Here is a 57671-nt window from a genome sequence, read left to right as displayed (position 1 = left end):
CGCCGCCAGATTAGACGAATGCTCAAAGCTGACAATAACGATGACCACAGAAACGTACAGCAGCCAGTTAATGAACGGGATGTAAATCTGTCCGGACTCCATTTCCGAGGTGTGGATAATGCGCATCGGCGACAGATAGCCCAGACGCACTGCCTGACGGGTCAGGGAGAAGACCCCGGAGATCACTGCCTGCGAGGCGATAACCGTCGCCAGCGTGGCGATAATCAGCATCGGGATCAGCGCCCACTCCGGCGCCAGCAGGAAGAACGGGTTTTTAATCGCTTCCGGGTGCTTCAGCAGTAGCGCGCCCTGGCCAAAATAGTTCAGCACCAGCGAGGGCAGCACGACGGAGAACCAGGCCACGCGGATCGGCAGTTTGCCGAAGTGACCCATATCGGCGTACAGCGCTTCCACCCCGGTAATCGACAGCACCACCGCGCCGAGCGCAATAAAGGAAACCGTTTTGTACTGCAGGAAGAAATGCACCGCCCAGTAGGGGTTTAGCGCCTGAAGAACTTCCGGGTTAGCGTAAATGCTTCGCGCGCCGAGCACCGCCAGCAACAGGAACCAGATCAGCATAATCGGCGCAAACAGCTTACCGACCATGCCGGTCCCGTGCTTCTGGATCACAAACAACAGGGTCAGCACGATAATGGAGATAGGGACAATCCAGGTATCAAGCTGCGGGGCGATAATTTCTAACCCCTCTATCGCCGACATAACGGAAATCGCCGGCGTAATCACCACTTCGCCATAGAAGAAGCTACCGCCGATAAGGCCGAGGATCACCAGTACGGAGGTCATTCGGGCCGAGGTATTACGTCCGGCCAGCGACATCAGCGTTAAGATCCCGCCTTCCCCGGCGTTATCCGCCCGCATCACGAACGTGATGTATTTAATCGATACGGTAAAGATCAACAGCCAGAAAATCAGCGACAAAAAGCCAAACACGGCGTCGCGTTCAACGCCAAAGCCAAACTGACCTGACAGGCATTCGCGCAAGGTATACAGTGGACTGGTACCGATATCGCCGTACACCACGCCGATGGCCGCCAACGTTAATGCCGGCAACGATTGTTTATTATCAGTGCTCATAGACTAGTCTTTTCGTTTATAAAACAAATGTGTGCCTAGTCCCTTGGCCCACAAAAAGCGCACAGTATGCACGATTATTTGCGAAATCGTACCCCTAACAGACACCATATTAACCTGGCTCAAAAAAAATAAATCGATTCTTCAGGCTATTACCGCCCCTGCTCTAACATCTATACTCGACCCAATAACGATACATGACAAAGCACGCAACTCAATTATGGCTCAAACACATTTACTGGCTGAAAGAATTTCCCGGCTCAGCGCGGCACTCGAAAAAGGACTCTTTGAACGCAGCCACGCGATACGCCTCTGCCTGCTGGCGGCGCTCAGCGGCGAGAGCGTTTTTTTGCTCGGCCCACCGGGGATCGCCAAAAGCCTGATTGCCCGCCGCCTCAAATTCGCCTTCCAGCAGGCGCGCGCTTTTGAATACCTGATGACCCGCTTCTCCACCCCGGAAGAAGTTTTTGGGCCACTGTCCATTCAGGCACTGAAGGATGAAGGCCGTTACGAACGTTTAACCGCCGGCTACCTGCCGGAAGCCGAAATCGTCTTTCTCGATGAAATATGGAAAGCGGGTCCGGCGATCCTCAACACCCTGCTGACGGCGATTAACGAACGTCACTTCCGCAATGGCGCGCACGAAGAGAAAATCCCGATGCGCCTGCTGGTGGCCGCGTCGAACGAACTCCCCGAAGCCGACAGCAGTCTGGAAGCGCTGTATGACCGAATGCTGATCCGTCTGTGGCTTGATAAAGTGCAGGATAAAGGTAATTTCCGTTCAATGCTGGTCAGCCAGCAGGATGAAAACATCAATGCAGTGCCCAGCGCGCTGCAGGTTAGCGACGAGGAGTTTACCCAATGGCAGCAGCAGATCGGCAATATCAAACTGCCAGACGCGGTGTTTGAGCTGATATTCCAGCTCCGCCAGCAGCTGGATGCCCTGCCAAATGCGCCGTACGTCTCGGATCGCCGCTGGAAAAAGGCCATTCGCCTGCTGCAGGCCAGCGCCTTCTTCAGCGGGCGCGACAGCATCGCGCCGATAGATCTGATCCTGCTGAAAGATTGTCTGTGGCACAACGTCGAGAGCATGAACCTGATGTCGCAGCAGCTGGAAACGCTCATGACCTGTCACGCCTGGCAACAGCAGGCAATGCTGACGCGGCTGGGGGCCATTGTCCAAAGACGCATTCAGATCCAACAGCAGCAAAGCGACAAAACGGCGTTGAAGGTCACCCGCCTTGGCGGGATGTTTAGCCGCAAACCGCACTATGAATTGCCGGCGGAGATCCAGGGGACCACCCTGACACTGCTGCTGCAGCAGCCGCTCAAACTTCACGATATGGAAGTGATCCACATTACTTTTGAACGCGAGGCGTTAGCCAACTGGCTGGAAAAGGGCGGTGAGATCCGCGGTAAGCTCAACGGGATCGGCTTTGCCCAACTGCTCAATATGGATGTCGACACCAGCCAGCACCTGGTCGTCCGCGACGTCAGCCTGCAGGGCTCACGCCTCGCGCTGCCCGGTAGCGCATCGCAGGAGAACATGCCGGCAGAAATTCGCCAACAGCTGGAGGCGCTCGATGATGAGTGGCACCAGCAACACAACCGCTTCAGCGAGCAGCAAAAGTGTCTGTTTATCCCGGTCGAGTGGCTGGGAAGAATCGAAGCCAGCCTGCAGGACGTCGGCGCGCAGATTAAACAGGCGAAGCAGCCATGACGCTCGATATGCTGAATGTCATGCTGGCAGTCAGCGAAGAGGGAATGATCGAGGAGATGCTGCTGGCGCTGCTGGCCTCTCCTCAGCTGGCGGTGTTCTTTGAGAAATTCCCCCGCCTGAAAAACATCATCGCGGCGGATATTCCACGCTGGCGTGAAGCCGTTCGCGCCCGTTTGAAAGAAGTTAACGTCCCGCCGGATCTGGACGCCGAAGTGCAAACCTATCAGCAGGCTCAGCTACTCTCTACCTCGCAGTTTATTGTCCAGCTCCCGCAGATCCTCGGCAAACTGCACCAGCTACAGTCTCCTTTTGCCGCTCAGGCGCAGAAGCTGGTGGATGACAATGCCACCTTTACCCCGGCGCTGCATACGCTGTTTTTACAGCGCTGGCGCCTGAGCCTGGTGGTGCAAGCCACCAGCCTTAACCAGCAACTGCTGGATGAAGAACGCGATCAGTTACTCAGTGAGGTCCAGGAACGAATGACGCTCAGCGGTCAGCTCGATCCGGTACTGGCGGAAAATGACACTGCCGCCGGGCGTCTGTGGGATATGAGCGCTGGCGAACTCAAACGCGGCGACTATCAGTTGATCGTGCGCTATGGCGATTTTCTCAACCAGCAACCGGAGCTACTGCAGCTGGCGGAACAACTCGGACGTTCACGGGAAGCGAAATCCGTGCCGAAGAAAGACGCCCCGATGGAAACCTTTCGCAGCCTGGTGCGCGAGCCGGCGACAGTACCGGAGCAAGTCGACGGCCTCCAGCAGAGTGACGACATTCTTCGCCTGCTGCCGCCGGAGCTGGCGACGCTCGGCATCACGGAGCTGGAGTTTGAATTTTATCGCAAGCTGGTGGAGAAACAGCTGCTCACCTACCGGCTGCATGGCGACGCCTGGCGTGAGAAAATCACCGAACGCCCGGTAACACGGCAGGATTTTGATGAACAGCCGCGCGGGCCCTTTATTGTCTGCGTCGATACGTCAGGGTCGATGGGCGGTTTTAACGAGCAGTGCGCTAAGGCCTTTTGTCTGGCCCTGATGCGCGTCGCGCTGGCCGATAACCGTCGCTGCTTTATTATGCTGTTCTCCAGCGAAGTGGTGCATTACGAACTGACCAGCGAGCGCGGGCTGGAGCAGGCGATCCGCTTTTTAAGCCAGCGCTTTCGCGGCGGTACCGATCTGGCCAGCTGTTTTCGCGCCATTATTGAACGTCTGCAAAACCCGCAGTGGGTGGATGCGGATGCCGTCGTGATCTCTGACTTTATCGCCCAGCGGTTGCCGGATGAGGTGATTGCTCAGGTGGGGGAGTTACAGCGTAAGCACCAGCACCGTTTTCACGCGGTGGCGATGTCGGTACACGGCAAACCCGGCATCATGCGCATCTTCGATCATATCTGGCGCTTTGATACCGGGCTGCGTAGCCGCCTGCTGCGACGCTGGCGGCGCTAATTCATTACAGCAGCGCGGAAACGCTTTCGCGAACCTGGGCCGGCCATACGCCGCACTGTACCTGGCCGATATGGTCAAGCTGCAGCAGCAGCATCGTCAGACGAGACTGGCCAATGCCGCCGCCGATAGTCTGCGGCATCTCGCCGCGCAGCAGCGCCTGGTGCCATTCAAGCTGTAGGCGATCTTCATCGCCGGTCACGGCCAGCTGGCGCTTCAGCGCTTCGGCGTCAACGCGGATCCCCATTGAGGAGATCTCGAAAGCATCTTCCAGCACCGGGTTCCAAACCAGGATATCGCCGTTCAGACCGGCAAAGCCTTCAGAAATCTCTGTGCTCCAGTCATCATAATCCGGCGCACGCACGTCGTGGCGCTTACCGTCAGACAGTTTGCCGCCGATACCAATTAAGAAGACGGCCCCCAACTCTTTGGCAATGGCTCGCTCACGGCCTTTGGCATCAAGATCGGGATAGCGGCTCAGCAGCTCCTGGCTGTGAACAAAATGGATCTGTTCCGGCAGAAAAGGCTTCAAGCCAAATTCCTGGCTGACCGCCAGCTCGGTAGCTTTGATCCCGGCGTAGATCGCCTCGACGGTTGCCTTCAGAGTGCCGACGTGACGCTCTTCATCGCCCATCACGCGCTCCCAGTCCCACTGGTCAACATAAACGGAATGGATAGGCGTCAGACGGTCTTCATCGGGGCGAAGGGCCTTCATGTGCGTGTACAGCCCTTCGCCCGCGCTGAAGTCGTGTTGTCCCAGGGTTTGACGCTTCCACTTCGCCAGCGAATGAACCACTTCGAACTGGGCGTCGGGCAGTGTTTTCACTTTTACCTGAACCGCTTTCTCGCAGCCGGACAAGTTATCCTGCGTCCCATCGCCCACGCGGCTTAAGATTGGCGCCTGGACTTCAATCAGGCCAAGCTTCTCTTCCAGCTGACGGGAAAAGTGGGATTTAACGAAACTGATCTGGCGTTGTTTTGCGATATATGCGGTTTTCATTTTTATAACTCCTGCGTCCTGTTGCCATTGATTAAGCAACAAAACAGGGCCGCAATACAATAATCAATCAATAAAAAGCCGCATCGACTTTTAATTCATCAAAATATGAAGCTAAAATAGCAAGAACCCTCAAACTTCATAAGAAAAAGATATGGAAAATTATCAGATCGACAATCTGGACCGCGGCATTCTCGATGCGCTGATGGCCAACGCCCGTACCGCCTATGCCGAACTGGCTAAACAGTTCAGCGTCAGCCCGGGCACCATTCATGTGCGCGTCGAAAAGATGAAACAGGCGGGTATCATTACCGGTGCGCGCATTGACGTCAGCCCCAAGCAGCTGGGCTATGATGTCGGCTGCTTTATCGGCATTATTCTCAAGAGCGCCAAGGACTACCCTTCCGCCCTTGCCCGCCTGGAAAGCCTGGAGGAGGTCACCGAGGCTTATTACACCACCGGCCACTACAGCATCTTTATTAAGGTGATGTGTAAATCCATCGATGCCCTGCAGCAGGTACTTATCAACAAGATCCAAACAATTGATGAAATTCAGTCCACCGAGACGCTGATCGTGCTGCAGAACCCGATCATGCGTACCATCAAGCCCTGATCGCTTTTTTTAATCCCACATTTTTCCACAGGTAGATCCCAGCTCGCTCACAGCGTACAATACGCCACTCTGAACAGTTGAGCGGGCGATCGGCGATCATGGCAGACATTACACTTATCAGCGGCAGCACCCTGGGCAGTGCGGAATATGTAGCAGAGCATCTGGCGGAAAAGCTGGAAGAAGCCGGCTACAGCACTGAAATCCAGCACGGTCCGCTGGTTGACGATCTGCAGGCGGAAGGGATCTGGTTAGTTATCTCTTCAACGCATGGCGCCGGCGACATTCCCGACAACCTGGTTCCCTTCTATGACGCATTGCTGGAGCAGAAGGCCGATCTTTCCGCCGTGCGCTTTGGCGCCATCGGGATCGGCAGCCGCGAATACGACACCTTCTGCGGGGCGATCGATAAATTAGAAGCAGCATTGAAGGCCAGCGGCGCAAAACAGATCGGCGAAACGCTGAAAATTAACGTACTGGAACATGAAATTCCGGAGGATCCAGCGGAAATCTGGCTGGGATCCTGGAAAAATTTGCTCTGAGAATTGTAAAGATCGTCGGATCTTCTGTGGATAACCATGCTTAAAAGCTTGGATCAACCGGTAGTTATCCAAAGAATAACCGTCGTATGGTTTTTGTGCTGTGTATAACCCTTCATTTTGATCCCAGCTTATACGGACCAGGATCACCGATCATTCACAGATAGTGATCCTTCTTAAGCTTTTGATCTTACATCGTGGATCCGACTTATCCACAAAGAGAGTCGATCCTAATAAGAGATCACAATAGAACAGATCTCTATATAAAGATCTTCTTTTTAATACTCAGGATCCCGGAGTCTTTCTCAAAAGACCAAAGCCGAGTAGAATCCACGGCCCGGGCTTCAATCCATTTTCAAACCGCGTTATGCGAGGCAGATCACCATGTTTTATCAGGATCCTTTTGACGTCATTATCATTGGCGGGGGTCATGCAGGCACTGAGGCCGCGATGGCCGCAGCGCGAATGGGCCAACAAACCCTGCTTTTGACACACAATATCGACACGCTGGGGCAGATGAGCTGCAACCCGGCGATTGGCGGCATTGGGAAAGGACACCTGGTAAAAGAAGTGGACGCACTCGGCGGATTGATGGCAACCGCGATCGATCAGGCGGGTATTCAGTTTAGGATACTAAACGCCAGCAAAGGGCCCGCGGTACGTGCCACTCGCGCCCAGGCAGACCGCGTGCTGTATCGTCAGGCGGTACGCACCGCGCTGGAGAACCAGCCGAACCTGATGATCTTCCAGCAGGCAGTGGAAGATCTGATTGTGGAAAACGATCGCGTCGTGGGCGCCGTCACTCAGATGGGCCTCAAATTCCGTGCCAAAGCGGTGGTGCTGACCGTCGGAACCTTCCTCGATGGCAAAATCCATATTGGTCTGGATAACTACAGCGGCGGGCGTGCCGGCGATCCGCCGTCAATTCCACTGTCTCGTCGTCTGCGTGAGCTGCCGCTGCGCGTAAGCCGCCTGAAAACCGGAACCCCACCGCGTATTGACGCCCGCACCATCGATTTCAGCGTGCTGGCGCAACAGCACGGCGATAACCCAATGCCGGTCTTCTCGTTCATGGGATCCGCGGATCAGCATCCGCGCCAGGTGCCGTGCTATATCACCCACACCAACGAGAAAACCCATGACGTGATCCGTAATAACCTCGATCGCAGCCCAATGTACGCTGGGGTGATCGAAGGGATCGGGCCACGCTATTGTCCGTCGATCGAAGACAAAGTCATGCGCTTTGCCGATCGCAACCAACATCAGATTTTCCTTGAACCGGAAGGCCTGACCTCAAACGAAATTTATCCGAACGGTATCTCCACCAGCCTGCCGTTTGATGTGCAAATGCAAATCGTCCGCTCAATGCAGGGGATGGAGAACGCCCGGATCGTCCGTCCCGGCTACGCCATTGAGTACGATTTCTTCGACCCACGCGATCTGAAGCCAACGCTTGAGAGCAAATTTATTCAGGGTCTGTTCTTCGCCGGCCAGATCAACGGTACCACCGGTTATGAAGAAGCCGCTGCTCAGGGTCTGCTGGCTGGACTTAACGCTGCCCGCTTCTCTGCGGAAAAAGAGGGCTGGGCGCCGCGTCGCGATCAGGCTTACCTCGGCGTGCTGGTGGATGACCTGTGCACTCTGGGTACCAAAGAACCGTACCGCATGTTTACCTCCCGTGCCGAATATCGTCTGATGCTGCGCGAAGATAACGCCGACCTGCGCCTGACCGAACAGGGGCGTGAGCTGGGGCTGGTGGACGATGAACGCTGGGCGCGGTACAACGAAAAGCTGGAAAGCATTGAACGTGAACGTCAGCGTCTGAAATCGACCTGGGTGAATCCGCAGGCAGAGAGCGCCGCCGAAGTGAATGCTCACCTGACGGCGCCGCTGTCGCGTGAAGCGAGTGGTGAAGATCTACTGCGTCGTCCGGAAATGACCTACGAGCAACTGATTCAGCTGTCGCCGTTCGCACCGGGACTGGAAGATCAACAAGCGGCCGAGCAGGTAGAGATCCAGGTGAAGTATGAAGGTTACATCGCTCGCCAGCAGGATGAGATCGAGAAACAGCAGCGTAATGAGAATACCGTGCTGCCGGCGACGCTCGATTACCGCCAGGTCACCGGGCTGTCTAACGAAGTGATCGCCAAACTGAACGACCATAAGCCGTCGTCGATAGGGCAGGCGTCACGCATTTCCGGGATCACGCCGGCGGCGATCTCTATTTTGTTGGTTTGGCTGAAAAAGCAGGGGATGCTGCGCCGCAGCGCCTGATTGCGGCCGCCTGCCTGCGCTGATTTCACTGTTGCATAATCAGCGTTCGCCTTTATCATTCATAGCCCGGTAAGCGTTAGCGCCTCCGGGCTCATTATTTTTTGAAGGTACAGACTGTGCTCAACAAACTTTCTCGTCTGCTGGATGAAGCGGGTATTTCGCTCACCGATCACCAGAAAAACCAGCTGGTGGCCTACGTCGGGCTGCTCGATAAGTGGAACAAAGCCTATAACCTGACCTCCGTTCGCGATCCGAATGAGATGCTGGTGCGTCATATCCTCGACAGCATCATCGTGGCGCCTTATCTGCAGGGCTCGCGCTTTATCGATGTCGGGACCGGACCGGGGCTCCCTGGCATTCCACTGGCCATCGTGCGTCCGGAGTCGCATTTCACCCTGCTCGACAGTCTCGGCAAGCGCGTGCGCTTCCTGCGTCAGGTGCAGCATGAGCTGAAGCTGGATAATGTCACCCCGGTGCAGAGCCGCGTGGAAGCCTTCCCGGCCGAACCGCCGTTTGACGGTGTGATAAGCCGCGCCTTCGCATCGCTCAATGATATGGTGAGCTGGTGCCATCATCTGCCGGCAGCGAACGGTCACTTCTATGCACTCAAAGGGTTAGCGCAAAAAGACGAAATGGAAAACCTGCCGGAAGGGTATGGTATTGCCGAGGTGATTGAGCTGCATGTTCCTCAGCTGGAAGGGGAGCGGCACCTGGTGGTGATTCAACCAAAATCGCGTTAATTTTTATCAAAAAATGTGGAAAAAATGTCGCCCGCGGATGTTACAAAAATAAAGGTCACTCCGCGATATTATCGGGCTGCATTTAACCATGTTTTTACTATGGCTTTTCCTGCGGTTAACTTAGCATAAGTGATTCACTGACAAAATAGTCAACTTTGAAAATATCAGGGTGCTAAAAATCGACACGGATAAACAGCATAGTGATGTTAAATTTTTATTATAAATGTCAATAAAAGGTTTTTATTGTATGTGAGGTTGTTTTAGATAATGTCCTCACTTTTTATCTTGAATATCAAAAGCATGAAAAATAGTGTTTTATGTCCTTGATTCATTAAAGGGCGCTTGAAATGTTTATTATGTGATCTAATGCACGCTTTAATTGCCGTGTTTCCACGTTATTTGCAGTTTTGTATGACTGCTCACAGAACGCTGAAATGCACGGAAAGTTGTCCGTTGGAAAATAATTAAACATTTATTCACTATTTTGCTACTTATTGTTTGAAATCACGGGGCGTCACCGTATAATTTGTCCGCTTTTTGATGCTTGACTCTTCGTCTTAAAGGACGTTTTATACGACACGCGACATACCTCAAAGGGAGCAGGAGTAAAAACGTGATGTCAGTGTCGCTCTTGAGTCGAAACGTTGCTCGCAAGCTTCTGTTTATTCAGTTACTGGCAGTAATAGCAAGTGGACTGCTGTTCAGCCTCAAAGACCCCTTCTGGGGCATTTCCGCAGTATGCGGCGGTTTGGCGGTGGTTTTGCCGAACCTGATGTTTATGATTTTTGCCTGGCGTCATCAGGCGCATACACCAGCAAAAGGCCGTGTGGCCTGGACCTTCGCCTTCGGTGAAGCCTTCAAGGTGTTGCTGACCTTCGCCCTTCTGGCGATGGCGCTGGCTGTTTTAAAAGTGGTATTTATGCCGCTGATCGTGACGTGGGTTTTGGTGCTGGTGGTACAAGTTCTGGCGCCAGCTGTAATCAACAACAAAGGGTAAAAGGCATCATGGCTTCAGAAAATATGACGCCGCAGGAATACATAAGTCACCATCTGAACAACCTTCAGATTGACTTGCGTACTTTCTCGCTGGTGGATCCGCACAACCCCCCGGCCACCTTCTGGACGCTCAACATTGACTCCATGTTCTTCTCGGTGGTTCTCGGTCTGCTGTTCCTGGCCATGTTCCGTAGCGTTGCTAAGAAAGCGACCAGCGGCGTACCAGGGAAATTCCAGACCTTCATCGAAATGATCATCGGCTTCGTCCATGGCAGCGTCAAAGACATGTACCATGGCAAGAGCAAGGTTATCGCGCCGCTGGCGCTGACCGTGTTCGTCTGGGTCTTCCTGATGAACCTGATGGACCTGCTGCCAATCGACCTGATTCCTTATATCGGCGAACACATTTTCGGCCTGCCTGCACTGCGCGTGGTTCCGTCTGCCGACGTGAACATCACCCTGTCGATGGCGCTTGGCGTGTTCATCCTGATTATTTTCTACAGCATCAAAATGAAAGGCGTAGGTGGGTTCGTTAAAGAACTGACCATGCAGCCGTTCAATCACTGGGCGTTCATTCCTGTCAACTTAATCCTTGAAGGGGTAAGCCTGCTGTCCAAACCGGTTTCTCTCGGTCTGCGACTGTTCGGCAACATGTATGCCGGTGAGCTGATTTTCATTCTGATTGCTGGTCTGTTGCCGTGGTGGTCACAGTGGGTTCTGAATGTGCCTTGGGCCATTTTCCACATCCTGATTATTACGCTGCAAGCCTTCATCTTCATGGTTCTGACGATTGTCTATCTGTCGATGGCGTCTGAAGAGCATTGATTTTTACCAACACTACTACGTTTTAACTGAAACAAACTGGAGACTGTCATGGAAAACCTGAATATGGATCTGCTGTACATGGCTGCCGCTGTGATGATGGGTCTGGCGGCAATCGGTGCTGCGATCGGTATCGGCATCCTCGGAGGTAAATTCCTGGAAGGCGCAGCGCGTCAACCGGATCTGATTCCTCTGCTGCGTACTCAGTTCTTTATCGTTATGGGTCTGGTGGATGCTATCCCGATGATCGCTGTAGGTCTGGGTCTGTACGTGATGTTCGCCGTCGCGTAGTAAGTTGTTAGAAACCTAAGCCACAGAGTTAATTAAAGAGGTATTGTGCTGTGAACATGAACGCAACAATCCTCGGCCAGGCCATCGCGTTTGTTATCTTCGTATGGTTCTGCATGAAGTACGTATGGCCGCCTTTAATGGCTGCCATCGAAAAACGCCAGAAAGAGATTTCTGACGGTTTAGCTTCTGCAGAACGCGCTAAGAAAGATTTGGACCTTGCACAGGCCAACGCGACCGACCAGCTGAAAAAAGCGAAAGCGGAAGCCCAGGTAATCATTGAGCAGGCGAACAAGCGTCGCTCTCAGATTCTGGACGAAGCTAAAGCTGAAGCAGAACAGGAACGCACCAAAATCGTTGCACAAGCGCAGGCTGAAATTGATGCTGAGCGTAAACGTGCACGTGAGGAGCTGCGTAAGCAGGTCGCTATCCTGGCTGTTGCTGGCGCCGAGAAGATCATCGAACGTTCCGTGGATGAAGCTGCTAACAGCGACATCGTGGATAAACTTGTCGCTGAACTGTAAGGAGGGAGGGGCTGATGTCTGAATTTGTAACGGTAGCTCGCCCCTACGCCAAAGCAGCTTTTGACTTTGCCGTCGAACACAACAGTGTTGAACGCTGGCAGGATATGCTGGCGTTTGCCGCCGAAGTGACCAAAAACGACCAAATGGCAGAGCTTCTCTCCGGTGCTTTGGCGCCGGAAACGCTCTCAGAAGCGTTTATCGCTATCTGCGGTGAGCAACTCGACGAAAACGGCCAGAACCTGATTAAGGTGATGGCGGAAAACAATCGTCTGAAGGTGCTCCCGGACGTTCTTGAGCAATTCATTCACCTGCGCGCGGCCAGTGAGGCCATCGCAGAGGTAGAAGTAATATCTGCCAACCAACTGAGTGATGAACAGCTTGCCAGGATCGTCAGCGCGATGGAAAAACGTCTGTCACGCAAAGTTAAGCTGAATTGCAAAATCGATAAGTCTGTTATGGCAGGTATTATCATCCGTGCGGGTGATATGGTCATTGATGGCAGCGTACGCGGCCGTCTTGATCGCCTTGCAGACGTCTTGCAGTCTTAAGGGGACTGGAGCATGCAACTGAATTCCACCGAAATCAGCGAACTGATCAAGCAGCGCATTGCTCAGTTCAATGTTGTGAGCGAAGCTCATAACGAAGGTACTATTGTTTCTGTAAGTGACGGTGTTATCCGCATCCACGGCCTTGCCGAATGTATGCAGGGTGAGATGATCTCCCTGCCGGGTAACCGTTACGCTATCGCATTGAACCTGGAGCGTGACTCCGTTGGTGCCGTGGTGATGGGTCCGTATGCTGACCTCGCCGAAGGCATGAAGGTTAAATGTACTGGCCGTATCCTGGAAGTTCCGGTTGGCCGTGGCCTGCTGGGCCGTGTGGTTAACACCCTAGGCGCGCCAATTGATGGTAAAGGTCCGCTGGAAAACGACGGTTTCTCCGCCGTAGAAGCGATCGCACCGGGCGTCATCGAACGTCAGTCCGTCGATCAGCCGGTACAGACCGGTTATAAATCTGTTGACGCCATGATCCCAATCGGTCGTGGTCAGCGTGAACTGATCATCGGCGACCGTCAGACCGGTAAAACTGCGCTGGCTATCGATGCCATCATCAACCAGCGTGATTCCGGTATCAAGTGCGTCTATGTTGCTATCGGCCAGAAAGCGTCCACCATCTCTAACGTGGTGCGTAAACTGGAAGAGCACGGCGCGCTGGCTAACACCATTGTGGTGGTAGCGACTGCATCCGAATCTGCTGCACTGCAATACCTGGCGCCATACGCCGGTTGCGCAATGGGCGAATACTTCCGCGACCGCGGTGAAGATGCGCTGATCATTTACGATGACCTGTCTAAACAGGCTGTTGCTTATCGTCAGATCTCCCTGCTGCTCCGTCGTCCGCCAGGACGTGAAGCCTTCCCGGGCGACGTATTCTACCTCCACTCTCGTCTGCTGGAGCGTGCTGCGCGTGTTAACGCCGAATACGTTGAAGCTTTCACCAAAGGTGAAGTGAAAGGGAAAACCGGTTCTCTGACCGCACTGCCGATTATCGAAACGCAGGCGGGTGACGTTTCCGCATTCGTTCCGACCAACGTAATCTCCATTACCGATGGTCAGATCTTCCTGGAAACCAACCTGTTCAACGCCGGTATTCGTCCTGCGGTTAACCCGGGTATCTCCGTATCCCGTGTTGGTGGTGCAGCGCAGACCAAGATCATGAAGAAACTGTCCGGTGGTATCCGTACCGCACTGGCGCAGTATCGTGAACTGGCAGCGTTCTCCCAGTTTGCATCCGACCTTGACGATGCAACCCGCAAACAGCTGGACCACGGTCAGAAAGTGACCGAGCTGCTGAAACAGAAACAGTATGCGCCGATGTCCGTCGCGCAGCAGTCTCTGGTTCTGTTCGCAGCAGAACGTGGTTACCTGGCTGATGTAGAACTGGCGAAAATCGGTAGCTTCGAAGCCGCTCTGCTGGCTTACGTCGACCGTGATCACGCTCCGCTGATGCAAGAGATTAACCAGTCCGGTGGCTATAACGACGAAATCGAAGGCAAGCTGAAAGGCATCCTCGATTCCTTCAAAGCAACCCAGTCCTGGTAACGTCTGGCGGTCTGTCTTAGGGCAGGCCGCAAGGCATTGAGGAGAAGCTCATGGCCGGCGCAAAAGAGATACGTAGTAAGATCGCAAGCGTCCAGAACACGCAAAAGATCACTAAAGCGATGGAGATGGTCGCCGCTTCCAAAATGCGTAAATCGCAGGAGCGTATGGCGGCCAGCCGTCCTTACGCAGATACTATGCGCAAAGTGATTGGTCACCTTGCGAACGGTAATCTGGAATATAAGCACCCTTACCTGGAAGAACGCGACGTTAAGCGCGTGGGCTACCTGGTGGTGTCGACCGACCGTGGTCTGTGCGGCGGCTTGAACATTAACCTGTTCAAGAAACTGCTGGCGGAAATGAAAGCATGGTCCGATAAAGGCGTTCAGTGCGACCTCGCAATGATCGGCTCTAAGGGCGTCTCTTTCTTTAACGCCGTTGGCGGTAACGTGGTTGCACAGGTGACCGGTATGGGGGATAACCCCTCCCTGTCCGAACTGATCGGCCCGGTAAAAGTGATGTTGCAGGCCTATGATGAAGGCCGTCTGGACAAGCTGTACGTTGTCAGCAACAAATTTATTAACACCATGTCTCAGGTTCCGACGATCACTCAGCTGCTGCCGTTACCGGCATCAGAAGACGCTGATCTGAAACGTAAATCCTGGGATTACCTGTACGAACCCGATCCGAAAGCGCTGCTGGATACCCTCCTGCGTCGTTATGTCGAATCTCAGGTCTATCAGGGCGTGGTAGAAAACCTGGCCAGCGAGCAGGCCGCACGTATGGTGGCGATGAAAGCCGCGACCGACAATGGCGGCAGCCTGATTAAAGAGCTGCAGTTGGTATACAACAAAGCTCGACAGGCCAGCATTACTCAGGAACTCACCGAGATCGTCGGTGGTGCATCCGCGGTATAACCAGGTTAATTCGTAGAGGATTCAAGATGGCTACTGGAAAAATTGTCCAGGTAATCGGCGCCGTAGTTGACGTCGAATTCCCTCAGGATGCCGTACCGCGCGTGTACGAAGCTCTTGAGGTGCAGAATGGTAAAGAAGTTCTGGTGCTGGAAGTTCAGCAGCAGCTCGGCGGCGGTATCGTTCGTACCATCGCCATGGGTTCTTCCGATGGTCTTCGCCGCGGTCTGGAAGTAAAAGACCTCGAGCACCCAATCGAAGTCCCGGTAGGTAAAGCAACACTGGGTCGTATCATGAACGTACTGGGTCAGCCGGTCGACATGAAAGGCGACATCGGTGAAGAAGAGCGTTGGGCTATCCACCGCGCAGCACCTTCCTATGAAGAGCTGTCCAGCTCTCAGGAACTGCTGGAAACCGGTATCAAAGTTATCGACCTGATGTGTCCGTTCGCGAAGGGCGGTAAAGTTGGTCTGTTCGGTGGTGCGGGTGTAGGTAAAACCGTAAACATGATGGAGCTGATCCGTAACATCGCGATCGAGCACTCCGGTTACTCTGTGTTTGCGGGCGTCGGTGAGCGTACTCGTGAGGGTAACGACTTCTACCACGAAATGACCGACTCCAACGTTATCGATAAAGTATCCCTGGTGTACGGCCAGATGAACGAGCCGCCGGGAAACCGTCTGCGCGTTGCGCTGACCGGCCTGACCATGGCTGAGAAATTCCGTGACGAAGGTCGTGACGTTCTGCTGTTCGTCGATAACATCTATCGTTACACCCTGGCCGGTACTGAAGTATCCGCACTGCTGGGTCGTATGCCTTCAGCGGTAGGTTATCAGCCGACTCTGGCGGAAGAGATGGGCGTTCTGCAGGAACGTATCACCTCCACCAAAACCGGTTCTATCACCTCCGTACAGGCGGTATACGTACCGGCGGATGACTTAACTGACCCATCCCCAGCCACTACCTTTGCTCACTTAGATGCAACCGTAGTACTGAGCCGTCAGATCGCTTCCCTGGGTATTTACCCGGCCGTTGACCCGCTGGACTCCACCAGCCGTCAGCTGGATCCGCTGGTTGTTGGTCAGGAACACTACGACACCGCGCGTGGCGTTCAGTCCATCCTGCAGCGTTATCAGGAACTGAAAGATATCATCGCCATCCTCGGTATGGACGAACTGTCTGAAGAAGACAAACTGGTGGTAGCTCGCGCACGTAAGATCCAGCGCTTCCTGTCCCAGCCGTTCTTCGTAGCAGAAGTCTTTACCGGTTCTCCGGGCAAATACGTGGCGCTGAAAGACACTATCCGTGGCTTTAAAGGCATCATGGAAGGCGAATACGATCACCTGCCAGAGCAGGCGTTCTACATGGTCGGTTCCATCGACGAAGCCGTGGAAAAAGCCAAAAAACTTTAACGCCTTAATCGGAGGGTGATATGGCAATGACTTACCACCTGGACGTCGTCAGCGCAGAGTTACAAATGTTCTCTGGTCTGGTCGAAAAAATCCAGGTAACGGGTAGCGAAGGTGAACTGGGTATTTACCCGGGACACGCGCCGCTGCTCACCGCCATTAAGCCTGGTATGATTCGCATCGTTAAACAGCACGGTCATGAAGAGTTTATCTATCTGTCTGGCGGCATTCTTGAAGTGCAGCCTGGCAGCGTGACCGTTCTGGCGGATACCGCAATTCGCGGTCAGGACCTCGACGAAGCGCGAGCGCTGGAAGCGAAACGCAAAGCCGAAGAGCACATTAAGAGCTCCCATGGCGATGTGGATTACGCTCAGGCGTCTGCGGAACTGGCCAAAGCGATCGCTAAACTGCGCGTTATCGAGTTGACCAAAAAAGCGATGTAACACCGGCTTGAACGTAAAAAGCCAGTCTGGTTTCCAGGCTGGCTTTTTTTATGGCCAGCGGCTGGCGAGCGGATAAAGTGAAAACAGGATCCACCCTTAATTGTTATTGATTAGTTAAATGATGAGGCGTAGACTCTATTTTTGTGATGTATGTCACATAAAAGAGCGTTATCAAACTGCACCTGCGTCAGGAAATCATCATGAAACTGTTCCATAAAATCATCGCCAAATTCAGCGTACTGAGCTTCTAAGCCACGCGCTATTCCCCGGCTTGCACGACGTATCGCCCATCAAAACGACAACACTGGCGATGTGCAACCGGTAAATGAAGGTCACCTGACGGTGGCCTTTTGTATTTTATTGATGCCACCAATCACTTCAGCTCTCCCCTGCCTGCGGCTGATTTACACTCAGTCGGCTCATCTCCTGTTAATCTCCGTCAATAGGGCCGCGCTCTGCCGCTTTATTCAGGTGGCGAAAAAACAGCAAAAGCAGTGAGATAGTCAATGATTACCCTCCCCACCCCCCTTTTTCAGCGTTAAACTGATTTGCAGTGGTTAAAAATAGCGTCATAAAATGGTGTATAACCGCGGGCTTGGGCGTTTTCTCCACGTCTCGTTTTATGATGAAAAATATGTAGAAATTTCAACGTGAAAGGCTTTTACTTTCCGTTCTAACTACCGTCAGGATGAGTATGTCAAATAGTGCGATGAGCGTGGTTATCCTTGCCGCAGGCAAAGGGACCCGCATGTATTCCGATCTTCCTAAGGTGCTGCATACCCTGGCCGGGAAGCCAATGGTGCAGCATGTCATTGATGCCGCTAACGATTTAGGCGCATGTGCGGTGCATCTGGTGTACGGTCACGGTGGCGATCTGCTGCGTCAGACCCTCCATGAAGACAACCTGAACTGGGTGCTGCAGGCTGAGCAGCTCGGAACCGGACACGCTATGCAGCAGGCCGCACCCTTCTTCAATGATGATGAAGACATTCTGATGCTCTATGGCGATGTGCCGCTGATCTCGGTTGAGACGCTACAGCGCCTGCGCGCCGCGAAACCACTGGGTGGCATTGGTCTGCTGACGGTGAAGCTGGATGACCCAACGGGCTACGGCCGCATTACCCGTGAAAATGACCAGGTGACGGGCATCGTTGAGCACAAAGATGCCAGCGAGGCCCAGCGCCAGATCCAGGAAATCAACACCGGGATCCTGATCGCCGGCGGAGCAGACCTCAAGCGCTGGCTGGCGAAGCTCACCAATAACAACGCTCAGGGCGAATACTACATCACCGATATCATCGCCATGGCGTATCAGGAAGGGCGCGAGATCGTCGCGGTGCATCCGCAGCGCCTGAGCGAAGTCGAAGGCGTCAACAATCGCCTGCAGCTTGCGCGCCTGGAGCGCGTCTACCAGGCTGAGCAGGCAGAAAAATTACTGCTGGCGGGCGTGATGCTGCGCGATCCGGCGCGTTTCGATCTGCGCGGTACGCTGCAGCACGGGCGCGATGTGGAGATCGATACTAACGTTATTCTGGAAGGCAATGTGGTGCTGGGCGATCGTGTGAAAATCGGCGCCGGCTGCGTGATCAAAAACAGCACCATCGGCGATGACTGCGAAATTAGCCCCTATAGCGTGGTGGAAGATGCCCAGCTGCAGGCTGCCTGCACCATCGGCCCATTTGCCCGTCTGCGTCCAGGCGCCGAACTGCTGGAAGGCGCCCACGTTGGCAACTTCGTGGAAATGAAAAAAGCGCGTCTCGGGAAAGGCTCCAAGGCAGGTCATCTGACCTATCTGGGCGATGCGGAGATCGGTGATAACGTCAATATCGGCGCGGGCACCATCACCTGCAACTACGATGGTGCGAACAAGCATAAAACGATTATTGGCGATGATGTCTTTGTCGGCTCGGATACCCAGCTGGTGGCGCCCGTCACGGTAGGCAACGGCGTCACTATCGCCGCCGGGACCACCGTCACGCGCAATATCGCCGATAACGAACTGGTGTTGAGCCGCGTACCGCAGGTCCACAAACAGGGCTGGCAGCGTCCGGTGAAGAAGAAATAATTTGGATTATCGCCGGGGAAATATGCCCGGCGAACCAGGATGAGAGGGTCAATATAGACCCCCGTCCGCAGGCAGTACCATAACAATAACCCCACTCTCTACAAGGCTCGGGGCGCCCGGAAAACGGGCAAATACAGGTCAGCGACAACGCATGGCATATCGCCATTATCAGGAAATTTAACTATGTGTGGAATTGTTGGCGCAGTCGCGCAGCGTGATATTGCTGAAATCCTTCTCGAAGGTTTACGTCGTCTGGAATACCGTGGGTATGACTCTGCCGGTCTGGCGGTGGTCGACAGCGAAGGTCATATGACCCGCGTGCGTCGCCTGGGTAAAGTTCAGATGCTGGCTCAGGCGGTAGAAGAGCAGCCGTTACATGGTGGTACCGGGATCGCCCATACTCGCTGGGCGACGCACGGCGAACCGTCCGAGAGCAATGCGCATCCGCATGTTTCTGAACACATTGTGGTGGTCCATAACGGGATCATTGAGAACCATGAGCCGCTGCGTGCCCTGCTGCAGTCTCGCGGCTATGTCTTCGTCACCGAGACCGATACCGAAGTTATCGCCCATCTGGTGCACTGGGAGCTGGAACAAGGTGGTACCTTGCGTGAAGCCGTGCTGCGCGCTATTCCGCAGCTGCGCGGCGCCTACGGTACGGTGATCATGGATACCCGTGACCCGGGAACCCTGCTGGCGGCCCGCTCCGGTAGCCCACTGGTGATTGGCCTGGGAATGGGCGAAAACTTTATCGCTTCCGACCAGCTGGCATTGCTGCCAGTGACCCGCCGCTTTATCTTCCTCGAAGAGGGCGATATTGCCGAAGTCACTCGCCGCTCGGTGGTGATTTTCGATAAATCTGGCGCGGAAGTGAAACGCCAGGAGATCGAATCCAATCTGCAGTATGACGCTGGCGATAAAGGTATCTACCGCCACTATATGCAGAAAGAGATTTTCGAGCAGCCGAACGCGATTAAGAACACCCTGACCGGGCGCATCAGCCATGGCGAAGTGGATCTCAGCGAGCTGGGGCCGAACGCCAATGAAATGCTGGCTCAGGTTGAACATATTCAGATTGTTGCCTGCGGGACTTCCTATAACTCCGGGATGGTCTCCCGTTACTGGTTCGAAGCATTAGCCGGCGTCCCATGCGATGTAGAAATCGCCTCGGAATTCCGCTATCGCAAGTCCGCGGTGCGTCGCAATAGCCTGATGATCACCCTCTCCCAGTCGGGTGAAACCGCCGATACCCTGGCGGCGCTGCGTCTGTCGAAAGAGCTGGGCTATCTCGGCTCGCTGGCTATCTGCAACGTACCGGGCTCGTCACTGGTGCGTGAGTCCGATCTGGCGCTGATGACCAAAGCCGGAACGGAAATCGGCGTGGCCTCGACCAAAGCCTTTACCACTCAGCTAACCGTGCTGTTGATGCTGGTGGCGAAGCTGGCGCGACTGAAAGGTCAGGATGCGTCTATCGAGCATGATATCGTGCACGGCCTTCAGGCCCTGCCGAACCGTATCGAGCAGATGCTCTCCCAGGACAAGCGTATTGAGCAGCTGGCGGAGCGTTTCTCTGATAAGCACCATGCGCTGTTCCTTGGCCGCGGCGATCAGTACCCGATCGCCATGGAAGGGGCGCTGAAGCTGAAAGAGATCTCCTACATTCACGCGGAAGCCTATGCGGCGGGCGAGCTTAAGCACGGCCCGCTGGCGCTGATTGATGCGGAAATGCCGGTGATTGTGGTGGCGCCGAACAACGAGTTGCTGGAAAAACTGAAATCCAACATCGAAGAGGTTCGTGCCCGCGGCGGTGAGCTGTATGTCTTCGCCGACGGTGAAGCCGGCTTCAACGGTAGCGACAACATGCACATCATCGAGATGCCGCATGTCGAAGAGACGATCGCCCCTATCTTCTATACGGTACCGCTGCAGCTGTTGGCTTATCACGTCGCGCTGATCAAAGGCACTGACGTTGACCAGCCGCGTAACCTGGCGAAATCGGTAACGGTTGAGTAAAACCATCATTACTTGCAAAGGGCTGCCGGCGGCGGCCCTTTTTATTTTCACCTGCTGTTTATTACCGAACTTGCGCGAAATATTTTGGCTGGCGGTAGGTGACAAACGAACGTTTTGCGGTCCGATTTCGCTGTCATAAAAAGAAAATTATTCTGTCATTGCACGGTCATGATTACAGATAACTATCTGAGTTATATATTTATTATTTGCTGTAAAATCCCTTCTTTCTGCCTGTCATAAAACTGTCATAATTCGTACATTTTACTGTCACCTCTTTGACCTATTTTGCTCACCATAGCCTCGAAACAATGATTTACGAATCCCAGCAGGAGACATTATGAACGTTATGCGTACCACCGTCGCAACAGTTGTCGCCGCGACCTTATCGATGAGCGCTTTCTCTGCCTTCGCAGCAGCAAGCCTGACTGGCGCAGGCGCAACTTTCCCTGCGCCGGTGTATGCCAAATGGGCTGACACCTATCAGAAAGAAACCGGCAATAAAGTGAACTACCAGGGTATTGGTTCCTCTGGTGGCGTTAAGCAGATTATTGCCAACACCGTTGATTTCGGTGCTTCTGATGCTCCGCTGGCTGATGACAAACTGACCCAGGAAGGTCTGTTCCAGTTCCCGACCGTGATTGGCGGCGTGGTACTGGCGGTTAACCTGCCTGGCGTGAAATCCGGCGAACTGGTGCTGGATGGCAAAACCCTCGGTGATATCTACCTGGGTAAAATTAAAAAATGGGATGACGCAGCGATCGCTAAACTCAACCCGGGCCTGAAGCTGCCGTCGCAGAACATCGCCGTGGTCCGCCGCGCCGATGGTTCCGGTACCTCCTTCGTCTTCACCAGCTACCTGTCCAAAGTGAATGAAGAGTGGAAATCGAAAATCGGCGCCGGCTCTACCGTTAACTGGCCAACCGGCCTGGGCGGTAAAGGCAACGACGGTATCGCCGCCTTTGTTCAGCGTCTGCCGGGCTCGATTGGTTACGTTGAATACGCTTACGCCAAGCAAAACAACCTCGCGTATACCAAGCTGGTCTCTGCCGACGGCAAGCCGGTTAGCCCGACTGAAGACAACTTCGCTAACGCCGCAAAAGGCGTTGACTGGAGCAAGTCTTTCGCTCAGGACCTGACCAACCAGAAAGGCGAAAATGCATGGCCGATCACCTCAACCACCTTCATCCTGGTGCATAAGGCGACCAACAAGCCGGAACAGACCGCTGAAGTGCTGAAGTTCTTCGACTGGGCGTATAAAAACGGCGGGAAAGAAGCGAATGCGCTGGATTACGCGACGCTGCCGGAAAGCGTGGTAGAGCAGGTTCGCGCGGCATGGAAAACCAACGTCAAAGACAGCAGCGGTAAAGCGCTGTACTAACAGTAGATTTTTGACGAAGATGGCGGGGGCGTTCAGGCGCTGCCCGCCCTACGGTTCAGACTGTAGGCCCGGGAGCGAACGCCACCGGGCATTTATTCGAACAAGTTTTAATACGTAAAGAGTAATCTATGGCTGCAACCAAGCCTGCATTTACCCCTCCGGGGAAAAAGGGTGACATGATTTTCAGTGCGCTGGTAAAACTGGCTGCGCTGATTGTGCTATTGATGCTGGGCGGCATCATCGTTTCCCTGATCATCTCTTCCTGGCCGAGCATTCAAAAGTTTGGCTTTGCTTTTTTGTGGACCAAAGAGTGGGATGCGCCCAACGAAATCTTCGGCGCGCTGGTACCGATTTACGGAACCCTGGTGACCTCCTTTATCGCGCTGCTGATCGCCGTCCCAGTGAGCTTTGGCATCGCGCTGTTTCTGACCGAACTGTCCCCCGCGTGGCTCAAGCGTCCGCTGGGCATTGCGATTGAGCTGCTGGCGGCAATCCCGAGTATCGTGTACGGCATGTGGGGCCTGTTTATTTTCGCCCCGCTGTTTGCGACTTACTTCCAGGAGCCGGTCGGTAACGTCCTGTCGACCATCCCGTTCGTCGGCGCGCTGTTTGCCGGCCCGGCGTTTGGTATCGGTATTCTCGCCGCTGGCGTCATTCTGGCCATCATGATCATCCCTTATATCGCCGCGGTCATGCGTGATGTTTTCGAACAGACGCCGGTGATGATGAAAGAGTCGGCCTATGGCATCGGCTGTACCACCTGGGAGGTGATCTGGCGCATTGTCTTACCGTTCACCAAGAATGGGGTGATCGGCGGGGTGATGCTCGGTCTGGGCCGCGCGCTGGGTGAAACCATGGCGGTTACTTTTATCATCGGCAACACCTACCAGCTCGACAGCATCTCGTTGTATATGCCAGGGAATAGTATTACCTCCGCGCTGGCTAATGAGTTCGCCGAAGCGGAAACCGGCCTGCACGTGGCGGCGCTGATGGAGCTGGGCCTGATCCTGTTCGTTATCACCTTTATCGTTCTGGCCGCGTCTAAGTTCATGATTATGCGCCTCGCGAAGAATGAGGGGGCACGCTAATGGCGACCATTGAATTGCAAACCTCTACCGAGCTGGCGGAGTCCCGTCGCAAGATGCAGGCCAAACGTCGTATGAAGAACCGTATCGCTCTGGCGCTGTCGATGGCGACCATGGCGTTTGGTTTGTTCTGGCTTATCTGGATCCTGATGGCGACGATAACCCGCGGTTTCGATGGCATGAGTCTGGCGCTCTTCACCGAAATGACGCCGCCGCCGAATACGGCGGGCGGTGGCCTGGCTAACGCCCTCGCCGGCAGCGGCCTGCTGATCCTGTGGGCAACCGTCTTTGGTACGCCGCTGGGTATCCTTGCCGGAATTTATCTGGCGGAGTATGGCCGCAAATCGGTGCTGGCGGAAATCATCCGTTTTATCAACGATATTCTGCTTTCCGCGCCGTCTATCGTGGTCGGCCTGTTTGTCTACACCATCGTGGTGGCGCAGATGCAGCACTTCTCGGGCTGGGCGGGCGTTATCGCGCTGGCGCTGCTGCAGGTGCCTATCGTTATTCGTACCACCGAAAACATGCTGAAGCTGGTGCCGGATAGCCTGCGTGAAGCGGCCTATGCGCTGGGGACGCCGAAGTGGAAGATGATCTCGGCGATCACCCTGAAAGCGTCCGTCTCAGGGATTATGACCGGGATCCTGCTGGCTATCGCCCGTATCGCCGGGGAAACGGCGCCGCTGCTGTTCACTGCGCTGTCCAACCAGTTCTGGAGCACCGACATGATGCAGCCGATTGCTAACCTGCCGGTGACCATTTTCAAATTTGCCATGAGTCCGTTTGCGGAGTGGCAGCAACTGGCATGGGCCGGGGTATTGATTATCACCCTGTGCGTCTTGCTGCTGAACATCCTGGCGCGCGTTATCTTCGCCAAGAAGAAACACGGTTAATTTTTTGCGGCGCAGCGAATGCTGCGCTGAATGAGGAAGAGATAGAGATGAGTATGGTGAATACAGCTCCGGGTAAGATTTCAGTTCGTAACCTGAACTTCTACTACGGCAAATTCCATGCCCTGAAGAACATCAACCTGGATATCACCAAAAACCAGGTGACGGCGTTTATCGGTCCGTCAGGCTGTGGTAAATCCACCCTGCTGCGCACGTTCAACAAAATGTTCGAACTGTATCCGGAGCAGCGCGCGGAAGGCGAGATCCTGCTGGATGGCGACAACATTCTGACCAACACCCAGGATATCGCCCTGCTGCGCGCTAAGGTTGGCATGGTGTTCCAGAAACCAACGCCGTTCCCGATGTCCATTTATGACAATATCGCCTTCGGCGTGCGCCTGTTTGAAAAGCTGTCCCGTGCCGATATGGACGAGCGCGTGCAGTGGGCGCTGACCAAAGCCGCATTATGGAACGAAACCAAAGATAAACTGCACCAGAGCGGGTATTCTCTCTCCGGGGGTCAGCAGCAGCGTCTGTGTATTGCCCGCGGTATCGCGATCCGCCCGGAAGTGCTGCTGCTTGATGAGCCGTGCTCCGCGCTGGACCCGATCTCCACCGGGCGTATCGAAGAGCTGATCACCGAGCTGAAACAGGACTACACCGTCGTTATCGTGACTCACAACATGCAGCAGGCTGCGCGTTGCTCCGACCATACGGCATTTATGTATCTTGGCGAGCTGATTGAGTTCAGCAACACGGACGACCTGTTCACCAAGCCCGCGAAGAAACAAACTGAAGATTATATTACTGGCCGCTACGGTTGATTTGCCCTTGTGCTTTCAGGCTCTCACCAGTTGGGCAATCAGGAGACACCATGGACAACCTAAATCTTAACAAACATATTTCCGGCCAGTTCAACGCTGAACTGGAGTATATCCGCACCCAGGTGATGACCATGGGTGGGCTGGTGGAGCAACAGCTTTCTGATGCGATCACCGCCATGCATAACCAGGACAGCGATCTGGCGAAACGCGTCATCGACGGCGACAAGCAGGTCAACATGATGGAAGTGGCGATCGACGAGGCCTGCGTGCGCATCATCGCCAAGCGCCAGCCGACCGCCAGCGACCTGCGTCTGGTGATGGCGATCATCAAGACTATCGCTGAGCTGGAACGCATCGGCGACGTGGCGGATAAAATCTGCCGCACCGCGCTGGAGAAGTTTTCCCAGCAGCACCAGCCGCTGCTGGTGAGCCTCGAATCGCTGGGCCGTCACACGGTGCAGATGCTGCATGACGTACTGGATGCGTTTGCGCGTATGGATCTCGACGAAGCGGTACGTATCTATCGCGAAGATAAGAAAGTCGACCAGGAGTATGAAGGCATTGTGCGCCAGCTGATGACCTACATGATGGAAGACTCGCGCACTATCCCCAGCGTCCTGACCGCGCTGTTCTGCGCGCGCTCCATCGAGCGTATTGGCGACCGCTGCCAGAATATCTGCGAATATATTTTCTACTTCGTCAAAGGTCAGGATTTCCGTCACGTTGGCGGCGATGAGCTGGATAAACTGCTCGCCGGCAAAGATCCGAAAGAGTAATAATCATTCTGTCTAATTCTGGTAAATGGCTTTATCAGAATTAGATATGATTTATCTCGTGGCAGCGAGATTGCTGAGATTATCGTCACAATTAACAATCTGCCCGTTTGAGTTATTCATTTTATCGCGTAACAATCAACGCCCACTCCTGAGCTTAAACGCTCAGGGTGGTTTAAACGGATTGTGACTGCGACAGCAGGCAAAACCTGATATTGCCCCTACGGCGGCGGTATCAGGTTTTTTTGTTTTATGCGGGCCAATAATGGCTGAATGAGGGTTGCTACCGCGATGTGCGGGCAAAACCTGAAGAGGATTATCTGTTAAGGCAGATGGTCTTCTTCAGGTTTTTTTTTGCTTTGTCTAACTGCAAAAATAACAGCCGCCGCGACCTCAAACGGTATGGATAGGGCTATTAGAACCTGCGCGGGATGGTTGTTGCTGTCGTGTTTTATTTACGCCAATGCTTATATAAAGGAATATTATGATGAGAAAAAACAGGATCGCTTCGGCGATAGTCTTGCTGGCGCCTCTTTGTTATTCCACCACTCTGATAGCAAGCCCGTTGACGGTGGAGCAACGACTTGAGCTGCTGGAGAAAGCGCTCAAAGACACGCAAAAAGAGCTCAAAAAATATCAGGACCAGGAGAGAAAAAGAGACCAGATTTGGGCCTCATGGTCTCCGCCCGCGGAAGGTCAGAAGCGTAAGACAGGGGTGGCGGCCGCCGGTCCGAAAACGGCGGTTAAACCGGATGCGGTGCTGGTTAAAAATCAACAACCTGCCACGGATGGCGCGCCAGCCTACAGCGCGATGACGCTGAAAGATTTTAGCACGTTCGTGAAAGATGAAATTGGCTTCAGCTATAACGGCTACTTCCGTTCCGGCTGGGGCACCGCCTCGCACGGCTCGCCAAAATCGTGGGCGATCGGTTCGCTTGGCCGCCTGGGCAATGAATATTCCGGCTGGTTCGATCTGCAGCTGAAGCAGCGGGTGTTTCAGGAAGGTGATAAACGCGTTGATGCCATCGTGATGCTCGACGGGAACGTCGGCCAGCAGTACTCCTCAGGCTGGTTTGGTGACAATGCCGGCGGCGAAAACTACATCCAGTTCTCGGATATGTACGTTAACACCAAAGGGTTCCTGCCGTTTGCCCCGGAAGCCGATTTCTGGGTCGGCAAACACGGGGCGCCAAAAATCGAAATCCAGATGCTGGACTGGAAAACGCAGAGAACCGATGCGGCGGCCGGCGTGGGGCTGGAAAACTGGCAGGTGGGCGCCGGGAAATTCGATATCGCATTGGTCCGCGAAGATGTCGATGATTACGACCGTTCTTTGAGCAATAAGCAGCAAATTAACACCAATACTCTGGACGTTCGCTACAAAGAGATTCCGCTGTGGGATAAAGCCAGCCTGATGGTCAGCGGACGCTATGTCGCCGCGAATCAAAGTTCCTCAGAGAAATATAAAGAGGGCAATGAAGGTTATTATCCGTGGAAAGATACCTGGATGGCAGGCACTTCGTTAACACAGAAATGGGCAAACGGCGGCTTTAATGAATTCTCTTTCTTACTGGCGAATAATTCTATTGCCAGCAGCTTCTCGCGCTATGCCGGATCCAGCCCCTATACCACCTTTAACGGCCGCTATTATGGCGATCATACCAATGGCACCGCCGTGCGCTTAACCTCGCAGGGGGAAACCTATTTACGCGATGACGTTATTATGGCGAATGCCATCGTCTACTCCTTTGGTAACGATGTCTATAGCTACGAAACCGGGGCCCACTCCGATTTTGAATCCATTCGCACGGTCCTGCGACCGGCTTATATCTGGGATAAATATAACCAGACCGGCGTTGAGCTGGGATACTTCAAACAGCAAAACAAAGATGTTACCGGCAAGAAATATAACGAGTCCGGCTACAAGACCACGCTGTTCCATACCTTCAAAGTCAATACCAGTATGCTGACCTCGCGCCCGGAAATTCGCTTCTATGCCACCTATATTAAAGCGAAGGATATCGACCTGGATAAGGCAGCGAATAATACCACCAGCATTTTTGAAGACGGTAAAAACGATCAGTTTGCCGTGGGGGCGCAGGCGGAAATCTGGTGGTAAGACGATAACAGAACGGATACAACGGAAGAGGACTAACGATGAAACGACATGCAATGTATTTCGCACTGGCGCTGGCGGGCGCGGCATTTACCCTCCAGGCGGCGCCATTACCCGCGATGCCGGATCCCACCCTGCCGGTGAGCCACTTTATTACCCAGGTTAACGCGGATAAGAGTATCACTTATCGCCTGTTTGCTCCTGATGCCCGGCGGGTGTCGGTAGTGACCGGCGCCACGCCGGACTCCTTTGTCTCACACGACATGACCAAAGAGGCTCAGGGGGTGTGGACATGGAAAAGTGAGCCGATGAAACCCAATCTCTATGAATACTATTTCGATGTGGATGGCTTCCGCTCGGTGGATACCGGCAGCCGCTATCAGAAGCCGCAGCGCCAGGTGAATACCAGTTTGATTCTGGTACCTGGTAGTATTCTCGACGATCGGGCGGTCGCGCATGGCGATCTGCGCACCCTCACCTATCACTCGAAGGCACTGAACGCCGAACGTCGTCTCTATGTCTGGACGCCGCCGGGCTATAGCGGAACCGGCGATCCGCTGCCGGTGCTCTATTTCTATCATGGCTTTGGCGACAGCGGTCTGTCGGCCATCGATCAGGGGCGTATCCCGCAGATCATGGATAACCTGCTGGCGGAGGGCAAAATCAAGCCGATGCTGGTGGTGGTCCCGGATACCGAAACCGATACCCCGGAAGCGATAGCGGAAAACTTTCCGCCGCAGGAGCGGCGCAAAAACTTCTATCCGCTCAATGCGCAGGCGGCGGATAACGAGTTGATGCAGGATATCATTCCGCTGATCGATACCCGGTTTAACGTGCGTAAAGATGCCGACGGCCGGGCGCTGGCTGGCCTGTCACAGGGCGGTTATCAGGCGCTGGTTTCCGGCATGAACCATCTGGATAGCTTTGGCTGGCTCGCCACCTTTAGCGGCGTCACGACCACGACAGTGCCGAATGCCGGCGTGGAAGCGCAGCTGAAGCATCCTGACGCGATCAATAAGCAACTGCGTAACTTTACCGTGGTCGTTGGGGAAAAAGATTCCGTCACCGGCAACGATATCGCGGGTCTGAAACGCGAGCTGGAAAAACAGAAGATCAACTTCGACTATCACTCGTATCCTGGCCTGAACCATGAAATGGACGTCTGGCGCCCGGCCTACGCCGAGTTTGTGCAGAAACTGTTTAAATAACCGTTAGGGGGCCTTCAGCCCCCGTTTTGTGCTTGTGAAGGACGACAAGATGAAAATGATTGTGACCGAAGATTATGAAGAGATGAGCCTGGTCGCCAGCCATCATGTTCTGGGCTATATCACGGCGCCGCGGCGGGTGAATCTCGCCGTGACGGCCGGCAGCACGCCAAAGCGGATGTATGAGCATCTAACCGCCGCCGTGAAAGGCAAAGCATTCTATGATCGGGTGCACTATTACAACTTCGATGAGATCCCCTTTCGCGGCCAGTCGCGAGAAGGCGTCACGATATCTAATCTGCGCCAGCTGTTTTTTACCCCGGCGCAGATCAAAGAAGAGAACATTCACAAGCTGACGCTGGACAACGCCGCTCAGCACGATCGCCAGCTGGAAGAGGCTGGCGGCCTTGATCTGATGGTGCTGGGGCTGGGGGCTGACGGCCATTTTTGCGGCAACCTGCCGAATACCACCCTCTTTCATGATCAGACGGTCGAAGTGCCGATTCATGGGGAAATGATTGGTATTGTCGCTAACGGCGAGATGGGCGGGGATTTTTCCGTCGTGCCCGATAGCTATGTCACCATGGGGCCGAGAAGCGTGATGGCGGCAAAAAATCTGCTGTTGATCGTGAGCGGCGCGGCGAAGGCGCAAGCCCTTAAGCAGGTGGTTGAAGGCCCGGTCAGCGAGCAGGTGCCGGCGTCGGTGCTCAAATTACACCCTTCACTGGTGATTATTGCCGATAAAGCGGCAGTCACTGAATTGCAGCCATAACCAGTCGCTGATTCTATTCCCCGCTTGCACAGACGCTTAGCGGGGCTACATCGATGCCAACGTGCCGCTCACCAGGCCCTTAACGCGTGATATCCCAGCCGCGCGCTTGCCACAATGCCGGCAGCTCTGCCAGATCGGTAAAGGTCGTCACTTTGGGATGATCGATCGGCTGGTTATGCGGATCGGCGCAGAAATAAAACACCTCCATGCCGGCGGCAATCCCCGACTGAGCACCGGCGCTGGAGTCATCCACCAGGATACAGTTTTCGGCTTTTACCTGCATGGCCTCTGCCGCATGAAACATCAGCGCCGGGTCAGGCTTCCAGCGCTGAATATCATAGCCGCTGTACAAGCGGTCAGCGAAATGGTGCAGCAGGCCGGTGCGGCCAAGAGAGTGCTGCATTTTACTGACCGGGCCATTGGAAACCACGCACATCGGGACGCTTACCGCATCCAGCAGCGCCTGGGCTCCGGCAATCACCTCCAGTTCGCTATCAAACAGGCGAGCGACCTCCGCACGGTAAATTGGCTCCAGCGTCGCTTTTTGCAGGTTAACGCCATGCTCAGCGTTGATGGTGTCGATAATTTCGTACAGCTTCACCCCTTTGAAGCGCTTAAAAATCTCGGCAAGGTCCAGCGTAATGCCGAATTCCTGGAACATGTGAACGTAGGCGCGGGAGCAAATCACCTCACTGTCGACCAGTGTGCCGTCACAGTCAAAAAATACTGCTTCTGGTTGAGTCATAGTCTTTCCGTATTAACAAGTTTAACGTTTTCGTCATGCCCAATGCCGCGACGCAATCGTTGCCGTATAAGCAAAATAAATGAAAAAAATTACCATACAACTGCGCCGGGTGCCCTGTTTTGGTATAGGATAGCCTCGAATTTTCCCTCCTTTACGTTCGGAAACCGATAATGAGTCAACAACAAACCAGCCAGTCTTCTGGCCAGGGTCTGCTGGAGCGCGTATTTAAGCTGCGCGAGCACGGCACCACAGTGCGTACGGAAGCGATCGCCGGTTTCACCACGTTCCTGACGATGGTGTATATCGTTTTTGTTAACCCACAAATTCTTGGCGTAGCGGGCATGGATACCAGCGCCGTGTTTGTGACTACCTGTCTGATTGCTGCGTTCGGCAGTATCCTGATGGGCCTGTTCGCGAACCTGCCGGTGGCTCTTGCTCCGGCGATGGGTCTGAACGCCTTCTTCGCCTTTGTGGTGGTGCAGGCGATGGGCCTGCCGTGGCAGGTAGGCATGGGCGCGATTTTCTGGGGCGCCGTCGGTCTGCTGCTGCTGACGATTTTCCGTGTACGCTACTGGATGATCGCCAATATTCCGGTGAGCCTGCGCGTCGGTATCACCAGCGGTATCGGCCTGTTTATCGGCATGATGGGTCTGAAAAATGCCGGGGTTATCGTCGCTAACCCGGAAACGCTGGTCAGCATTGGTCATCTGACCTCCCACAGTGTGCTGCTGGGCATTCTGGGCTTCTTTATCATCGCGATTCTGGCATCACGTAACATTCATGCCGCGGTCCTGGTGTCTATTGTGGTCACCACCCTGCTGGGCTGGATGCTGGGCGATGTGCACTACACCGGCATCGTCTCCGCGCCGCCGAGCGTGACGTCGGTGATTGGTCATGTCGATCTGGCGGGCTCCCTGAACCTGGGCCTGGCCGGTGTGATCTTCTCGTTTATGCTGGTCAACCTGTTTGACTCCTCCGGGACGCTGATTGGCGTCACCGATAAAGCGGGTCTGGCTGATGCTCAGGGTAAATTCCCGCGCATGAAGCAAGCGCTGTTTGTCGACAGCGTCTCGTCGGTGGCGGGTTCCTTCATCGGTACTTCGTCGGTGACCGCCTATATCGAATCCTCCTCCGGCGTTTCCGTGGGCGGACGCACCGGCCTGACCGCCGTTGTCGTTGGGATCCTGTTCCTGCTGGTTATCTTCCTGTCACCGTTGGCAGGGATGGTTCCGGCCTATGCGGCCGCCGGCGCGCTGATTTACGTTGGCGTGCTGATGACCTCAAGCCTGGCGCGCGTGAAGTGGGATGACCTGACGGAAGCGGTACCGGCGTTTATCACCGCGGTGATGATGCCGTTTAGCTTCTCAATCACCGAAGGTATCGCCTTAGGCTTTATCTCTTACTGCGTGATGAAGATCGGTACCGGCCGTCTGCGCGAGCTCAGCCCGTGCGTGATTATCGTCTCGCTGCTGTTCGTGCTGAAAATTGTCTTTATCGATGCACATTAATCCGCACGCATGATGAAAAAGCCCGGCATCGCTGCCGGGCTTTTTTTATGCTTTAACCCGCCGAATATAGTCGCCAAAGGCGGTCAGCTGGCCACGCAGATGGTCGAGGGTGCTCTGATCGACTACTTCACCCGACTGCGGATCCACTTTGTTCTGGATGACGCCGCCCATAAATTCCGGTTTATTCATTACCATCGCATCAAGGAAGACCAGAATCTGGCGCAAATGATACTGGCAGCGCGCACCGCCGATGGCGCCCATTGAGCTGGTCTGAATCAGTACCGGTTTGCCGGACAGCGGCTGCTCGGACAGGCGTGACAGCCAGTCGATAGCGTTTTTCAGGCCGCCAGGCACGGAATAGTTATACTCGGGAGTGACGATCACCACGCCATCCGCTTCGCGGATCTGTTGCGCAATATCCTGCACGCGCTGTGGGAACCCCTCTTCCTCCTGCATATCAGCATCGTACAGCGGGATATCACCGATCGACGGCAGCGCGGAGATATCCATGCCCGCTGGCGCGATGCCGGGCAGGGTGCGCGCGACCATTCCATTAAACGACCCTTTGCGCAGGCTGCCGAGTAACGTAACCACTTTTAAGGTATCTGACATGATTGCTCCTTTGTATCATGATGCCGGCAAAACCGGTCAATTGAGGGATAAGGTTTTTTCCATCGGTAAGCTGGTAAAACGCATCAGACGGGCCGACGGTTCGCGTGCGCGCTGCTGAGCATCCGGCAGGCTGCGCCATTCGCCCCCCTTAGCATCATATTCCCAGACCTTCAGCGAGCCGATATTTGGGCTGGCGGCAATCGACCACACCAGCAGCGATTCGGCATCACAGACGGCTTCGATCGGCTGGCTACCGGCGGTGCGCAGGCGGCCAGAACCCGGCAGCAGCTGCGTTGATGCTTCGCCGGTCAGTTTCAACACGCTTCGCCGCAGGGCCACCAGCTGGCTACGCGCTTCATCCGGGTCATGCTGAATGTTAATCCACAGATTTTCATTGTTACTGAAATTGTGCCGGTCGGCGTCGTGACCACGCACCGTGCGCTGCAGTTCCATGTCGAGGCCACAATCCCCCTCGGTGGTCAGCGCGACGCCAACAATATTGCCAGTATAAGAGATAGAGAAGCGAGGAAGATGACGATCGCTAAAAACCGGTCGGCCATTGGCTTCATTGATGATTTCAGGCAGCTCGCTGATACCGTAAAGCATAAACAGCAGTTCGGCGAGTAGCGAACGCGAAGCGCGAAAGCGAGCCTGGCGGTATTCAGGGAGTAGGCGTGCGGATTGATGACAGGCCGCTGACAAACGTGTCGATAGCGGCTCCCCGGTACTAAGTATCCCTCTTGCAAAATGCGTTGCCATACGTCGCTCCGTGAGTAATGGTCTGGATAAAATTGCGGGCGCTATTATCGCCTGGTATTAACAGGTTTTAATGCCGAAATCCCCCCTTGAAAAGGGAATTTGTTTGAATTTTACAAATTCTTGCGCAAATAAGGGGCGATAGACACGAAACAAGGCTTACAGCGTACCGGAATAGAGTGCTTTCAGCGTATCTCTAAGCCAGACGAGCTTCGGGTTGTAGCTGTTGCGCTTATGCCATAGCAGGGTGAAGGGAACGCGCAGCTTTTCCAGATGCTGCGCCTCCAGCGGTAGCGGCCGGGAGACTAGCGGCAGCTGGTGCTGCTGATTATAGTGCTGGCAGTAGCGCGGCGCGGTAGCCAGCATGGTGTGTTGCGGTTGAGCGGCCATAAAAAGCGATTGTTCAAACCCTGGCACGGTCAGCGCCACGTTACGCTTATACCCCAGCTCCTGCAGCACATCGTCCAGCGCCCAGGTATCGCGTTGTTCCCAGCAGATAGTGATATGCGGATAGCGTAAGAATGCCGCCAGATCCCACTCTTCCCTGAGCGCTGGATGATCGGCGCGCAGCCAGACCTGCGGCAGGTCGGTGAACAGTACCTCAAAATCGATATACCACGGCAGCAGGCTCAGCAGCTCCCGCGACTGTGGATGGCTTTCACGCCCGCAGAAGCCGATATCCACCTCGCCGCGAATGATGGCGTCCAGCGAGTCGTAGTCCCAGTTGCGCAAACGAATCAATGCCTGCGGATAGCGCTGATAGATGCGCTGGGAGAGGGTATTAAACAGGATCATCAGCAGCGGCGTTTCCGCCGCCAGCTCGAATTTGAGGCCGCTGGGCATGGTGTGGTGTGGTTTATCGAGGATCTGGTTGCCCATCTGCATCCAGTCCGCCAGATCCTGCTCCATGCTGCTGACCAGCGGCGTAGGCTCCAGACCCAGCGGGGTTTTCACAAACAGCGGGTCGTCAAACCAGGCGCGCAGTTTGGCCAGCGACTTGCTCACCGCTGACGGCGAAACGTTCATCCGCTTCGCCGTACGGGTAACGCTGAGCTCCTGGGTCAGGAGCTGCAGGCAGAGGAGTAAATTAAGATCAAGACTCGACAGCGGCTTCTTCATCGTATTGCGCAACCCGCGGCGGGGTGACGACCAGTAATAAAACAAGGCTCACTATGCTACAGGCAATGAGTATCCCGATCAGCATATTCATTGCGCTGAGTCCGATGATGGCGGCGAGCCAAATCCACAGCGATGAACCGCACACCTGCGCGATGCCGAGGACCGAACTGGCGACGCCCGCGCGCAGCGTGAACGGCCCCAGCGCCTGGCTCATTGCGACGCCGAATCCAACGGAGAAGCCGGCGCAAATCATGCCCAACCCGATCAGGGTGAGGGTCTGGCGGGTGGCGAGGCTCAGCGCCAGGCCTGCCGCCAGGAACAGTACCTGCGAAGTCAGCATTAAGGTGCGGGGGGTAAACAGCGACAGGGCGAACGGCGTCGAGAAGGAGACCGCCATGCTGATCATCGCCATCAGGGCCATCGCCATTGAGTAAGTTCCCCGGTCGAACCCCATCTCTTCCATCATCAGAACCGGAGAGACGTTCACGTAGGTCAGGATCGCCGTCACGCTGAGGGTGGTAATGAGAATGCGGCTGAGAAAAAAGCGGTTCAGCAGCGACTCACTGCCGCCATGCTGCGGTGTCGCAGTCTGCGGAGGTGCCGTCGGGCGCGTCTCGCGCAGGATAAAGACCGACAGCAAACCGACCATGACGCCCATGCCGGTCATGGTGTAGAACAGGCTCTGCCACGGATATTTCAGCATAATCAGGTGGCCAAGCACCGGCGCCAGGACGGGGATAATGCAGGTAATGCCGTTGAGCAACGACAGCACCTTGGCGCGGCGGCGATCGTCCAGCGTATCGCGCAGGATAGCGAAAGCCACCACGTAGCAGCTGCCGGCACCGATCCCCTGGATAAAGCGTCCGACGAGGAAGTGGCTGCTGGCATGCGCCAGGGCGCAGAGCAGGGAGGCGACAACAAAGATCACCGCGCCCACAATGGCGACAGGCTTACGTCCTGACCGGTCGGCGATGCGACCAGCAAACAGCATCGCGGAGGCCATACCGGCCAGATAGACTGAAAAGGCAATATGTAATTGTGCCTCGCTGGCCCCCAGGTCCTGAGCAATACGCGGCAGGCCGACCAGATACATATCGATGCCAGAGGGATAGAGCAGAACCAGGGCGAAACTGCAGAGAAGAAAGCGTGTCATGGGATCCTCGCGATGTGAATGGCGTTCAGCATAGTGAGGAACGCGGCACAAGACGAGTTGCCATTTGGACAACGCTCTTTTCCTGGCAGGAAACGCGAGTTAACGACTCCGGGTACGCCAGACGCGGGCCATCCCTTCGCTTTCCGGCCGAACGCTTTCAAAGCCGAACTTCGCATACAGCGCCGGCACATCCGCCACCAGCGTAACGTAGGCCCCGTCAAAGGCGTTAGCGTCCAGCCAGGCGATCAGCTTCTCCATCACCAGCCGGCCAAGGCCTTTTCCCTGATGAGCCGGATCGACGGCGACGTCGACAATATCGAAATTAATCGCGCCGTCGCCGACGATACGTCCCATCGCGATCGGCGTCTCCTGCCAGAGGATATGTACGCCGTAACAGCTATGCGGCAGCCCGGCTCTGGCGCCTTCCAGGGGGCGCGGCGACATGCCTGCCGCCACCCGCAGGTGGCAAAACGCTTCGGCGGAGGGCACCTTCTCGATCACGGTATATTCAACGGTCATGCTTTAGTCTCGTGGTAAAAGGGGAGATAAAAGTAGAGAACGTTGCGCCGCAAAGGGCAAGAAAAAACCCGCATTAACGCGGCGTTAATGCGGGTGAGTGAACGTTTACGGACCGATACAGAAGCTGGAAAATCGAGCTAACTCGTTAATCTATCAGCGATACGTTGCCTTGAAGTCATGGCTATGGGCACATTCAAGGACACAGAAAAACAAATAGCTGGTGGAGCCACGGTTAAAACCATCACCCTATGAGGACTTAGGGGAGTTCAGCTTTTATTGCAGATGTTCCCGTAATGGCAATAGCTTTTGTCAATGAATCGAGCCTCCTGAATAACTGAGCGGACGATTTTATGCAGTGCGCATAGCCCTCTGTTATGAGGCGATAAGCATAGTTTTTGCGTACTGACTTGCGCTATAGTCCCCACGTTGCGGCAAAACCGCAACCGGAATTGGCGTTCCGAATTATCACGAGTGTCGGTAGCGATGTTTGCAGTGCTACTGGCGCGGCCTGCGCTCGCCCCTTCAATGGTGGCTCAGGCAGGGGCTTCGAAAGAAGCGCCGGGTCGTGATAACCGGTACGCCAACCCTGTCTGGGTCACCACCAGTGAGCCTGGCGTCTCCGGTGGTGGCGTTAACCTGCTTATCACGAAGCGGAGCGCTGCGTATGTGTCCTGTCCCTGAATATCCCTTTGCACCAGCCTCCGCCGGAGGTATCTATGAAAATCACCGTAGAACAACCCTCAGCCAGAGAACTGGTCGATCGCTCGCGAGTCTTGGTGCATGTGATGCTTGAGCATCCTGACGATATCGGCCCGAATTATGCGTTGCTTCTCATCCTTGCCGACCAGCTACAACTATTAAGGGATGCTTTTGAAGAGGATGAGGTCAGACGGCTTAGAGATGAGAAATTACCTCAGTAATTCTTACTGCGACCACAGCATCAGGGACAGATGTTGTGGTTGATTCCCCCACCTGCTTTTCCCTGGCTGGCTCCCCCATATTCTCTGAGGTGAATTCCATAGTCACAGCAATGGCGCGGGTTGGAAGGGCATCCCCCATCTTTCTCTGTTAAAGGTGAATAATGTGGGGGGAGTCGAGTACCTGCCAGTGTATCCCCCCACAGATTCCGAGTTCCATCATCATTTCCCCGTATCCAGGAGCCGGATCTGTTCTCCATCGAGCACAATCAGTTGCTCGCGCATCAGCTTCTCCAGCCAGCGCGAAAATTTCTTCTCGACGTTAATTCCCTTAGCCCGTAGATCGTCGCGCAAGAGCGCGCGGGTACAAGGCTTATTCTGGCTGATGCGTTGGTTAATACAGCGCCATAGCGCCGTATGGTTGCGGGTGATATGAGGAACACCGGGTGGTATGCCACTACTCAGTAAGTCATCGTCAGGTTGCCGGGGCTCGTCATTCAGCACCAGTGAGGTCACTGGTTCGCCATCGCTATCGGTATAGATAACGACTTCCTCAAGATCGTAGGCGGTGACCTCCGGCATCTCCGCATCTTTCATCTTTGTACAACTCAGGGTGATAGCGTTGCGACGTCCCTCGCGCCTGACGTTAAACTCGGCATCCAGCGCGGCCTGAAAAGCACTTGAACCGCGAGCGCCTCGTTCCTGATCCTTACCCGAGTGATGAACGATCATCATCGCTGCGCGCGTATGATACCGAATGGCGTCGCAACCCTGGATAAATGCGCCCATATCCCGCGCGGTGTTTTCATCCGAGTTACCAAAACAGCGGGCCAGCGTATCGAGGATGATCAGCCGTACCGGCATTCCGGTCATGTTCTGAATGTCCTTTGCCGCCAGGATAACCTGTTCGATGCTTCCCGGAGCGGCTGGAAAGATCGGGCAGTCGACGCGAAACAGGTTATCGAGCGCCATCTCGTCATTAACGCTGAGTTCCCAGGCGCGGATCCGCCGCGATACACCGGTTCCTCCTTCTCCGGCGATAAACAGCACAGCCCCTTGATTGACTCGCCTTCCGCCCCATGACGTACCGCTGGCAATATGGCACGCCAGCGATACCGCCAGAAAGGATTTAAAAGAGCCGCCGGGGCCGTAAATACTGCACAGCGCCCCGGCGGGAATAAGTCCTTTAACCAGATAATCCTGACTGGTATTAAATCCTTCCGAGCCCCGGCGCAGCGGAAGGGAGGTGGTGAGAGTACGGTCTGATGCTGTCATGACTTAAGACCTGAGATTTGCAGGAAGCTGCTGGTTGAACACAATCCGGGAAATGGATTCACCGTAGTGACGGTAAAATTCATCCCAGTCGCTCAATGTGGTGTCTGCAGGGAGAACCACACAGCCCTTCACTACCTCGGCAGCGGCGGTTGCATTCAGCAACCCGGTATTTTTTTCCTGACTGCAATCATTATCGCCAGCCAGGATAAGGTGGCATTCAGGCCACTGCGCCCGGAAAGCGATGGCCACATTTTTCAGGTTGTGCGCCGACAGGGCAGCAACGACCGGAAAATGATGAAGGCATGAGACTGCAAGCGCGGTTGCATATCCTTCGGTAATGATGATGCCTTCCGCTGGTTTGCTGTCCGGTACCCAGGGTTCCGGTCTACCGTTGCGGCTCGCCTGATGTACCGGGCAAAAACAATCCTTCAGATGGCTACCGGGCAGCAGGTACTTTTTCCCTCCAGGATGAATGAACTGCGCACCTGTCAGCTGCGCGCCTGTATTTCGAATTGGCAATACCAGCGTACCCGCCCCGAAATGCACGCCGCAGATTGTCCGGCTACTACGCTCAGTCAGAAGCCACTGGGCTCGTCGCCAGCCTCGCGTTGTCAGATACGGCGCTTCTCCGGATTCGCAATGACGAAGCAGTGTCTTAATACGCGATTCCATATTCAAAGCCTGTGATTTTTCCCTGGCTGGCGGAACCAGCGGTACAGGATCCATGTCCTGCACCATTCCGGCGGCCGCAACCAGTGCGCAACCGAAGAAGCGGGAAACCAGATCCAGTCCGTCACCTGCGCCGCACTGATTGCAGAACCATGTGCCGCGCCCCTCCAGATCATCCATCCTGAAGCGATCCTTACCCCCACAACAGGGACACGGGCCATGCCGATGATTTGGTGGAATGGGAATACCAAGTTTTTCAAATATTTTCGGCCAGTTATTGCGTGCCCGATCGGAGACGGCAGAAACGTAATAGCTCATGATTGCCTCCCATACACCTGCTGGATGTAGCGCCCTCGACCATCGCCATGACCAAGATCCATCGCAACCATCGCCCTGGCTTCCTTTATACTCAGCCCCAGTCCCTGGTAGTGCGCCATCGCCTCCTGCGCCCATGAATAGCGCAGACTGTGTGGTGCATAGGGGCCAGTCAGCCCAGCGCGAACTGCGCTGGCACGCCAGTAATTCATTGCGGCGCGCAGATCGGGTTTATTGAGCAAACGTCCCCCGCGTTGTGTCATCAGGGGTATAGCCTGGTTCAGGATGCTGCGTAGCCTTTCAGGTTCGAGCACCACTGTCTGACGGGAACGTGATCCTTTGGTGCCAAAAACCACCTGCAATCGATTTTCTCCACGCTCTAACGCAGCGGCCCATGTCTTCAGAGACTGACAACACTGCACTGCTTCCTGTGAACGCAAACCCATTGCTCTGGCAAGCTCCAGCGTCAGAGCCAGCCCTTCATCCTTTTCATGAAAAGCAGACAGCGCCGACAACCAGCGTTCTGAGGTTAATGGCAGATGCGTTCCTGCCCGGCTGGCGTTACCCAGCCCGAGCGCTTTATTGCTGATGCGCTCCGATTGGGCAAATTTTTGACGTCCAGACTGAGCAAGGATGGTGCGCAGGGCAGCCATCTCGTTTTGTAGCGTGCGTGGCGTAATGCCTGCTTCCCGTCGCGCCATCACGTAGCTTTCGATATGTGACGATTTCAGATGCTGGAGATCCTGAATCTGGATATTCAGCTTGTGCAGATGCTGGCTTAAACGCCCGGCGATGCGGAGGCGATCATGGACTGTTTTAAAACTGCCGCCAGCCAGCAGGGCGAGTTTTTCCATGCGTTTTGTAAGTTTCGACATAGCTACTCTCCACTCAATTCTCCGACGCGCGGTTGGACACAGCGTGCTGTGCTGAACGATACCGGTGCGCCGGAGAATGCGCGGATGAGGTATGACGGGGTACGGTGATGCACGAATGCAGCCGCCTGCTCAGGCAGGTATATCCCCACAGGTAAAATAACCTGTCCTCCGGTATCGGTTCGGTAGTGCTGGTTTCTCCTCCTGGTAAGTGAATTTCTGACATCTGTTTGAGTGTCAGCCTGTTTGTTGCAGTGGATTTGCAGGCAGTAGCTGGGTTGAAGCTGATCTGCGCGCTGGCGTCACTTTCACTCGCTTACGCTCTTAAAAGTGACGCCGCGTTTTGCACATTCAGCAGGAAGTACGGACGCAAAGCCTTCGGCAATGCCGTCCGACTTCTCTACAGCGTTCTGTCTGTCGCTACGCTTGCAACAGGGTAGCGATAAAGGGTGTGGTCACCTGTATCGAGACAGGAAGTCAGTTTCAGACCACGCTTCGTTCCCTGGTTGACCGGGGGGCTGACCGCCAAAGGCGCTTCTTACAGGTCGCAGTTCGTCTTAGAACAGGAAGCTTTTAGGGGTACTGCTATGAGTTGGGGATAGGGTAGATCTGGGGAAGGGGGAAAGCTGCGGGAAACTGTTTTGGGGATTTGAAAGTTTTATATGTAATGAAATAAAAATTTATGGCAGGTATAATCGAAAACACTTATTCGATAATGCTCTTATTAGAATGTCAGTTATACATATTAAGGTTGCGAAAAATGAATGCTCATAAAATATATATGCCACCCCCCTCGAATTGGCAGGATTTTCAAACGTTAGTGGGTGACGTTGCCAGATTGAAATATGTTCCAGAGTCAGTTCAAGAGTATGGAAGGCAAGGTCAAAAACAAAATGGAGTAGATGTTATTGCAGAGAGTATAAATGGAGATATAATTGGCTTTCAATGCAAAGAGACAAAGAAAGGCAATATTACTAAAGAGGTTGTTGACTGTGAGATTGAAAAAGCTAAAAACTTCGTGCCTAATTTATCTGTGTTCTTTATAGTTACAACTTCCCCTAGAGATGTACATTTGCAAGATTACTGTAATAAATTAAATAAAAATGGTGGTCTTGGGTTTAAAGTTTATATGAAGTTTTGGGATGATATGATTGACGATATTAATCGTTCTAGATCATTACTTGTATCATCTTATAAGTATTACCTCGAGGAATTCGGAACGCGGGAAAAAGAAGCCCATCTGTATGCAATAGCTCAAGCCTTTAATCGGCCAGCATTTACAGATGATTTTTTGCATGAAAGAAATATATCTGACTTCGAGTCTGCATTGGTTGACACCAAGGCTTTGCTAAGAACAGGATATTTATATGATCGCTTTGGTAAAAATTTAGTATTGCAAACCATTCCCTCATCGACAATCGGTTGCATAGAATATAAGACATTTATCGATGAGGTTGATAAAAGCATTGAGGTAATTTATCAGGCTGTATTAAAGGATAAAAAATTGCTACAGAAAAACCCCCGGCAATTTGATGAGCGCGCTGGGGAGTATAATATAAAAAGGAGAAGGCTTATGCGTAAGATAAATGAAATTTTAAATGATAACAATATACAAAAAATAGATTGTCATTATTGATTTTTACTATTGTTGGAGATGGTTGATGGAAATTAACTCCTTTACAGAATTTCATGGTGTTTTTGGTGAATATAGGAAAAATAATCAATGGATGTTCCGTGGTCAAGCTAATCATTCATGGGAAGTAAAGCCTAAGGCAGGAAGGCATCCTTATCTTGAAAAGGATGATTTAGAATATCTTGAGGGTTGGAAAAGGAAAGCGTCTGAATACATTAAAGCTAAGCCGCAAAATGATTGGGAATGGATGGCTATTGCACAACATCATGGATTGCCAACGCGATTGCTAGATTGGTCTTATAATCCTTTAGTAGCTGCTTTTTTTGCGTGTCTCTCTGAACCTGAGGAAGATGCCGCTATTTACTGCTTATCCCCACATTGGGAGATTATCCCTGATAAAGCGAAACCGGGTAAGCATAGTAATATCGCTAGATATAAACCTACTATGGTTGCATCTAGAATTGGTTTGCAAAGTGGGTTATTTACAGCCCATCCAAACCCTGATGAAGATATTTCAAAAGGTTTAAGTAAAGAAGATAAATTTGAAAAACATATTATCAAGTCATCTTATAAGAAACAGATGCTCTTTGAGCTCAATCATTATGGTATTAATAGATTGACATTAATGGGGGATCTTGATGGATTGTCATCACACATGTGTTGGATTCTAGAAAACCGACGTTATTGGGTTGATCATGATGAGTTTTTAAGTGAGTTATCAGGAAAAAAACCTGTTAAGTGATATGGTTAATTTATTATGCCGCCTTTTGAATGACGGCATAAATAGTCATAGAAAACGCCTAATTATGAGAGAGGAATCTCTATTAATTTAAAATTTAAACGGGACCACTACATTTTCGTAATTATCTTGTTTAGGCGGAGTATACTCGATACCACATATATCTGCTAACAAATGAGGTTTTACACACAGTTTATCTGCAAGCATTTCGAATGAAATACCCAACTGTTCTTTTAAAACTAATAAACTCTCTTGTAGTATATGAGGTTCTTCCATTGGGATGGAATCATCATATTTTTCTTTTTTAGTTTGTCTAGTCTGGCTAAACCAAACATTGGCACTTCTGTACTGCTGAGCATTAATAAATCCTAAGAAGTGAGCACGATATATTATCGCTCTTGCACTCATTTTCCATCTTAATTTTAGGTTGTATACTTTTTTCCAATCAATTGTTCCTCTTGATGTTATACAAGCAGGAAATTCTCGGGCAAAAGATTTACGTGGAAATAAAAATGCACTAGCAAAAGCATCAGCTTCTCTTTCTGTTTTTTTACAACCAGTTTCAATGCCATCATGCATGATTAGATGACCACATTCATGTGCAATATCAAAACGCATTCTACAAACGCTTTCTTTAGCAGTATTACGAATGATAATAGGGTATTTCCTGTTAATAGAAAGAGCGTCAACTTTATCTGAGACCCCATCAAAAGTCGTAACTATTGCTCCTTGGTTTTCAACAACATTAACCATATTGTCTATAGGGGCATCATCTGTTAATCCCCAGCGAACTCGAGCACCCTCTGCAATCTTTTCAATAATAGGAGCAGTGAGTTCAGGGATCTTCTCATTATCAATTAGATTAAAACGGTTCTCAGGTAAGTCTAAGTGCTCATATAATTCAGATACTAATTGTTCAAGAATAGTACTATACGATTGCACCCTTTCCTTCACACCAGCAGGTGTTGTCTGGCGTTTACGAAAATGGCACTGTTCTGGTTTTACATCACCAGCCAGAGGATATTCAAAAAATTTAGGCGATACCTGCAAGAGCTCTGCCAAAGCATTGCGTATATCATATGCAGGTGCTCTGGCATCACTCTCATACTGGTGGATGCTTTGTCTTGTAACCGCAACGGCATCCCCCAATTCTTGTAGGGTATAACCTTTTAGTAAACGGGCGAGCCTTAACCGCTCGCCATAAAATGTCATGGACATAGCTTACTGACCATCATTCGTATCATCATTTTTTGCTTTTTTCTCTTCTTTCTTTTTAACAGAAACGACTGGTTTCTCGATTTTCACAGGCTCAGGAAGTTCTGCATCAATTGAGCTGATAGCTGGCACTTTCTCATTGAGTGGAATCTCCCAGCATGAAACTTGGGCACCTTCAAGGAAACCTGTGAATGTTACCCGATCCACATATCTGAATTCGTCAACTTCAATTGCAAAAAACCATATGATATCTGCTGCATCACCAACTTCTTCAAATAAGAAACTAGCCTGGCTCAGAGCTTCATAACATGGAATTAATCGACGTTCTTCAGGACTATCTGGCTTACCTCTATAGAGTCTCACTGGTACTGATTTGATGGAAAACGTAAATTTACCATCTTTTTTTACAATTCCAAGCCAGGGCCATTCTTCTGAGTCCATAGAAGCACGAGCTATCCGTGTTCTGCAACATTCATATGCCCGCATACCGGTTGCGCGCGCTGAGTCGCCTAAATCATCATCATGTCTGTCGACCACATCATCTCTAACGTCGCGGATGAGAGAGGCCAGTTTCTTTAGGCGTTCTTGTGTAAGTTCAGGGTTTAGTTCCCATGGTTGTTTCATTATTAAAAGTAATCCTTGTAGCGTAGGGCTGGTGTAGATCCTGATCGGATTCAGGTGAAATGTAACTTAATAATCTTGCGTTTTTATGGATTTGTCAAGCTTGAGTGAAAAAGTCACTTTATTGTCATCTTGTCAATTTTCTTTTAATTATTTGATTCATAAGCCTTCCCAAACTTCCCGATAACCACCTTCCGCCCCTCCTCAATCTGCGCATCAACAAAATCAGCCCAGGACTGAAGCATCTCCCGGCGCTGATTCAGGTACTCTGCACGGTTGTAGACACCGCGAACGCCGCCAATCTTATGCGCCAGGCATTTCTCTACCCAGTCGGAGTTGTAGCCTTGCTCATGGAGCAATGTGCTGGCAGTACGCCGGAAGTCATGAATAACAAAATCCCTGACGTTCAGATCCAGTGTACGCACCGCACAGTTCAGCGTTGTTTTGGAGATCGGGCGTCGGTGGTCGTTTCGGCTGGGGAAGACGTATGGAGAATCTCCGGCCAGAAATTTTAACTCTTCGAACATCGCCAGCGCCTGCTTTGACAGCGGAACAATATGCGGGTTATCCATCTTCATTCTTTCGCCGGGGATACGCCATTCCAGCGCGTTGAAGTTAACTTCATTCCATGTCGCTTCAATCATCTCCGATTTACGCACCATGCAGATGATCAGCAGGTGCAAAGCCAGCTTGTGGCGTCGGTTCATGTTAGAGGTGTAGATCCCCCGTAACAGGATGCCGATCTCTTCTGCTGTTAGCGCCACGTCACGGCTTGTTGCTTGTGCGATATAACGAGCCTCGATAGCGGCTGCCGGGTTGTTGAAGATGATTCCCCTGGAAATCGCATAGGCCAGCATGCGTTTAAGCACGTTTCGCGTCAGTAGCGCGACGTGATCCGAACCTCGTTGTTTGATGCGGTCGAGCACGACCTGAATGTGGGCAGTTGTGAGTTCTTCGAGTTCCAGCTTCCCGATGATGGGAATGATGTCCTTCTCGATAATGCGAGTGATGTTGCGCGGATCGCGGTTACTTTTTTCAACGATATCGGTCAGCCAGCGTTTGGCGAATGTTTTGACTGTCGTTGGGTCTTTCTGTTTAAGCTTTTCTTCCTGCTTTTTCTGAGCCGGATTGATGCCATGAGCCACCATTGAGCGACACTTTTCACGCCAAAGACGCGCTTCTGCAAGTGAGAAAGCCGGGTATTCGCCCAGCGTGACCTTTTGCGATTTGTTGTCAAAGCGGTAGCGGAAACGCCAGATTTTTCGTCCGGTGGGAAGAACTTCAATCACCAGCCCGTCATGATCGGCAAGTTGCCAGGGGCGGTTTCTGGGAGTAAGTGTGCGTAGTTTGGTATCTGAAAGTGCCATATCTCACCTCTACAGTGTGTCCATGAGCATCCTTTCTAATTTATTGTTTAATATTGGATTATTAACGCCTTCTTTTTCACTGTGTCCATGAGAAGGCAGATTTGAGCGTTTTTTATACCGTTTTTTGTGTCCATTTGATGTGATTTTTAGCTCAAAAAATAAACAATGACACACGAGGAATTTAAAGATGGGCACAATTCAGGACACAAAAATCGCGGATGAACCCGCACGACTATGGACGAGGATGGAAAGTAAAAACCCGCATTAACAGGTAGTTAATGCGGGTTAGTGAACGTTCACGGACGAGGATGGACTAAAACTTACTTGCCGATACAGAAGCTGGAGAAGATGCGGCCCAGCAGGTCGTCGGAGGTGAACTCCCCGGTGATCTCGCTCAGCGCCTGCTGCGCGAGGCGCAGCTCTTCCGCCAGCAGCTCCCCGGCCCAGGCGCCCAGCAGCTGGGCTTTGCCCTGCTGCAGATGGTTCGCCGCCTCTTCCAGCGCCTGCAGGTGACGGCGGCGGGCGAGGAAGCCGCCTTCCATGCTGGTATCGAAGCCCATGCTCTGCTTAAGGTGGTTCCGCAGCACCTCCACGCCTTCGCCGGTTCGCGCCGACAGGCGGATCAGTGAGTGGCCATTGACTTCGCTGAGACCCAGCGCTTCGCCAGTGACGTCGGCTTTATTGCGCACCACGGTAATCGGCAGTTTAGCGGGCAGGCGCTCGATAAAGTCTGGCCAGATCTCCGCCGGATCAACGGCGCTGGTGGTGGTGCCGTCGACCATAAACAGCACCCGATCCGCCTGCTCAATCTCCTGCCAGGCGCGCTCGATGCCGATACGCTCCACTTCGTCACTGGCGTCGCGCAGGCCCGCGGTATCGATGATATGCAGCGGCATGCCGTCGATATGGATATGCTCGCGCAGCACGTCGCGGGTGGTGCCCGCAATGTCGGTGACGATCGCCGCTTCGCGGCCCGCCAGGGCGTTGAGCAGGCTCGATTTACCGGCATTAGGTCGCCCGGCGATCACCACTTTCATCCCTTCGCGCAGCAGACTGCCCTGGCGAGCTTCCGCGCGGACGGCGTCGAGGTCGGCCATCACGCCGTTCAGCTGGGCTTCAATTTTGCCGTCGGAGAGGAAATCAATTTCTTCATCCGGGAAATCGATCGCCGCTTCCACGTAGATGCGCAGGTGAGTGAGCGCTTCCACGAGGTGGTTAACCCGCGCGGAGAAGGCCCCTTGCAAGGAGTTCAACGCCGAGCGCGCCGCCTGTTCTGAACTGGCGTCGATGAGGTCGGCGATGGCTTCTGCCTGCGCCAGGTCGAGCTTGTCGTTGAGGAACGCGCGCTCGGAAAACTCGCCCGGCCTGGCGATGCGTACGCCGGGCAACGTCAGAATACGTTTGAGCAGCAGATCGAGAATGACCGGGCCGCCGTGGCCCTGCAGCTCAAGCACATCTTCGCCGGTAAAGGAGTTCGGCCCGGGGAACCACAGCGCAATCCCCTGATCCAGCGGCGTACCGTCAACGTCGTTGAACGGCAGATAGTCGGCATAGCGCGGCTTCGGCAGCTTGCCGAGTACCGCCTGCGCGACATCACGCGCCTTAAGGCCGGAGATACGCAGGATGCCCACCCCACCGCGTCCCGGAGGGGTTGCCTGGGCGACGATAGTGTCGTTATGGCTCATGGTGACTCTCTATGTAGATGTAAAAAAGGCGGTCCATTGACCGCCTTCTCTGGCATTAACGTTACCGTAACTACTCTAAATTATCCAAGTCGCAGATGCGTTGGCTTGAAGAATGAAGAGTATCAGGATTTCTTCTTCTCGCGGCTATGCAGGCCACGCTTCTCCAGACCACGGTAAATCAGCTGCTGCTGAATAATGGTCACCAGGTTGCTGACGATGTAGTACACCACCAGGCCAGACGGGAACCACAGGAAGAACACCGTGAAGATGACCGGCATAAAGGTCATGATCTTCTGCTGCATCGGGTCGGTCACGGTGGTTGGCGACATCTTCTGGATGAAGAACATGGTCGCGCCCATGATGATCGGCAGGATGTAGTACGGGTCTTGTGCAGACAGGTCGTGGATCCACAGGATAAACGGCGCATGACGCAGTTCAACCGAGGCGCTCAGCATGTAGTACAGCGCAAGGAAGATCGGCATCTGAATAATCAGCGGGAAGCAGCCACCCAGTGGGTTCACTTTTTCCGCTTTATACAGCGCCATCATCTCCTGGCTTTGACGTTGTTTATCGTCGCCCAGACGCTCACGCATCGCCTGAATCTTCGGCTGCAGCATACGCATCTTCGCCATGGAGGTGTACTGCGCTTTGGTCAGCGGGTACATGATGCCACGAACGATAAAGGTGATAACGATGATCGAGAAGCCCCAGTTGCCGAGGAAGCTGTGGATGAATTTCAGCAGCTTAAACAGCGGTTGGGAGATGAACCACAGCCAGCCGTAGTCGACGGTCAGATCCAGGTGCGGCGCAACGGCAGCCATTTTGTCCTGAATAGCCGGGCCGACCCACAGCACGCTCTGCAGTTTGTCGGTTTGACCAGGCTGCACCAGTACCGGCTGCGATTTGTAGCCAATAGCCACAATGCCGTTGCCGAGGTTAGCGGTGTAGAAGTTATTCGTTCCATTATTCTGCGGCACCCACGCGGTGGTGAAGTACTGCTGCAGCATGGCAACCCAACCGTTCTTGGTGCTGACGTTCAGGTTTTCGTTGTCCAGAATGGTATCGAATTTATATTTTTCGTATTTCGTATCTGAAGTCGAGAACGCTGCGCCACGGAAAGTATGCATCGTGGACAGGCCGCCGGTCTGCGTATCGCGACTGGTCGGCAGCGCCGCGGTCTGCTTCAACTGACCGAAGGTCGAGACTTCCAGAGGCTTCTCGCTGGCGTTCTGCACGCTGTAACCCACGTTCACCGCATAGCCGCCACGTTTCAGGGTGAAGGTTTTGGTGAAGACGTTGCCGGCTTTGTCGGTGTAGGTCAGCGGAATGACGATTTCATCCTGGCCATCTGCCAGCACAAACGCCTCTTTATCGACGCTGTACAGCGGACGCGGGCCATTCGCCGGGTTATCCGGACCGTCACGGCCGGTTAAGCCGCTCTGCGCCTGGTAGACAAACTGCGGCGTGGTTTCCAGTAACTGGAACGGTTCGGTCGACTTCAGCGTTTTTGGATACGCCAGAAGCAGCGCCTGCTCAATATCGCCACCGTTGGTGTTGATAGTCAGTTCAAGCACGTCGGTTTTAACCGTAATCAGTTTCCCCTGGCCACTGGCCGGTACGCCCTGGTCGGCGGCGCTACCCGCTGCTGTGGTCGTAGTCTGCGTGGTCTGCTGCTGGGGCTGCGGATTTTTGTCCTGCTCCCAGGCTTGCCAGATCATGAAAGACACGAACAACAAAGCGATGATAAGAAGATTGCGTTGCGAATCCATCGTTAGTGTTCTCTGGTATCAAATGGTCCAGGCGGGACGGGATCGTCACCACCAGGGTGTAAAGGGTGGCATTTTAATACGCGTTTCATTGTCAACCAACTGCCTTTTATCACACCAAACCTGCGTAAGGCCTCAATTCCGTATTGAGAACAGGTTGGGGTGAAACGACAATGCGGCCCGAGTAGCGGACTAATCAGGCGCTGATAAACTCTAATCAGGCCGATCAGGACCCGCGAGCCAGGCGACAATGGCGGCGCCATAATTTTTCCAACGCTTCCGAGAGAGCACGGTTATCGAGGTCGGCAACCCCTCTTTTCGCCACCACCACGAAATCCATTGGCGGGAGTTCATGTTGACGCAAACGAAAACTTTCACGCGTCAGACGTTTAATCCGATTGCGTTCATGTGCGCGTTTCACGTTTTTCTTGGCGACGGTGAGACCGATGCGGGGATGCCCCAGCGAATTCAGGCGGCCGAGGATGGTGATTTGCGGCGTGCCAGCCCGTTGTGGCTGCTGGAAGACGAAAGTGAAATGACTGGGAGTTAACAAGCGTAACTCCCTGGGAAATGCGAGCTTAACCACGCAGGGTTAGCTTTATTACTTGGAAACGGTCAGACGAGCGCGGCCTTTAGCACGACGACGTGCCAGAACCTGACGACCATTTTTAGTAGCCATACGAGCACGGAAGCCGTGAGAACGGTTGCGCTTCAGTACAGACGGTTGAAAAGTGCGTTTCATGGCGATTTCTACCTAAACTTGAATAAATTCACTGACTTTTGCGTAGACCCGAACGAACTTCGAACGACTTACGCCTCAGCGTGGGTGATTAAAGAGGCCGGATTGTAATAATTGTACACTCCGGAGTCAATTCTCTTTCCTTATTTCTCGCACCTCGTCGCACAAAAAATAAGCTGAGACGCGTGACGAAAACGGGCATTACGCGCCGGGTGGGGGATTATACGGCCTGGCCAGTAAAGCGCAAGGATCCTGAAGGATCTTTGTTAGATCGTTTCCACCCAAAACCAGCATAGCTCATTAATTTTTCCAATATGCGGCGGAAATCGTGCTTCACTCTCCCCAGGATCGATTACACTTACCCGGTTTCGATCCTTCCTGTGGATAAATCGGGAAGAATCTGTTGAGAAACACAAGATCTCTTTCTCAGTTTAGGCTATGATCCCCGGTCCCGATCGCGATCCACGGATCCGCAACGGGTAATAACCGCAGATAGCGGTTCGCACGTCACCCCTTTTGTGCAGGGGCTTTTCGGCTAATGCAGGGTCTTGTCGACGTGTGCCAACAATCATGATTGTTTCTGTTTTTCTTTGATATCGATTTTATGTTCGAGTGGAGTCCGCCGTGTCACTTTCGCTTTGGCAGCAGTGTCTTGCCCGATTGCAGGATGAGTTACCAGCCACAGAATTCAGCATGTGGATCCGCCCATTGCAGGCGGAACTGAGCGATAACACGCTGGCACTGTATGCGCCAAACCGTTTTGTGCTCGACTGGGTAAGGGACAAATACCTCAATAATATCAATGGACTCCTCAATGACTTTTGCGGTGCTGATGCCCCGCAGCTGCGTTTTGAGGTGGGTGCTAAGCCAGCCAGCTCGCTGCAGAAAGGAGCGGTAAGCCCGGCTGCGGCGGCCATTCCGGCGGCGCAGGTGCAGACCGCGCGCGTGGCGCCGACGATCGTGCGCCCAGGCTGGGATAATGTCCCGGCGCCAGCGGAGCCGACCTACCGCTCTAACGTTAACGTGAAACACACGTTTGATAACTTCGTCGAAGGTAAATCTAACCAGCTGGCCCGCGCGGCGGCGCGTCAGGTGGCGGATAACCCGGGCGGGGCCTACAACCCACTGTTCCTTTATGGCGGCACCGGTCTGGGGAAAACCCACCTGTTGCACGCGGTGGGTAACGGCATTGTGGCGCGTAAGCCGAACGCCAAAGTGGTCTATATGCACTCCGAGCGTTTCGTCCAGGACATGGTCAAAGCGCTGCAAAACAACGCCATCGAAGAGTTTAAACGCTACTACCGATCCGTTGACGCCCTGCTGATCGATGACATTCAGTTCTTTGCTAATAAAGAGCGATCCCAGGAAGAGTTTTTCCACACCTTCAATGCCCTGCTGGAAGGTAATCAGCAGATCATCCTGACGTCGGATCGTTATCCAAAAGAGATCAACGGCGTAGAAGATCGTCTGAAATCCCGCTTCGGCTGGGGTCTGACGGTGGCGATCGAGCCGCCGGAGCTGGAAACCCGCGTCGCGATCCTGATGAAAAAAGCCGATGAAAACGACATTCGCCTGCCGGGCGAAGTGGCGTTCTTTATTGCCAAGCGACTGCGCTCAAACGTGCGTGAGCTGGAGGGGGCGCTGAACCGCGTTATCGCCAACGCCAACTTCACCGGCCGGGCGATCACCATCGATTTCGTGCGCGAAGCGCTGCGCGATCTGTTGGCGCTGCAGGAAAAACTGGTCACCATCGACAATATTCAAAAGACGGTGGCGGAGTACTACAAGATTAAGGTAGCGGATCTGCTGTCCAAGCGCCGCTCCCGTTCGGTGGCGCGTCCTCGCCAGATGGCGATGGCGCTGGCCAAAGAGCTGACCAACCACAGCCTGCCGGAAATCGGCGATGCGTTTGGCGGCCGCGACCATACCACCGTGCTGCACGCCTGCCGTAAGATTGAGCAGTTGCGTGAAGAAAGCCACGACATTAAAGAAGATTTTTCCAATTTAATCAGAACATTATCCTCGTGACGCTATGAAATTTACCGTAGAACGTGAACATTTATTAAAACCGCTGCAACAGGTGAGCGGTCCGTTAGGTGGTCGTCCGACGCTGCCCATTCTCGGTAACCTGCTGCTTCAGGTCGCGGACGGCGCGCTGTCGCTGACCGGTACCGATCTTGAAATGGAGATGGTGGCGCGCGTGGCGCTGGTTCAGCCGCACGAAGCGGGCGCAACGACCGTTCCGGCGCGTAAATTCTTTGATATCTGCCGCGGCCTGCCGGAAGGCGCGGAGATCGCGGTTCAGCTGGAAGGCGATCGGATGCTGGTGCGTTCCGGCCGCAGCCGCTTCTCGCTGTCGACGCTGCCTGCTGCCGATTTCCCGAATCTGGATGACTGGCAGAGCGAAGTGGAATTTACCCTGCCGCAGGCGACCATGAAGCGTCTGATCGAAGCCACTCAGTTCTCGATGGCGCACCAGGATGTTCGTTATTACTTAAACGGCATGCTGTTTGAAACCGAAGGCAGCGAACTGCGCACGGTGGCCACCGATGGTCACCGCCTGGCGGTCTGTTCGATGCCGCTGGAAACGTCGCTGCCGAACCATTCGGTGATCGTGCCGCGTAAAGGGGTGATTGAGTTGATGCGGATGCTCGACGGCGGCGATACCCCGCTGCGCGTGCAGATTGGCAGCAACAATATCCGCGCTCATGTGGGCGATTTTATCTTTACGTCGAAGCTGGTTGATGGCCGTTTCCCGGATTATCGCCGCGTATTGCCGAAAAATCCGGATAAACATCTCGATGCTGGCTGTGACATTCTCAAGCAGGCCTTCGCCCGCGCGGCAATCCTCTCGAACGAGAAATTCCGCGGCGTGCGGCTGTACGTCAGCGAAAATCAGCTGAAAATCACCGCTAACAACCCGGAGCAGGAAGAGGCGGAAGAGATCCTTGACGTGACCTACGCCGGAACGGAGATGGAGATTGGCTTCAACGTTAGCTACGTGCTGGATGTGCTCAATGCGCTGAAATGCGAGAATGTGCGCATTCTGCTGACGGATTCGGTGTCGAGCGTGCAGATTGAGGATGCGGCTTCGCAATCCGCAGCCTATGTCGTCATGCCTATGAGATTGTAGTGGAAAATATCGGGCTATCTTACTTGCCATTTTCAACCTGGGCTGTGCTCGCCCCTGTCACGTACTTCGTGTACGCTCCAGGGTCTGCGCGCAGTCCGCGTTGAAACTGGCTGCGCCGATAACGCCCTGGCCCAAAGAACGCTGATATGTCACTGACGCGCTTGCTCATCAAAGACTTCCGCAATATTGAAAGCGCGGATCTCGCTTTATCTCCCGGCTTTAACTTCCTGGTTGGCGCGAACGGCAGCGGCAAAACCAGCGTGCTGGAAGCTATCTATACGCTCGGTCATGGCCGGGCGTTTCGTAGTTTGCAAATTGGCCGGGTGATCCGCCACGAGCAGGAGGCTTTTGTCCTGCACGGCCGCCTGCAGGGCGAAGAGCGGGAAACCGCCATCGGCCTGACCAAAGACAAACAGGGCGACAGCAAGGTGCGCATCGACGGCACTGACGGCCACAAAGTGGCGGAGCTGGCGCACCTGATGCCGATGCAGCTGATCACGCCGGAGGGGTTTACTTTACTCAATGGCGGCCCCAAATACAGAAGAGCATTCCTCGATTGGGGATGTTTTCATAACGAAGCCGGATTCTTCACCGCCTGGAGCAACCTGAAGCGCCTGGTCAAGCAGCGCAATGCCGCGCTGCGTCAGGTCAGCCGCTATGCTCAGCTGCGACCGTGGGATCTGGAACTCATTCCGCTGGCGGAACAAATCAGCCGCTGGCGTGCCGAATACAGCGCCGCTATCGCCGAAGACATGGCGGATACTTGTCAGCAATTTTTACCGGAATTCACGCTCACCTTCTCTTTCCAGCGCGGTTGGGAAAAAGAGACCGACTACGCGGAGGTGCTGGAGCGGAATTTCGAGCGCGACAGAATGTTAACCTACACCGCCCACGGCCCGCATAAAGCGGATTTCCGTATTCGCGCCGACGGGGCGCCGGTGGAAGATACCTTGTCGCGCGGGCAGCTTAAGCTGCTGATGTGCGCCCTGCGTCTGGCGCAAGGTGAGTTCCTCACCCGCGTCAGCGGGCGGCGCTGCCTGTACCTGATAGATGATTTTGCCTCGGAACTTGATGATGCCCGCCGCGGTCTGTTATCCAGCCGCCTGAAAGCGACGCAGTCGCAGGTTTTCGTCAGCGCGATCAGCGCTGAACACGTTATGGACATGTCGGACAAAAATTCGAAGATGTTCCGCGTGGAAAAAGGTAAAATAACGGATTAACCCAAGATTAAATGAGCGAGAAACGTTGATGTCGAATTCTTATGACTCCTCCAGTATCAAAGTCCTGAAAGGGCTGGATGCGGTGCGTAAGCGCCCGGGTATGTATATCGGCGACACGGATGACGGCACCGGTCTGCACCACATGGTATTCGAGGTTGTGGATAACGCTATCGACGAAGCGCTCGCGGGTTACTGCAAAGATATCGTTGTCACCATCCACAGCGATAACTCCGTCTCCGTACAGGATGACGGTCGCGGCATCCCAACCGGCATTCACCCGGAAGAGGGCGTCTCCGCAGCGGAAGTTATCATGACCGTCCTGCACGCCGGCGGTAAATTTGATGATAACTCCTATAAAGTGTCCGGCGGTCTGCACGGCGTAGGCGTCTCGGTGGTTAACGCCCTGTCGCAGAAGCTGGAGCTGGTTATCCAGCGCGATAACAAAGTCCACAAACAGATTTATGTGCACGGTGTACCGCAGGCGCCGCTGGCGGTGACCGGCGAGACCGATAAAACCGGCACCATGGTGCGTTTCTGGCCGAGCCATGAAACCTTCACCAACGTTACTGAATTCGAATATGACATCCTGGCGAAACGTCTGCGCGAGCTGTCGTTCCTGAACTCAGGGGTCTCTATCCGCCTGCGCGATAAGCGCGACGGCAAAGAAGATCATTTCCACTACGAAGGCGGCATCAAGGCGTTCGTTGAGTATCTCAACAAGAACAAAACGCCGATCCATCCGAATATCTTCTATTTCTCCACCGAAAAAGACGGTATCGGCGTGGAAGTGGCGCTGCAGTGGAACGACGGTTTCCAGGAAAACATCTACTGCTTTACCAACAACATTCCGCAGCGTGACGGCGGTACTCACCTGGCGGGCTTCCGCGCGGCGATGACCCGTACCCTCAACGCCTACATGGATAAAGAAGGCTACAGCAAAAAAGCGAAAGTCAGCGCCACCGGCGACGACGCGCGTGAAGGTCTGATCGCCGTGGTATCGGTGAAAGTACCGGATCCGAAATTCTCCTCACAGACCAAAGACAAGCTGGTCTCCTCTGAGGTGAAGTCTGCGGTAGAACAGCAGATGAACGAACTGCTGAGCGAATACCTGCTGGAAAACCCATCCGATGCCAAAATCGTGGTCGGCAAAATTATTGACGCCGCGCGCGCCCGTGAGGCCGCACGTCGCGCCCGTGAAATGACCCGCCGTAAAGGCGCGCTGGATCTGGCAGGCCTGCCGGGCAAACTGGCGGATTGCCAGGAACGCGACCCGGCGCTGTCTGAACTGTACCTCGTGGAAGGGGACTCCGCGGGCGGCTCTGCTAAACAGGGTCGTAACCGTAAGAACCAGGCGATCCTGCCGCTGAAGGGTAAAATCCTCAACGTTGAGAAAGCCCGCTTCGATAAAATGCTCTCTTCCCAGGAAGTGGCGACGCTGATCACCGCCCTTGGCTGCGGCATCGGCCGCGATGAGTACAACCCGGATAAACTGCGCTATCACAGCATCATCATCATGACCGATGCGGACGTCGACGGCTCGCACATTCGTACCCTGCTGTTGACCTTCTTCTACCGTCAGATGCCGGAAATCGTCGAACGCGGCCATGTCTACATTGCCCAGCCGCCGCTGTACAAAGTGAAGAAAGGCAAGCAGGAACAGTACATTAAAGACGACGAAGCGATGGATCAGTATCAGATCGCTATCGCTCTTGACGGTGCGACCCTGCACACCAACGCCAATGCGCCGGCGCTGGCGGGCGAACCGCTGGAAAAACTGGTTGCCGAGTTCAACGCCACCCAGAAAATGATTGGCCGCATGGAGCGCCGCTTCCCGAAAGCGATGCTGAAAGAGCTTATCTATCAGCCGACCCTGACCGAGGCCGATCTGGCTGACGAGCAGAAGGTAACCCGCTGGGTGAACACCCTGGTTTCCGAGCTGAATGAGAAAGAGCAGCACGGCAGCCAGTGGAAATTTGATGTCCGCGAGAACAGTGAATTGCAGCAGTTTGAGCCGATTATCCGCGTCCGTACCCACGGGGTGGATACCGACTATCCGCTGGATAACGAGTTCATCATGGGGCCGGAATATCGCCGTATCTGCACCCTGGGCGAGAAACTGCGCGGCCTGATGGAAGAAGATGCCTACATCGAGCGCGGCGAACGCCGTCAGCCGGTAGCCAGCTTCGAGCAGGCCCTAGACTGGCTGGTGAAGGAGTCCCGTCGCGGTCTCTCCATCCAGCGCTATAAAGGTCTGGGCGAGATGAACCCGGATCAGCTGTGGGAAACCACCATGGATCCGGACAGCCGCCGCATGCTGCGCGTAACCGTTAAGGATGCGATCGCTGCCGACCAGCTGTTCACCACCCTGATGGGCGATGCCGTTGAGCCGCGTCGCGCCTTTATCGAAGAGAACGCCCTGAAAGCGGCGAATATCGATATTTAAGTCGCGTATTTCCCGGTAACGCGTTTTACCGGGGCAACAGGATGTATAAGCCCGGTCGCATCGCGTGACCGGGCTTTTTTTTGCTGCTAAAAGGGGATTTTTCGCCCCCGCTTCCATCCCCCTTTCTGCCCGACACTTTTACTGTTTTTTGAGCGGAATCGCGTTAGCATGAGGGAAGACTCATCTTACCCGGGGATCCTATGGCTATTAAACTGATTGCAATCGATATGGACGGCACGCTGCTGCTGCCAGACCATACCATCTCTCCTGCGGTGAAAGCCGCCATCGCCGCGGCGCGCGAGCGGGGTGTCAACGTGGTGCTGACCACTGGTCGCCCTTACGCTGGCGTCCACAGCTATCTGAAAGAGCTGCATATGGAGCAGCCGGGTGATTACTGCATTACCTACAATGGCGCGCTGGTGCAGAAGGCCGGTGACGGCAGTACCGTTGCGCAAACCGCGCTAAGCTATGACGACTATCGTTTCCTCGAGCAGCTCTCCCGCGAGGTTGGCTCTCACTTCCACGCGCTCGATCGCAACACGCTCTACACCGCGAACCGCGATATCAGCTACTACACCGTCCACGAATCCTACGTGGCGACCATCCCACTGGTGTTCTGT

At 53.9% G+C, this 57671-nt stretch carries 53 protein-coding genes and 1 pseudogene (2 of these 54 only partly in view); 35 read left to right on the top strand and 19 right to left on the bottom strand.

What is annotated here, in order from left to right; all coding sequences use genetic code 11:
• Window positions 1–1095: the 5' portion of a low affinity potassium transporter Kup gene (gene kup / locus N438_RS19295; protein WP_008806712.1), read on the bottom strand. The gene continues 774 nt to the left of window position 1, outside the view; 1095 of the gene's 1869 nt are visible here — the first part of the coding sequence; it begins with the start codon at window positions 1093–1095; its stop codon lies off the left edge, out of view.
• Window positions 1096–1312: 217 nt separating this feature from the next.
• On the opposite strand from kup, the gene ravA reads away from it, so the two are divergent.
• Window positions 1313–2812, top strand: a complete 1500-nt coding sequence (ravA, locus tag N438_RS19290; RefSeq protein WP_116696421.1) for an ATPase RavA — start codon at window positions 1313–1315, stop codon at window positions 2810–2812.
• Entirely contained in the window at window positions 2809–4257 is a 1449-nt protein-coding gene (gene viaA, locus N438_RS19285) for an ATPase RavA stimulator ViaA (RefSeq protein ID WP_008806714.1), read from the top strand. Before ravA ends, viaA begins: the two co-directional genes overlap by 4 nt.
• A gap of 4 nt (window positions 4258–4261) precedes the next feature.
• On the opposite strand, the gene asnA is transcribed toward viaA, so the two are convergent.
• The gene (asnA, locus tag N438_RS19280) at window positions 4262–5254 is read right to left on the bottom strand and encodes an aspartate--ammonia ligase (RefSeq protein WP_008806715.1); all 993 of its coding nucleotides are present in this window, start codon (window positions 5252–5254) and stop codon (window positions 4262–4264) included.
• A gap of 151 nt (window positions 5255–5405) precedes the next feature.
• Here asnA and asnC point away from each other — a divergent pair, with 151 nt between their 5' ends.
• The 23 genes from asnC to N438_RS19150 all read left to right on the top strand — a co-directional run bounded on the left by asnC (window position 5406) and on the right by N438_RS19150 (window position 30030).
• On the top strand, window positions 5406–5864 hold the full coding sequence (asnC, locus tag N438_RS19275; RefSeq protein ID WP_002882510.1) for a transcriptional regulator AsnC: 459 nt from the start codon (window positions 5406–5408) through the stop codon (window positions 5862–5864).
• 98 nt (window positions 5865–5962) lie between these two features.
• Window positions 5963–6403: an FMN-binding protein MioC gene (gene mioC, locus N438_RS19270; protein WP_008806716.1), complete on the top strand. Its 441-nt coding sequence runs from the start codon at window positions 5963–5965 to the stop codon at window positions 6401–6403.
• A gap of 381 nt (window positions 6404–6784) precedes the next feature.
• Window positions 6785–8674, top strand: a complete 1890-nt coding sequence (mnmG, locus tag N438_RS19265; protein ID WP_012543302.1) for a tRNA uridine-5-carboxymethylaminomethyl(34) synthesis enzyme MnmG — start codon at window positions 6785–6787, stop codon at window positions 8672–8674.
• A 116-nt stretch (window positions 8675–8790) separates the two neighbouring features.
• Entirely contained in the window at window positions 8791–9414 is a 624-nt protein-coding gene (gene rsmG, locus N438_RS19260) for a 16S rRNA (guanine(527)-N(7))-methyltransferase RsmG (RefSeq protein ID WP_008806718.1), read from the top strand.
• 616 nt (window positions 9415–10030) lie between these two features.
• Window positions 10031–10411: a F0F1 ATP synthase subunit I gene (gene atpI, locus N438_RS19255; RefSeq protein WP_008806719.1), complete on the top strand. Its 381-nt coding sequence runs from the start codon at window positions 10031–10033 to the stop codon at window positions 10409–10411.
• 8 nt (window positions 10412–10419) lie between these two features.
• Window positions 10420–11235, top strand: a complete 816-nt coding sequence (gene atpB, locus N438_RS19250) for a F0F1 ATP synthase subunit A (RefSeq protein WP_012969241.1) — start codon at window positions 10420–10422, stop codon at window positions 11233–11235.
• A 48-nt stretch (window positions 11236–11283) separates the two neighbouring features.
• A complete protein-coding gene (atpE, locus tag N438_RS19245; protein WP_000429386.1) occupies window positions 11284–11523 on the top strand; it encodes a F0F1 ATP synthase subunit C in 240 nt (79 codons plus the stop codon).
• Window positions 11524–11573: 50 nt separating this feature from the next.
• On the top strand, window positions 11574–12044 hold the full coding sequence (gene atpF, locus N438_RS19240; protein WP_004107293.1) for a F0F1 ATP synthase subunit B: 471 nt from the start codon (window positions 11574–11576) through the stop codon (window positions 12042–12044).
• A 14-nt stretch (window positions 12045–12058) separates the two neighbouring features.
• A complete protein-coding gene (gene atpH, locus N438_RS19235; RefSeq protein ID WP_004202307.1) occupies window positions 12059–12592 on the top strand; it encodes a F0F1 ATP synthase subunit delta in 534 nt (177 codons plus the stop codon).
• Between the two features lie 12 nt (window positions 12593–12604).
• Window positions 12605–14146 (top strand): F0F1 ATP synthase subunit alpha, encoded by a 1542-nt coding sequence (gene atpA, locus N438_RS19230; RefSeq protein ID WP_012543303.1) that lies wholly within the window; start codon window positions 12605–12607, stop codon window positions 14144–14146.
• A 50-nt stretch (window positions 14147–14196) separates the two neighbouring features.
• Window positions 14197–15060, top strand: coding sequence for a F0F1 ATP synthase subunit gamma (gene atpG / locus N438_RS19225; RefSeq protein WP_008806722.1), 864 nt, complete (start codon window positions 14197–14199; stop codon window positions 15058–15060).
• 26 nt (window positions 15061–15086) lie between these two features.
• Window positions 15087–16469: a F0F1 ATP synthase subunit beta gene (atpD, locus tag N438_RS19220; RefSeq protein WP_008806723.1), complete on the top strand. Its 1383-nt coding sequence runs from the start codon at window positions 15087–15089 to the stop codon at window positions 16467–16469.
• 20 nt (window positions 16470–16489) lie between these two features.
• Window positions 16490–16909 carry a F0F1 ATP synthase subunit epsilon gene (locus N438_RS19215; protein ID WP_008806724.1) on the top strand — a complete coding sequence of 140 codons (420 nt, stop codon included), beginning with the start codon at window positions 16490–16492 and terminating at the stop codon, window positions 16907–16909.
• A gap of 694 nt (window positions 16910–17603) precedes the next feature.
• The gene (glmU, locus tag N438_RS19200; RefSeq protein WP_016162025.1) at window positions 17604–18974 is read left to right on the top strand and encodes a bifunctional UDP-N-acetylglucosamine diphosphorylase/glucosamine-1-phosphate N-acetyltransferase GlmU; all 1371 of its coding nucleotides are present in this window, start codon (window positions 17604–17606) and stop codon (window positions 18972–18974) included.
• A 183-nt stretch (window positions 18975–19157) separates the two neighbouring features.
• Window positions 19158–20987, top strand: a complete 1830-nt coding sequence (gene glmS, locus N438_RS19195) for a glutamine--fructose-6-phosphate transaminase (isomerizing) (RefSeq protein ID WP_008806727.1) — start codon at window positions 19158–19160, stop codon at window positions 20985–20987.
• Between the two features lie 337 nt (window positions 20988–21324).
• Window positions 21325–22365 (top strand): phosphate ABC transporter substrate-binding protein PstS, encoded by a 1041-nt coding sequence (gene pstS, locus N438_RS19190; protein ID WP_012543307.1) that lies wholly within the window; start codon window positions 21325–21327, stop codon window positions 22363–22365.
• A gap of 128 nt (window positions 22366–22493) precedes the next feature.
• Window positions 22494–23453, top strand: a complete 960-nt coding sequence (gene pstC, locus N438_RS19185; RefSeq protein ID WP_004145004.1) for a phosphate ABC transporter permease PstC — start codon at window positions 22494–22496, stop codon at window positions 23451–23453.
• On the top strand, window positions 23453–24343 hold the full coding sequence (gene pstA, locus N438_RS19180; RefSeq protein WP_008806730.1) for a phosphate ABC transporter permease PstA: 891 nt from the start codon (window positions 23453–23455) through the stop codon (window positions 24341–24343). The genes pstC and pstA overlap by 1 nt, the downstream gene beginning before the upstream one ends.
• 47 nt (window positions 24344–24390) lie before the next feature.
• Window positions 24391–25164 carry a phosphate ABC transporter ATP-binding protein PstB gene (gene pstB / locus N438_RS19175; RefSeq protein WP_004145006.1) on the top strand — a complete coding sequence of 258 codons (774 nt, stop codon included), beginning with the start codon at window positions 24391–24393 and terminating at the stop codon, window positions 25162–25164.
• A gap of 50 nt (window positions 25165–25214) precedes the next feature.
• Window positions 25215–25940 (top strand): phosphate signaling complex protein PhoU, encoded by a 726-nt coding sequence (gene phoU, locus N438_RS19170; RefSeq protein WP_004145007.1) that lies wholly within the window; start codon window positions 25215–25217, stop codon window positions 25938–25940.
• 481 nt (window positions 25941–26421) lie between these two features.
• The gene (locus N438_RS19160; RefSeq protein WP_008806731.1) at window positions 26422–28056 is read left to right on the top strand and encodes a carbohydrate porin; all 1635 of its coding nucleotides are present in this window, start codon (window positions 26422–26424) and stop codon (window positions 28054–28056) included.
• Window positions 28057–28094: 38 nt separating this feature from the next.
• A complete protein-coding gene (locus tag N438_RS19155) occupies window positions 28095–29261 on the top strand; it encodes an alpha/beta hydrolase-fold protein (RefSeq protein WP_032741499.1) in 1167 nt (388 codons plus the stop codon).
• Between the two features lie 49 nt (window positions 29262–29310).
• Window positions 29311–30030 carry a glucosamine-6-phosphate deaminase gene (locus N438_RS19150; RefSeq protein WP_116696420.1) on the top strand — a complete coding sequence of 240 codons (720 nt, stop codon included), beginning with the start codon at window positions 29311–29313 and terminating at the stop codon, window positions 30028–30030.
• A 79-nt stretch (window positions 30031–30109) separates the two neighbouring features.
• Here N438_RS19150 and yieH read toward each other — a convergent pair whose 3' ends face one another.
• Window positions 30110–30775 carry a 6-phosphogluconate phosphatase gene (gene yieH, locus N438_RS19145; RefSeq protein WP_008806734.1) on the bottom strand — a complete coding sequence of 222 codons (666 nt, stop codon included), beginning with the start codon at window positions 30773–30775 and terminating at the stop codon, window positions 30110–30112.
• Between the two features lie 170 nt (window positions 30776–30945).
• Between yieH and N438_RS19135 the strand changes: the two genes are divergently transcribed.
• The gene (locus N438_RS19135; protein WP_008806735.1) at window positions 30946–32283 is read left to right on the top strand and encodes an NCS2 family permease; all 1338 of its coding nucleotides are present in this window, start codon (window positions 30946–30948) and stop codon (window positions 32281–32283) included.
• Window positions 32284–32328: 45 nt separating this feature from the next.
• Here the strand turns inward: N438_RS19135 and N438_RS19130 are convergent, their stop codons facing one another.
• The 5 genes from N438_RS19130 to N438_RS19110 all read right to left on the bottom strand — a co-directional run bounded on the left by N438_RS19130 (window position 32329) and on the right by N438_RS19110 (window position 36442).
• Window positions 32329–32895: an NADPH-dependent FMN reductase gene (locus N438_RS19130; RefSeq protein WP_022064571.1), complete on the bottom strand. Its 567-nt coding sequence runs from the start codon at window positions 32893–32895 to the stop codon at window positions 32329–32331.
• Between the two features lie 36 nt (window positions 32896–32931).
• Window positions 32932–33501, bottom strand: a complete 570-nt coding sequence (locus tag N438_RS19125; RefSeq protein WP_162493349.1) for a phosphopantetheinyl transferase — start codon at window positions 33499–33501, stop codon at window positions 32932–32934.
• 309 nt (window positions 33502–33810) lie between these two features.
• Entirely contained in the window at window positions 33811–34770 is a 960-nt protein-coding gene (gene yidZ, locus N438_RS19120) for an HTH-type transcriptional regulator YidZ (protein ID WP_116696419.1), read from the bottom strand.
• Window positions 34745–35923: an MFS transporter gene (locus tag N438_RS19115; protein ID WP_023298389.1), complete on the bottom strand. Its 1179-nt coding sequence runs from the start codon at window positions 35921–35923 to the stop codon at window positions 34745–34747. The genes yidZ and N438_RS19115 overlap by 26 nt, the downstream gene beginning before the upstream one ends.
• A 99-nt stretch (window positions 35924–36022) precedes the next feature.
• Complete coding sequence (locus tag N438_RS19110; RefSeq protein WP_040969908.1) at window positions 36023–36442, bottom strand: GNAT family N-acetyltransferase; 420 nt, start codon at window positions 36440–36442, stop codon at window positions 36023–36025.
• 522 nt (window positions 36443–36964) lie between these two features.
• Between N438_RS19110 and N438_RS19105 the strand changes: the two are divergent.
• Both N438_RS19105 and N438_RS19100 read left to right on the top strand, forming a co-directional pair.
• A pseudogene (locus tag N438_RS19105) lies at window positions 36965–37075 on the top strand (ash family protein); the annotation flags it as partial.
• A gap of 83 nt (window positions 37076–37158) precedes the next feature.
• Entirely contained in the window at window positions 37159–37362 is a 204-nt protein-coding gene (locus N438_RS19100) for a hypothetical protein (protein WP_000705806.1), read from the top strand.
• A gap of 219 nt (window positions 37363–37581) precedes the next feature.
• On the opposite strand, the gene N438_RS19095 is transcribed toward N438_RS19100, so the two are convergent.
• The 3 genes from N438_RS19095 to N438_RS19085 are packed head-to-tail and all read right to left on the bottom strand — an operon-like array spanning window position 37582 to window position 40493.
• Window positions 37582–38634, bottom strand: a complete 1053-nt coding sequence (locus tag N438_RS19095) for a helicase RepA family protein (protein ID WP_110204293.1) — start codon at window positions 38632–38634, stop codon at window positions 37582–37584.
• 3 nt (window positions 38635–38637) lie between these two features.
• A complete protein-coding gene (locus N438_RS19090) occupies window positions 38638–39621 on the bottom strand; it encodes a primase-helicase zinc-binding domain-containing protein (RefSeq protein WP_110211131.1) in 984 nt (327 codons plus the stop codon).
• Window positions 39618–40493: an integrase domain-containing protein gene (locus N438_RS19085; RefSeq protein WP_032433712.1), complete on the bottom strand. Its 876-nt coding sequence runs from the start codon at window positions 40491–40493 to the stop codon at window positions 39618–39620. The genes N438_RS19090 and N438_RS19085 overlap by 4 nt, the downstream gene beginning before the upstream one ends.
• A gap of 757 nt (window positions 40494–41250) precedes the next feature.
• Here N438_RS19085 and N438_RS19080 point away from each other — a divergent pair.
• Window positions 41251–42126: a hypothetical protein gene (locus tag N438_RS19080; protein WP_110204296.1), complete on the top strand. Its 876-nt coding sequence runs from the start codon at window positions 41251–41253 to the stop codon at window positions 42124–42126.
• A gap of 25 nt (window positions 42127–42151) precedes the next feature.
• Window positions 42152–42865 carry an FRG domain-containing protein gene (locus N438_RS19075; protein ID WP_110204291.1) on the top strand — a complete coding sequence of 238 codons (714 nt, stop codon included), beginning with the start codon at window positions 42152–42154 and terminating at the stop codon, window positions 42863–42865.
• Window positions 42866–42952: 87 nt separating this feature from the next.
• Here the strand turns inward: N438_RS19075 and N438_RS19070 are convergent, their stop codons facing one another.
• The 8 genes from N438_RS19070 to rpmH form a co-directional block, all read right to left on the bottom strand.
• On the bottom strand, window positions 42953–44080 hold the full coding sequence (locus tag N438_RS19070) for an XRE family transcriptional regulator (protein WP_110204290.1): 1128 nt from the start codon (window positions 44078–44080) through the stop codon (window positions 42953–42955).
• A 3-nt stretch (window positions 44081–44083) separates the two neighbouring features.
• Window positions 44084–44701 carry a hypothetical protein gene (locus N438_RS28875; RefSeq protein ID WP_000813008.1) on the bottom strand — a complete coding sequence of 206 codons (618 nt, stop codon included), beginning with the start codon at window positions 44699–44701 and terminating at the stop codon, window positions 44084–44086.
• Window positions 44702–44844: 143 nt separating this feature from the next.
• A complete protein-coding gene (locus N438_RS19060) occupies window positions 44845–46065 on the bottom strand; it encodes an integrase arm-type DNA-binding domain-containing protein (RefSeq protein WP_110204289.1) in 1221 nt (406 codons plus the stop codon).
• 320 nt (window positions 46066–46385) lie between these two features.
• A complete protein-coding gene (mnmE, locus tag N438_RS19055) occupies window positions 46386–47750 on the bottom strand; it encodes a tRNA uridine-5-carboxymethylaminomethyl(34) synthesis GTPase MnmE (RefSeq protein ID WP_008806740.1) in 1365 nt (454 codons plus the stop codon).
• Between the two features lie 122 nt (window positions 47751–47872).
• The gene (gene yidC / locus N438_RS19050) at window positions 47873–49519 is read right to left on the bottom strand and encodes a membrane protein insertase YidC (RefSeq protein ID WP_008806741.1); all 1647 of its coding nucleotides are present in this window, start codon (window positions 49517–49519) and stop codon (window positions 47873–47875) included.
• A 2-nt stretch (window positions 49520–49521) separates the two neighbouring features.
• Window positions 49522–49779 (bottom strand): membrane protein insertion efficiency factor YidD, encoded by a 258-nt coding sequence (yidD, locus tag N438_RS19045; protein ID WP_004151536.1) that lies wholly within the window; start codon window positions 49777–49779, stop codon window positions 49522–49524.
• Entirely contained in the window at window positions 49743–50102 is a 360-nt protein-coding gene (gene rnpA / locus N438_RS19040; protein WP_004151535.1) for a ribonuclease P protein component, read from the bottom strand. Before rnpA ends, yidD begins: the two co-directional genes overlap by 37 nt.
• Before the next feature lie 15 nt (window positions 50103–50117).
• Window positions 50118–50258, bottom strand: a complete 141-nt coding sequence (gene rpmH, locus N438_RS19035) for a 50S ribosomal protein L34 (RefSeq protein WP_000831330.1) — start codon at window positions 50256–50258, stop codon at window positions 50118–50120.
• Between the two features lie 621 nt (window positions 50259–50879).
• On the opposite strand from rpmH, the gene dnaA reads away from it, so the two are divergent.
• From dnaA to yidA, 5 genes are all read left to right on the top strand, one after another.
• Window positions 50880–52283, top strand: coding sequence for a chromosomal replication initiator protein DnaA (gene dnaA, locus N438_RS19030; RefSeq protein ID WP_012540254.1), 1404 nt, complete (start codon window positions 50880–50882; stop codon window positions 52281–52283).
• Between the two features lie 4 nt (window positions 52284–52287).
• Window positions 52288–53388, top strand: coding sequence for a DNA polymerase III subunit beta (gene dnaN, locus N438_RS19025; RefSeq protein WP_042947093.1), 1101 nt, complete (start codon window positions 52288–52290; stop codon window positions 53386–53388).
• Window positions 53389–53534: 146 nt separating this feature from the next.
• The gene (recF, locus tag N438_RS19020; protein WP_116696418.1) at window positions 53535–54608 is read left to right on the top strand and encodes a DNA replication/repair protein RecF; all 1074 of its coding nucleotides are present in this window, start codon (window positions 53535–53537) and stop codon (window positions 54606–54608) included.
• Window positions 54609–54636: 28 nt separating this feature from the next.
• Window positions 54637–57051: a DNA topoisomerase (ATP-hydrolyzing) subunit B gene (gene gyrB, locus N438_RS19015; RefSeq protein WP_012540255.1), complete on the top strand. Its 2415-nt coding sequence runs from the start codon at window positions 54637–54639 to the stop codon at window positions 57049–57051.
• A 200-nt stretch (window positions 57052–57251) separates the two neighbouring features.
• Window positions 57252–57671: the 5' portion of a sugar-phosphatase gene (gene yidA, locus N438_RS19010; protein WP_008806746.1), read on the top strand. Its footprint extends 393 nt past the window's final position; only the first 420 of its 813 coding nucleotides appear in the window; its start codon is at window positions 57252–57254; the stop codon falls past the right edge of the window.

It is taken from the genome of Klebsiella sp. GL120222-02 (genome assembly GCF_003097195.1).
GTDB lineage: Bacteria > Pseudomonadota > Gammaproteobacteria > Enterobacterales > Enterobacteriaceae > Klebsiella > Klebsiella variicola.
Note: the sequence above shows the minus strand (reverse complement) of the source record. Positions and strands in the feature narration are given on the sequence as shown.

Excerpts from the sequence above, each read along its gene's own strand:
- ravA (WP_116696421.1), top strand. The coding sequence starts at position 1,313 with ATGGCTCAAACACATTTACTGGCTGAAAGAATTTCCCGGCTCAGCGCG.
- viaA (WP_008806714.1), top strand. The coding sequence starts at position 2,809 with ATGACGCTCGATATGCTGAATGTCATGCTGGCAGTCAGCGAAGAGGGA.
- asnA (WP_008806715.1), bottom strand. The coding sequence starts at position 5,254 with ATGAAAACCGCATATATCGCAAAACAACGCCAGATCAGTTTCGTTAAA.
- asnC (WP_002882510.1), top strand. The coding sequence starts at position 5,406 with ATGGAAAATTATCAGATCGACAATCTGGACCGCGGCATTCTCGATGCG.
- mioC (WP_008806716.1), top strand. The coding sequence starts at position 5,963 with ATGGCAGACATTACACTTATCAGCGGCAGCACCCTGGGCAGTGCGGAA.
- mnmG (WP_012543302.1), top strand. The coding sequence starts at position 6,785 with ATGTTTTATCAGGATCCTTTTGACGTCATTATCATTGGCGGGGGTCAT.
- atpI (WP_008806719.1), top strand. The coding sequence starts at position 10,031 with ATGTCAGTGTCGCTCTTGAGTCGAAACGTTGCTCGCAAGCTTCTGTTT.
- atpB (WP_012969241.1), top strand. The coding sequence starts at position 10,420 with ATGGCTTCAGAAAATATGACGCCGCAGGAATACATAAGTCACCATCTG.
- atpE (WP_000429386.1), top strand. The coding sequence starts at position 11,284 with ATGGAAAACCTGAATATGGATCTGCTGTACATGGCTGCCGCTGTGATG.
- atpH (WP_004202307.1), top strand. The coding sequence starts at position 12,059 with ATGTCTGAATTTGTAACGGTAGCTCGCCCCTACGCCAAAGCAGCTTTT.
- atpA (WP_012543303.1), top strand. The coding sequence starts at position 12,605 with ATGCAACTGAATTCCACCGAAATCAGCGAACTGATCAAGCAGCGCATT.
- atpG (WP_008806722.1), top strand. The coding sequence starts at position 14,197 with ATGGCCGGCGCAAAAGAGATACGTAGTAAGATCGCAAGCGTCCAGAAC.
- atpD (WP_008806723.1), top strand. The coding sequence starts at position 15,087 with ATGGCTACTGGAAAAATTGTCCAGGTAATCGGCGCCGTAGTTGACGTC.
- N438_RS19215 (WP_008806724.1), top strand. The coding sequence starts at position 16,490 with ATGGCAATGACTTACCACCTGGACGTCGTCAGCGCAGAGTTACAAATG.
- glmU (WP_016162025.1), top strand. The coding sequence starts at position 17,604 with ATGTCAAATAGTGCGATGAGCGTGGTTATCCTTGCCGCAGGCAAAGGG.
- glmS (WP_008806727.1), top strand. The coding sequence starts at position 19,158 with ATGTGTGGAATTGTTGGCGCAGTCGCGCAGCGTGATATTGCTGAAATC.
- pstS (WP_012543307.1), top strand. The coding sequence starts at position 21,325 with ATGAACGTTATGCGTACCACCGTCGCAACAGTTGTCGCCGCGACCTTA.
- pstC (WP_004145004.1), top strand. The coding sequence starts at position 22,494 with ATGGCTGCAACCAAGCCTGCATTTACCCCTCCGGGGAAAAAGGGTGAC.
- pstA (WP_008806730.1), top strand. The coding sequence starts at position 23,453 with ATGGCGACCATTGAATTGCAAACCTCTACCGAGCTGGCGGAGTCCCGT.
- pstB (WP_004145006.1), top strand. The coding sequence starts at position 24,391 with ATGAGTATGGTGAATACAGCTCCGGGTAAGATTTCAGTTCGTAACCTG.
- phoU (WP_004145007.1), top strand. The coding sequence starts at position 25,215 with ATGGACAACCTAAATCTTAACAAACATATTTCCGGCCAGTTCAACGCT.
- N438_RS19160 (WP_008806731.1), top strand. The coding sequence starts at position 26,422 with ATGATGAGAAAAAACAGGATCGCTTCGGCGATAGTCTTGCTGGCGCCT.
- N438_RS19155 (WP_032741499.1), top strand. The coding sequence starts at position 28,095 with ATGAAACGACATGCAATGTATTTCGCACTGGCGCTGGCGGGCGCGGCA.
- N438_RS19150 (WP_116696420.1), top strand. The coding sequence starts at position 29,311 with ATGAAAATGATTGTGACCGAAGATTATGAAGAGATGAGCCTGGTCGCC.
- yieH (WP_008806734.1), bottom strand. The coding sequence starts at position 30,775 with ATGACTCAACCAGAAGCAGTATTTTTTGACTGTGACGGCACACTGGTC.
- N438_RS19135 (WP_008806735.1), top strand. The coding sequence starts at position 30,946 with ATGAGTCAACAACAAACCAGCCAGTCTTCTGGCCAGGGTCTGCTGGAG.
- N438_RS19130 (WP_022064571.1), bottom strand. The coding sequence starts at position 32,895 with ATGTCAGATACCTTAAAAGTGGTTACGTTACTCGGCAGCCTGCGCAAA.
- N438_RS19125 (WP_162493349.1), bottom strand. The coding sequence starts at position 33,501 with ATGCTTTACGGTATCAGCGAGCTGCCTGAAATCATCAATGAAGCCAAT.
- yidZ (WP_116696419.1), bottom strand. The coding sequence starts at position 34,770 with ATGAAGAAGCCGCTGTCGAGTCTTGATCTTAATTTACTCCTCTGCCTG.
- N438_RS19115 (WP_023298389.1), bottom strand. The coding sequence starts at position 35,923 with ATGACACGCTTTCTTCTCTGCAGTTTCGCCCTGGTTCTGCTCTATCCC.
- N438_RS19110 (WP_040969908.1), bottom strand. The coding sequence starts at position 36,442 with ATGACCGTTGAATATACCGTGATCGAGAAGGTGCCCTCCGCCGAAGCG.
- N438_RS19100 (WP_000705806.1), top strand. The coding sequence starts at position 37,159 with ATGAAAATCACCGTAGAACAACCCTCAGCCAGAGAACTGGTCGATCGC.
- N438_RS19095 (WP_110204293.1), bottom strand. The coding sequence starts at position 38,634 with ATGACAGCATCAGACCGTACTCTCACCACCTCCCTTCCGCTGCGCCGG.
- N438_RS19090 (WP_110211131.1), bottom strand. The coding sequence starts at position 39,621 with ATGAGCTATTACGTTTCTGCCGTCTCCGATCGGGCACGCAATAACTGG.
- N438_RS19085 (WP_032433712.1), bottom strand. The coding sequence starts at position 40,493 with ATGTCGAAACTTACAAAACGCATGGAAAAACTCGCCCTGCTGGCTGGC.
- N438_RS19080 (WP_110204296.1), top strand. The coding sequence starts at position 41,251 with ATGAATGCTCATAAAATATATATGCCACCCCCCTCGAATTGGCAGGAT.
- N438_RS19075 (WP_110204291.1), top strand. The coding sequence starts at position 42,152 with ATGGAAATTAACTCCTTTACAGAATTTCATGGTGTTTTTGGTGAATAT.
- N438_RS19070 (WP_110204290.1), bottom strand. The coding sequence starts at position 44,080 with ATGTCCATGACATTTTATGGCGAGCGGTTAAGGCTCGCCCGTTTACTA.
- N438_RS28875 (WP_000813008.1), bottom strand. The coding sequence starts at position 44,701 with ATGAAACAACCATGGGAACTAAACCCTGAACTTACACAAGAACGCCTA.
- N438_RS19060 (WP_110204289.1), bottom strand. The coding sequence starts at position 46,065 with ATGGCACTTTCAGATACCAAACTACGCACACTTACTCCCAGAAACCGC.
- mnmE (WP_008806740.1), bottom strand. The coding sequence starts at position 47,750 with ATGAGCCATAACGACACTATCGTCGCCCAGGCAACCCCTCCGGGACGC.
- yidC (WP_008806741.1), bottom strand. The coding sequence starts at position 49,519 with ATGGATTCGCAACGCAATCTTCTTATCATCGCTTTGTTGTTCGTGTCT.
- yidD (WP_004151536.1), bottom strand. The coding sequence starts at position 49,779 with ATGGCGCCGCCATTGTCGCCTGGCTCGCGGGTCCTGATCGGCCTGATT.
- rpmH (WP_000831330.1), bottom strand. The coding sequence starts at position 50,258 with ATGAAACGCACTTTTCAACCGTCTGTACTGAAGCGCAACCGTTCTCAC.
- dnaN (WP_042947093.1), top strand. The coding sequence starts at position 52,288 with ATGAAATTTACCGTAGAACGTGAACATTTATTAAAACCGCTGCAACAG.
- recF (WP_116696418.1), top strand. The coding sequence starts at position 53,535 with ATGTCACTGACGCGCTTGCTCATCAAAGACTTCCGCAATATTGAAAGC.
- gyrB (WP_012540255.1), top strand. The coding sequence starts at position 54,637 with ATGTCGAATTCTTATGACTCCTCCAGTATCAAAGTCCTGAAAGGGCTG.